General features: G+C 37.5%; 33 protein-coding genes. 6 read left to right on the top strand and 27 right to left on the bottom strand.

All coding sequences use genetic code 11. The features are described from left to right. Nucleotides 1–28: 28 nt before the first annotated feature. From BN52_RS01055 to BN52_RS01045, 3 genes are all read right to left on the bottom strand, one after another. A complete protein-coding gene (locus BN52_RS01055; RefSeq protein ID WP_008472209.1) occupies nt 29–484 on the bottom strand; it encodes an Rpn family recombination-promoting nuclease/putative transposase in 456 nt (151 codons plus the stop codon). A 172-nt stretch (nt 485–656) separates the two neighbouring features. Then, nucleotides 657–2,753 carry a mucin-binding protein gene (locus tag BN52_RS10170; protein WP_008472208.1) on the bottom strand — a complete coding sequence of 699 codons (2,097 nt, stop codon included), beginning with the start codon at nt 2,751–2,753 and terminating at the stop codon, nt 657–659. 132 nt (nt 2,754–2,885) lie between these two features. Further along, nucleotides 2,886–3,743, bottom strand: coding sequence for an Abi family protein (locus BN52_RS01045; RefSeq protein ID WP_008472206.1), 858 nt, complete (start codon nt 3,741–3,743; stop codon nt 2,886–2,888). Between the two features lie 198 nt (nt 3,744–3,941). Here BN52_RS01045 and BN52_RS01040 point away from each other — a divergent pair, with 198 nt between their 5' ends. Together BN52_RS01040 and BN52_RS01035 are read left to right on the top strand one after the other, a co-directional pair. Further along, a complete protein-coding gene (locus BN52_RS01040; protein ID WP_008472205.1) occupies nt 3,942–5,786 on the top strand; it encodes a flavocytochrome c in 1,845 nt (614 codons plus the stop codon). Nucleotides 5,787–5,806: 20 nt separating this feature from the next. Beyond that, nucleotides 5,807–6,277: a hypothetical protein gene (locus BN52_RS01035; RefSeq protein ID WP_008472204.1), complete on the top strand. Its 471-nt coding sequence runs from the start codon at nt 5,807–5,809 to the stop codon at nt 6,275–6,277. Between the two features lie 595 nt (nt 6,278–6,872). Here the strand turns inward: BN52_RS01035 and yjeM are convergent. The 14 genes from yjeM to nrdD form a co-directional block, all read right to left on the bottom strand. After that, complete coding sequence (gene yjeM, locus BN52_RS01030; protein WP_008472203.1) at nt 6,873–8,348, bottom strand: glutamate/gamma-aminobutyrate family transporter YjeM; 1,476 nt, start codon at nt 8,346–8,348, stop codon at nt 6,873–6,875. Between the two features lie 118 nt (nt 8,349–8,466). Next, complete coding sequence (locus BN52_RS01025) at nt 8,467–9,876, bottom strand: ATP-binding protein (RefSeq protein WP_008472202.1); 1,410 nt, start codon at nt 9,874–9,876, stop codon at nt 8,467–8,469. Nucleotides 9,877–10,006: 130 nt separating this feature from the next. Further along, the gene (locus tag BN52_RS01020) at nt 10,007–10,783 is read right to left on the bottom strand and encodes a hypothetical protein (protein WP_008472200.1); all 777 of its coding nucleotides are present in this window, start codon (nt 10,781–10,783) and stop codon (nt 10,007–10,009) included. Between the two features lie 192 nt (nt 10,784–10,975). Then, nucleotides 10,976–11,848, bottom strand: coding sequence for an ROK family protein (locus tag BN52_RS01015; protein WP_008472199.1), 873 nt, complete (start codon nt 11,846–11,848; stop codon nt 10,976–10,978). Then, complete coding sequence (locus tag BN52_RS01010; protein ID WP_008472198.1) at nt 11,848–12,951, bottom strand: ABC transporter ATP-binding protein; 1,104 nt, start codon at nt 12,949–12,951, stop codon at nt 11,848–11,850. Before BN52_RS01010 ends, BN52_RS01015 begins: the two co-directional genes overlap by 1 nt. A gap of 113 nt (nt 12,952–13,064) precedes the next feature. Then, entirely contained in the window at nt 13,065–13,904 is an 840-nt protein-coding gene (locus BN52_RS01005; RefSeq protein ID WP_008472197.1) for a helix-turn-helix domain-containing protein, read from the bottom strand. 543 nt (nt 13,905–14,447) lie between these two features. Next, a complete protein-coding gene (locus tag BN52_RS00995) occupies nt 14,448–15,779 on the bottom strand; it encodes an RNA-guided endonuclease InsQ/TnpB family protein (protein WP_008472192.1) in 1,332 nt (443 codons plus the stop codon). A 61-nt stretch (nt 15,780–15,840) separates the two neighbouring features. Next, a complete protein-coding gene (locus tag BN52_RS00990; protein WP_008472191.1) occupies nt 15,841–16,383 on the bottom strand; it encodes an IS607 family transposase in 543 nt (180 codons plus the stop codon). 270 nt (nt 16,384–16,653) lie between these two features. Beyond that, entirely contained in the window at nt 16,654–17,706 is a 1,053-nt protein-coding gene (locus tag BN52_RS00985; RefSeq protein WP_008472190.1) for a Fic family protein, read from the bottom strand. A gap of 141 nt (nt 17,707–17,847) precedes the next feature. Beyond that, a complete protein-coding gene (locus BN52_RS00980) occupies nt 17,848–20,697 on the bottom strand; it encodes an AAA family ATPase (protein WP_008472188.1) in 2,850 nt (949 codons plus the stop codon). 129 nt (nt 20,698–20,826) lie between these two features. Beyond that, nucleotides 20,827–22,044 carry a DUF438 domain-containing protein gene (locus BN52_RS00975; protein ID WP_008472187.1) on the bottom strand — a complete coding sequence of 406 codons (1,218 nt, stop codon included), beginning with the start codon at nt 22,042–22,044 and terminating at the stop codon, nt 20,827–20,829. Beyond that, a complete protein-coding gene (locus tag BN52_RS00970) occupies nt 22,037–22,612 on the bottom strand; it encodes an iron-sulfur cluster assembly protein (RefSeq protein WP_008472186.1) in 576 nt (191 codons plus the stop codon). The genes BN52_RS00975 and BN52_RS00970 overlap by 8 nt, the downstream gene beginning before the upstream one ends. 72 nt (nt 22,613–22,684) lie before the next feature. Further along, nucleotides 22,685–23,398, bottom strand: a complete 714-nt coding sequence (gene nrdG / locus BN52_RS00965) for an anaerobic ribonucleoside-triphosphate reductase activating protein (protein ID WP_008472185.1) — start codon at nt 23,396–23,398, stop codon at nt 22,685–22,687. Next, nucleotides 23,398–25,605: an anaerobic ribonucleoside-triphosphate reductase gene (gene nrdD, locus BN52_RS00960; protein ID WP_008472183.1), complete on the bottom strand. Its 2,208-nt coding sequence runs from the start codon at nt 25,603–25,605 to the stop codon at nt 23,398–23,400. The genes nrdG and nrdD overlap by 1 nt, the downstream gene beginning before the upstream one ends. 433 nt (nt 25,606–26,038) lie before the next feature. On the opposite strand from nrdD, the gene BN52_RS00955 reads away from it, so the two are divergent. Next, nucleotides 26,039–28,159, top strand: coding sequence for a YSIRK-type signal peptide-containing protein (locus tag BN52_RS00955; protein WP_008472182.1), 2,121 nt, complete (start codon nt 26,039–26,041; stop codon nt 28,157–28,159). Between the two features lie 143 nt (nt 28,160–28,302). Here the strand turns inward: BN52_RS00955 and BN52_RS00950 are convergent, their stop codons facing one another. The 10 genes from BN52_RS00950 to BN52_RS00905 form a co-directional block, all read right to left on the bottom strand. Then, entirely contained in the window at nt 28,303–29,664 is a 1,362-nt protein-coding gene (locus tag BN52_RS00950; protein ID WP_082621065.1) for a response regulator transcription factor, read from the bottom strand. Nucleotides 29,665–29,697: 33 nt separating this feature from the next. Continuing rightward, complete coding sequence (locus BN52_RS00945; RefSeq protein WP_008472180.1) at nt 29,698–31,368, bottom strand: sensor histidine kinase; 1,671 nt, start codon at nt 31,366–31,368, stop codon at nt 29,698–29,700. Then, nucleotides 31,365–31,970 carry a DUF624 domain-containing protein gene (locus BN52_RS00940; protein ID WP_008472179.1) on the bottom strand — a complete coding sequence of 202 codons (606 nt, stop codon included), beginning with the start codon at nt 31,968–31,970 and terminating at the stop codon, nt 31,365–31,367. Before BN52_RS00940 ends, BN52_RS00945 begins: the two co-directional genes overlap by 4 nt. A 103-nt stretch (nt 31,971–32,073) precedes the next feature. After that, nucleotides 32,074–33,540 (bottom strand): ABC transporter substrate-binding protein, encoded by a 1,467-nt coding sequence (locus tag BN52_RS00935; RefSeq protein WP_008472177.1) that lies wholly within the window; start codon nt 33,538–33,540, stop codon nt 32,074–32,076. A gap of 28 nt (nt 33,541–33,568) precedes the next feature. Then, entirely contained in the window at nt 33,569–34,489 is a 921-nt protein-coding gene (locus tag BN52_RS00930) for a carbohydrate ABC transporter permease (RefSeq protein WP_008472176.1), read from the bottom strand. 13 nt (nt 34,490–34,502) lie between these two features. Continuing rightward, nucleotides 34,503–35,453, bottom strand: coding sequence for an ABC transporter permease (locus BN52_RS00925; protein WP_008472175.1), 951 nt, complete (start codon nt 35,451–35,453; stop codon nt 34,503–34,505). Nucleotides 35,454–35,617: 164 nt separating this feature from the next. Next, complete coding sequence (locus BN52_RS00920; RefSeq protein ID WP_008472174.1) at nt 35,618–37,225, bottom strand: alpha-glucosidase; 1,608 nt, start codon at nt 37,223–37,225, stop codon at nt 35,618–35,620. An 85-nt stretch (nt 37,226–37,310) separates the two neighbouring features. After that, complete coding sequence (locus BN52_RS00915) at nt 37,311–39,077, bottom strand: beta-N-acetylhexosaminidase (protein WP_008472173.1); 1,767 nt, start codon at nt 39,075–39,077, stop codon at nt 37,311–37,313. Beyond that, nucleotides 39,077–41,746 (bottom strand): alpha-mannosidase, encoded by a 2,670-nt coding sequence (locus tag BN52_RS00910; protein ID WP_008472172.1) that lies wholly within the window; start codon nt 41,744–41,746, stop codon nt 39,077–39,079. The genes BN52_RS00915 and BN52_RS00910 overlap by 1 nt, the downstream gene beginning before the upstream one ends. Before the next feature lie 14 nt (nt 41,747–41,760). Further along, nucleotides 41,761–43,044 carry a glycoside hydrolase family 125 protein gene (locus BN52_RS00905; RefSeq protein WP_008472171.1) on the bottom strand — a complete coding sequence of 428 codons (1,284 nt, stop codon included), beginning with the start codon at nt 43,042–43,044 and terminating at the stop codon, nt 41,761–41,763. Nucleotides 43,045–43,120: 76 nt separating this feature from the next. Here BN52_RS00905 and BN52_RS00900 point away from each other — a divergent pair, with 76 nt between their 5' ends. The 3 genes from BN52_RS00900 to BN52_RS10015 all read left to right on the top strand — a co-directional run bounded on the left by BN52_RS00900 (nt 43,121) and on the right by BN52_RS10015 (nt 47,613). Continuing rightward, a complete protein-coding gene (locus BN52_RS00900) occupies nt 43,121–44,188 on the top strand; it encodes a GntR family transcriptional regulator (RefSeq protein WP_241762023.1) in 1,068 nt (355 codons plus the stop codon). Between the two features lie 10 nt (nt 44,189–44,198). Further along, nucleotides 44,199–46,256: a GH92 family glycosyl hydrolase gene (locus BN52_RS00895; protein ID WP_008472168.1), complete on the top strand. Its 2,058-nt coding sequence runs from the start codon at nt 44,199–44,201 to the stop codon at nt 46,254–46,256. Nucleotides 46,257–47,052: 796 nt separating this feature from the next. Next, entirely contained in the window at nt 47,053–47,613 is a 561-nt protein-coding gene (locus tag BN52_RS10015; RefSeq protein WP_157685030.1) for a CPBP family glutamic-type intramembrane protease, read from the top strand. Nucleotides 47,614–47,880: the final 267 nt, after the last annotated feature.

Below are 47,880 nucleotides of genomic sequence, written 5' to 3'. Positions count from 1 at the left end.
ATAACCTTAGTAGCGCCGTCATTCAACTCTAACGCATGGTCTTTCGTATCAATCGTTTTGAAGAAATGGACGGCACGATTATCAACTTTTGAAAAAGCTTCAGACGGATCAAACGAACACAAGAAGATAATAAAGGTATCAGGAAGCTCAGAGAGTCATGACCTGGCTTCAAAACCTTGGCACCATCAATCGTTGATTGATAGTAGCGCAATCTTCTTCCAAGATACTTGCTTGGTGAAGTCTGCATCTCGATATCAAAGATGCGACCATCCTTATCGATTACTTTGATATCTAAGCGAATATCTTTAGCCTCCCTTTGATCATTGCCTAGCGAATCCTGCTTGTTAAACTCTACGATCTCTTTAATCTCCAAAAAGGGCAAGATAATTCTAAGCACATACAAGCAAAACTCTTTGTTTTCCATGACCCAACCGAAGATCTTATCTTCGGTAAAGCCGAATTCCTTTGGGACTTCATAATCCATGAAGTTGCCTCCTCGTAATTATAGATTTGAGAGCAAAAATACCCCCTAATATATAAATACGCAAAAAATCGAAAAAATTATTTTTGATAAGTGTATTTTTTAAAATTTTGTTACTAAAAAAGATCGAACCCAAAATGATTCGATCTTTAACGAACTTAATCCTTATTCAGTTTTAGTGTTTCTTTTTAGGATCAAACAACATTCCTACAAGCAAAGTCAATCCTAAACCAGCAAGTACAAAACCTGCACTCAAAGTAGATTTCTTTTCACCAGTTTGTGGTAATTCTCTTCTTAAAGTTGATGAACCCACATTACCAATCAACGGCTTATTTGCTAACTGTTTCTTGGAAGCATGTTCTGTAGCTTGTCTATGTTTTTCATGATGATCTTTTTTTGTTAAATGAGCCGTTTCTATTTCATCCTTTTGATCATCTTTTGCAGAATCAGTCGAATCTGTTTGTCCATGATCTTCCGTTATTTCTGGGGTTGATGGCGTTAGCGTTGTATCGCTACCATTATCAACTGGAGTAGTTGGTACGACTTGATTCTTAACATATACTACTTTTTCAACATAATCTAATGAAGTTGGTTCTTGTTTATGACTAACTTTAACAACATAGGTCAATGATGCTTCATCCCAAGTAAACTTATCACTATTACCAGTTAATGGGTTATCATCAACTTGATAATTTTTCTGCTCTAAGTCACTTAAGTAATCATTCAAGCCTGTAAAACTCACATTATCACCTACATGACCTTCAGCTTCAAACGATTTTAAATCTTTATTGTCAGTAACATCATGAACTATTACTGTGGCTTTTCTACTTGGCAAAACGGTCACATGACCTATATTGGAAATTTTGGTTTTGCTATCGCCATATTCATGCCAATAGGTAATCGTGTAATATCCGGCACGACTCAAGTCAATCTTGTCACTATCTAATTTTTCGACATCTTTAGCATCTGGGGTAGCTTGCCAAGTGATGTCGACATGCAAATAATTAGGATCTGTTGCTACAGCATGAGAATCCAAGCTGTAGTTCTTTTCTAATTCTTCAAAAGTTGGCAATTCTACTGATGAATCAAAATCAGCCCGGTAATATCCACGAAGCAAGTATGGATCTTTAGCCTTTTCCTCGGCGGTTGCTCCAGTATCCCTACCAACATTTCTTGGATACCAAGGAGTTTGAGTTGTAGTTTGATCATAAACTTTGTCAGTATTAACTAAAATTCCTGGCACAGTATTAAAGTACTTCTTGATGACGTTGCTTGGATCGTAGATATTAATATTAGAACCTTTGGAATCAGCAGGATCAGTATTAGCCATCAACATGATAAAACTAGTCGTAGCAGCTGGATTTTCTGGATTATTAATATGGATACCTACTGGTCCATAGTATGAATTGAAAATCATCGGTTGCCGTTTACCATCATGAGTTCTAAATTCAACTGTATAACCGTGTTTGGTGATTACTTCTTCTATTTTATCAAGTAAGTAAAATTCTTGAGAAGACTTGTAGACAATCGTAGGATTTGTTCCTTTTGGTACAGTATCTTTGTTGAAGAGATCATACTTGGTTACATTGAAGTTGCTTACAAAGAAAACGTCGCTAGCAGTAACGCCTGCTTCTTTCAAGGCTTGATCAAGCTCTGGAACATACATCCCCGCCTCAGTCTTAGTTGCTGGCAAGAAGACGACTTTTCTTTTACTTAAGTCATAGTCCTTAGGCGAGATAATCATGGTTAAATCATAGCTACTATCGTCAAAACCATAAGTAAAATGACTTTCATAAGTATAGCCATTTCCAGTGTATGTCAAAGGAATCGTAACCTTTAACGCTTTATCAGCTGCTACTTGACCATCCACTAATACCTTATCACTGCCGTCTCTTTGACTGAAAGTAAAGTTTACATTATGACCTTCGCTATCTACGGCAGTAACTTGATCTTTGTTGATACTAAAATCTTTTCCAGTCATAAGGCTTAACTGGGGGCTAGCTGCATGAGCGCCATTTTCATAGTAACCAACAAAGTTAATGCTTTGACGATCAATCATATCCGAATCAAATAATAAACGTAAACCAGTCTGAGTATAAGTAGTTACATAACTCTTACCATTCTTGTCTTTAAAAGTTAGGTAATAAGCTACTGAACCATCATTTGTCTTAAACCAATTAGTTTCTGCTTCGGTATGAGCATCGCCATCTTGACCATAGTTGTAGAAAACTGGGATAGTATTATTTTCAGTAAAAGTTCCACCTTTTAGCAATTTGAAATATATCTTTATCGCAATTTGTATAATAATACTTGTTTTATAATATTTTTAAGTAAACATATCTATATATCAAAGATTTTTATGAATTATTCAAGATATAAAATAACACAATAAGTTATATTTTTATTAATAGAGTGTCGCAAAATTAGCATGCAAAAACTCACGTTCAAGTGGCTGTTTTTGTATATATTTATCCAGGATATTTTTGATATCTTTTTCCTTACTGAGAATTAGTTCACTACTGCGTAAGTCCGATAATTGTTTTAGTAACAAAGTGTAAAGATATTCGTTATTCCATTTACTACCTAAAATCGAATATGATCTATTATATCTTCGATAAAAATAACTGATTGGCTTTACCCATTCTATGAACGTTTCCGTATCAATTTTCCTCTTAAAAAGTTGATCAAGTAATTTTTGTCGAGTTTCTTCAGGCAATAACAAAAAGAAGTCACAAACTGACGCAAACGATATCTCTTTTGTTATCATCCATATGCTAGCTTCATTTTGCTCACCAAAAGGATCCAAATGATTGGCTTTAACTTTCTCCAATTCTTCAACCATCGCCTCACGTGTGATAAGCCTGCCATCTTTGGTACGATATTCGTTTTCAAAAAAGGCCCATTCTGAAGCATCAACTTCCGCATTATTTCTAGCAGCAATTTTAAATTTATTGCCAAGAGCAAATAGTGTGCCTTCTGCTAGATCTTGTCTAAAGCCATCTTCAAAAGTCCTTAGCATAAACTCCAGTTGCATTTGTAAGTTTCGATCAAGCAAGTAAAACTCTACCAAATCTTCTAAATTAAGCGGATATTTAACTTGAAGATCATCATTGGAGTCATCAACAAAATGATCCCATAAATATCCCGTAAGATTCTTATAGCCATAGGCAGCTACAGCACGATCGAAATAAGCTTCATCAGTAATTTTAACTCCAGTATCTCTTAATATATCTATTCTAAGTTCATTAAAAATATTACTCATCTCAATTGCACCTTCCTTTTTTACGAATAATACCTTGATGGCATTTAATGGTCAACATTTTTGCAAGCGATAACACTATTGCTATTATACTATTGCCCATAAAATATTTCAAAAACTAATTGAAAAGTTCTATGATAATTTTTGTAAAGAAAACGTTTTCTTAAAAATGTATAGTTAGAAAAAAGAAGGTATTAATCAATGAAAGCAGGAACATACGAAGTTAAAGCAAAAGGTCACGGCTCATCATTTATGCCAATGAAAGTCACTCTTTCAGATAACCGCATTGAAAAAATCGAAGTTGACGCAAAGGGCGAAACTAAAGGTGTTGCTGATGAAGTCTTCCACCGCTTGCCTGAACAAATCGTAGCTCATCAAACCCTTAATGTTGATGCAGTAAGTGGTGCTACTATTTCTTCAAACGGAGTGATCGACGGTGTTAGTCAAGCCATCGAACTTGCTGGAGGAGACAGCGAAGAATTTAAGAAACGTCCCAAGCCAACTCAAGCAAGTAGCGAAGATGAAGAATTGACCACTGATGTGTTAGTAATTGGTGCTGGTGGTGCCGGTTTAGCTGCTGCAGCTAAGAGTATTGAAAACGATAAGCAAGTAGTAATTTTAGAAAAATACCCACAAATTGGTGGTAACACTACCCGTGCTGGTGGTCCAATGAATGCCGCTGATCCCGAATGGCAAAAGAATTTCCCTGCTCTTCACGGTGAAAAGGAAACACTGAAGGAATTAATCGCCACTCCAGTTGAAGAAATTGATCCAGAATACCGTGAAGACTTTGAAGCTTTGCAAAAACAAGTTCAAGATTACTTGGATAGCGGTGCTGACTACTTATTTGATTCAACTCTTTTGCACGAAATTCAAACCTACCTTGGCGGTAAGCGTACTGACTTAAAGGGTAACGAAATTCATGGTGACTATGCTCTTGTTAAAACGCTTGTAACTAACGTTTTGGATTCAGTTAATTGGCTTGCTAAGCTTGGCGTAGAATTTGATGAAAAAGACGTTACTATGCCTGTTGGTGCTTTATGGCGTCGTGGTCATAAGCCGGTTGAACCTATGGGATACGCCTTTATCCACGTGCTTGGAGACTGGGTAAAGGAACACGGCGGCAAGATTTTAACTGAAACTCGCGCTGAACACTTGTTAATCGAAAACGGTCGTGTTGTTGGAGCTGTTGCCACTAAGACCGATGGTAGCAAAGTTACTGTTCATGCCAAAGCAGTCATCTTAACTGCTGGTGGTTTCGGTGCCAACACGAAGATGGTTCAAAAGTACAACACTTACTGGAAAGAAATTGCTGATGATATTGCTACTACCAACTCACCTGCAATCACTGGAGACGGTATTTCTCTAGGTTTGGAAGCTGGCAGTGATTTAGTAGGTATGGGCTTTATTCAATTGATGCCTGTATCCGACCCAGTAACCGGTGAATTATTCACTGGTTTACAAACTCCTCCAGAAAACTTCATTATGGTTAACCAACAAGGTAAGCGTTTTGTTAACGAATATGCGGAACGCGATACTTTAGCTGCTGCTGCGATCGATAATGGCGGTTTGTTCTACTTAATTGCTGATGACAAGATCAAGGAAACTGCTTACAACACTACTCAAGAATCAATCGATGCCCAAGTAGAAGCTGGTACTTTATTCCGTGCGGATACTTTAGAAGAACTAGCTGAAAAAGTTGGCATGGATCCAGAAACTCTTGTAACAACTATCAAGAATTACAATTCTTATGTTGATGCTGGTCACGATCCTGAATTCGGCAAGAATGCCTTCAACTTGAAGTGTGAAGTTTCACCATTCTATGCAACTCCTAGAAAGCCTGCAATTCACCACACTATGGGTGGTTTAAAGATTGATACCAAGGCTCACGTTTTGAATAAAGCTGGTGAAGCTATTCCTGGCCTCTACTCAGCTGGTGAAAATGCTGGTGGTATGCACGCAGGTAACCGTTTAGGTGGTAACTCATTAGCAGATATCTTCACATTTGGTAGAATCGCAGCTGAAACTGCAAAAGAAGAAATGTAATTTTTAGAATAGGCGTATGTATGTTTTTCAAAAGTCATTTTGGTACGGTGCTAACCTCAATTCTTTCCATTTTTATGGGACTTGTGATGGCACTCTGCGTAATTTTTCTTAATCACTTACCGTTAACTTGGGTAACTATCTTCGAATTATGGGCAGAAATTTTCTGGATCGTCTTCATCGTAAGTATGTTTGTCCCTTATAACAAATGGGGCGACAAATTCGCCAGTCTCTTCCACTTAAAAGAAGGTACTGTTGCTTTTGCCTTAGTTCAAGGAATTATCCCTTCTGTCGTATTAAACTCTTTCAACACCTTCATTTGTACGGCAGCTTCAATTTTCTATAACCCAGAAATTCCACAAGCAACTAGAATGAATGCTTATATCCATGGCTCGTTAACAGCTTGGATTCCCTGCTTCATCGTTTCTTACGTTGCATCTTACGTAGCTGTTTGGTTAGGTAAAACTGTGGCTCAAAAATTCGTTAAAGCTTAAACCATAGAAACTAAATAACTTATAACCGTTAGATCCACTGCTGAGTCTAACGGTTTTTCTTGATAGATTTGATGATCATTTTACAAATTCCTCTTTGTTCAATAAAATAATCACTATGTATTGATGAGAGGAAAAAACAATGAAATGGTTAATTAGTGATTGCCCTAATCCCTACCATGTGAACTTTCCTACTTGGGATGGCGATCTCGTTCTTCTTTGTCAACATCATCAATAGCATTAATCTTCAAATTTACCAAAAAGACTCGACCATCACACCGAATAACAGTCGGTTCGTACGTCAAACCTACTATATCCTTGGGTCAATTGCTTCGCAGGTTACCTTAATTAGTCTTTTGATCATTACTAACTATTTATTCGATCATAATGCCCATGAATTACTTGCCGCTTATTATCTACGTTCTTATGATTGAACTGGCCGTTGTGGTTAACACGGTTGGCTACTTTAGGTTTAATCATCGTCGTGATGATCCTTTTAGCCACCAAGAAAAAACTAAAATTGCATCAAACTGATTAATAACTAATTTTAGGCAAAAAAATCAAAGTTTCCTTCATCTTGAGAACTTTGATTTTTTCTTTATTCAGCTTTTTTCTCTGCTCGGTGATAAATAATCCACGCTAGACTACCAAAGAATACAGGTCCGATGATTGTCCACAATCCAGTAACGTAATCACCATCTAGGAATGGTTGCAAACAAGTAAAGATAACCCCGAACAAAATAATCAAAAAGGAAATCCACGTAATTATTTTAGTAAGTCTAGGCTTTTTATATACTTCAAATGGTTGATCGAATTGTTTTTGCTTAAAAATTGGGAAAGCCCATACTAAGAACAAGTATGGTACTGAAGTAGAAACATTCGACATATCAGTTAGGATCGTGTAGAAGGTCTTGGCTTGACCACCACCAAATGAGATTAAGAACAGTAAAACACAGACTAGCAAAGCTTGCATCCACATTGCATATTCAGGAATCCCATGTTGATTGAGTTTGGTCATTTTTTCTGGCCAGAGGTTCTTAGATCCTAAGATAAATGACTTAATTGGTGAATAAATCAAGATAAAGAATGAGCCAACATAAGCTAAAAACATCCCTAACCCAACAAATCTAATGAAAATACTTCCGATTATCGTTGACACCCGTGTGCTTAAGCCCAACGTTTGTCCTAAGTAAACTCCTAAATGCTGCATCATCACATAAGTGATATTACCCAAATTTACGCTATTATCAGACAAATCACGCTGCCAATTGGTGCTTACTCCCCATAGCAAGATCATCAATGAATATGCTCCAGCAATTAACAAAGATGAAATAATTAACCCTTTAGGAAAGGTCTTTTCCGGCTTGTCAATGCTATCAATCATTCCACCTAATGATTCAAGTCCAGCATATGCAAAAATTGCATAAACTACAAAAGAAAGGGTGGCCACTGGACTCTGAAAATCGGGGTTGGGCGATTTTACCAAAGCACTGGAAGTCAGTGCTTCTTGCATTTGACCATGGTTAGCTACAAAAGCAATGCCAGTAGCAAGCAGAAATACAACTACCATCGCACTAACGAAGGTTCCTCCAATGCTTGATACCTTGGAAATAACATTAACTCCTCGACTAGCACAAAAAGTAACTAGTAGCATCCAAAGAATACCTAAAATTCCAATAACCTGAGTTGCATTCAAGGGACTAACTGCCCAAGTTTGCGTCAAATCTTTACCAAATAGTAGCGCTGAGAATGGAATATAGATCTTAGTTGAAATACTTAATAACCAGATAATCCAACTGGATAACCAGATAAATGTGCCGATAAATGCCCATTTTTCACCCAATGTATGTTTTAGCCAGCTATAGATTCCACCCTGATCTGATTTAAAAGTAGCCCCATATTCGGCCAACATCATCGCAACAGGTAAAAAGAAGAAAATTGCTGCGAAAATGTACCAAATAATACTTGCATAGCCCATCTGCAAAAAAGCTACTGGCATATTAGCAAAACCAAAGATGCTTGAAAAAATCATCATGATCAAGCTAAGAAGGCCGATTTTTTTATTATTTTGCATAAAATACCTGCTTTACGGTTTAAAGTCACGATGAAACGCGCTCTTCTATTTTACCAAAATTTTCGGGATTATTTATGCATAGTTTTCTATTTGTAAAAAAGCCTTCTCTTTTAAGTCATTACTTGAAAAAGTTTTGATATTCAACTACTTTTACGCCTCGATTAGTCGCATATTCATCGAAATCTTCATTGCTTTTTTTAACAAAAACATAATAATAAATCGAATTAAATTCGCCGATTAACGCCGCTCTATTGATCAACGTATCTACGATCTGATGGCTTAATTTATCAGGATTTCGCCATTTACATTCAGCAATTATTATTTCTGAATTATCAAAATTTGGTGCTACCAAATCAACTTCTTCTTGACGTTTTAAGATTGGATTGGTCCCCCACCAACTCTTAATTGTTCTAGGCTCGAGTGGAAGTTCAGTTTGAGCCCAAATCCAATCCGCAGATGCCTTTTCAAAAGTTGATCCAAGGAAGCGTGGAAGCTCATGCATAATTTCTTCCAATAAACCTTGCGTTCTTTCTAAAGCTATTAAATCTTGCTTTCCAGCAATAAATTTAAACCAAAATTTAAATAGGCTATCTTTGATCGCATAAATGAATTTTCTTCGATTGTTTTCAAAAATTGGCTTTTTTCTTTCAATAATGTCCAGTTCCAATAAATTCTTTAGGTATTGACTGATCGAGTTAGTTCCATTAAATCCAATTGCCTGCATTATTTCCGAATTTTTATTTTTTCCATGAGCAATTGCTTCTAGTATCGAAAAATAGGTAGCAGGATTTCTTAGTTCTTGTTGTAGAAGGATATTTGGTTCATTTTGCAATACCGCATTTTGATTCAAGAATAACGATTCAATATTCTGCTGCACCGTCTTCTTTTCATCAACGAATTCAAGATATTGAGGAACTCCACCTGTGATGCCATAGTAAACCAATAAATCTTCTTTAGCGACCTTAGGCAACATTTTGCTGACATCGAAAATATTAAAAGGTAATAATTTCAATTGCCCTGTACGTCTTCCATACAATGGACTTTGGTAGCCTAAAACTTGATGTTCCATAAACGACACCGATGAACCACATAAAATCAGCATAATATTGGCATGTTCAATAAACAAATGATCAATCACATATTGTAGTATTGAAGAAATACTTCTATTAGACTGTGCTAAATATGGATATTCATCTAACACAAGAATTAATTTTTCAGATTGCCGATCAGCAATATCTTGAATCTCTTCAAAAGCTTCACGAAAGTTAGCAAATACACGATTTTTATTTATTCTATTAGGATTTTCATAACTAAAAATCACTTCCGACAAAAACCGCAAATTTGTTTCTGATGTTGCTTCTATTCCCTGAAGATAGATTGCTGGTTTATCTTCAATAAATTTTTTAATTAACGAAGTTTTCCCAATTCGACGTCGACCGTAAATGACTGCCATCTCAAATCGGTTACTTTGATACATGACGTTTAGGTTTTTTAATTCCTTTTCTCGTGCCACAAATGAATTAACCATGATATCACCTCAAGTAAATTATATCACGATAATCCAAATTACCGTAATCGTAATTATCGTAATTATAATTATTATAATCGTAATTATCTAATTTGCTTTGAGCAGAAAAAGAGCGAGCCTAAACGCTCACTTATTTGAAAAAACAGATCAAAAGTGCAATGATCGCCAGAATCAAAATAAACTCAGTGATCACCACAGCCTTACTCTTTTCCTGCTTAGCTGGTGCCTTGGATTCAACCTTAACCACCTTTTTAGTTTTAGGTGCTTCCTTTCCCCCTTTTACTTTTAACTTTGGCTTCTTCTTGATCTTTGCAGGTTCCTGCTTAAGATCATCAAAAACCACTCGATTTTCATACCATTGATCAGGAGGCAAAATATGCCGAGCAATCCGATCGGGAAAACTCTTTACCTTTTTGTTGCTCTGCAATTCACCTACGTATGGTAGGTCAAGATGTTCGTAAGTATTCGCAAAAAAAGCCACTAAATCATAAAACGAGGTCATTAATTTTTGCACGTCTTTTTGAGAAAAACTGCGATCAACGTCATGGGTCATTGCATTAGCTTGGCGACGAATTTTATTCATAACGCCATTTACGCCATATGGAAAAGCCTTTACATCCGAGTATTCGTGAATAATACTGCCAAGACTGAAGCTGTCCCAAGCAATGGGCACCAAGGTATGTAATAATTCATCGGCATAGAACAACTTTGTGAGTAAATCTTCAGTCAATTTACGTACTTGTGTTCCCAAAGCACTATATTGATGATTTTTCAAAAAAGTGTAGAGCGATTCAGGGTTACTTTCACTAATGATTTTGTCTGCTAATCGATAACTGTTATCGTCTAAAAAATAGCCTTTTTCCAAAAAAGAAAAATGCTTGCGCCATTTTTCAGCCAAATCTGCCATCGCTCATCACCTCACTAACTTTTTTCTACTTTAATTATAACAAATTATCTATGTAGGTTGAGAACTATTCAACTTTTTGGCTAAATTTAAGGACCTTTTTGTCTCACAATTTTTATAAAAAAAGCGGTGATATCCAATTGGAAATCATCGCTCTCTTGCGTTTGGGGAACTATTTTAATATTTCTATACATATTATTTATGCTCTTGCAAAAAATCAACCACAGCACCATAGAGATTAGCATTGCTCTTGAATTGACATAATTCAACTTCTGGTTCGATTTCAGCAATTGGAACACTTGCCACCATTTCGTGAATCTTCTTCTTTAAAAGTGGCAATAGACGTGGGTTATTTGAAACACCACCACCCAGAATAAATTTTTCGGGATCATAAGAATATTGGAGATTGTAGATCGAGACTGCTAATGATTTCAGCATTTTTTCTCGCAATTCATAAGCAATCTGATTACCTTGATCAGCCAAATCAAATACTTCCTTGCCCGTGAGGCCTTCGCCGGTAATTTCATTATACTTGCGTGCTAAATTAACTGGGGAACAAGCCTCGCTTAAAGTTTCATGATCATTTACCAGCATAAAGCCAAACTCACCACCATAAAGGTGACTACCATGGAAAATCTTACCATCGATAATGATTGCCCCACCAATTCCAGTTCCAAGAACCAGGAATAGAACATTCTTATTGTCCTTACCTGCGCCATTGGCAACTTCTGCTAGAGCAGCACAATTGGCATCATTTTCAATACTTACAGGCAAATCAAATAAAGTCTCTAACTGCTCAAAAATAGGAAAGCCATGGATATATCGGATAGCACTTGCGCCATCAATTTGACGAGCTTCTTTATTAACTGCACCTGGAGAGCTAATAGCAACGCCACTGATATCCGCATAAGTTGCTTTAATTTCATCTACCCGATGTTTTAAAATCTTATAAAAACTGGCAATATTATCTGGTGTTGGTTCACTGCCTAAGGTAATTAATTCATTGTTGACCCAAGCACCAAACTTGATACTAGTACCGCCAATATCAATTACTGCTAAATTTTTCATTATCTGATAGCCTTAGTTGTATCCTTATCAAAGAAGTGTGCCTTGTTGACATCGAAGCCCATCTTCACCTTGTCTCCAGGTTTGAAGTAGTCTCTTGAATTAATGTTTGCTACGAATTCAGTATCATCTACCTTTTGGTAAAGTTGAACGGTTGAACCTAAGAGTTCTGAAACAACAACTTCTGATTCAACAACGGCATCTGGCCAAGTTTCAAGGAAGGCTTGTTCTGCGTGTACGTCTTCAGGACGGATACCAAAGACAAGATCCTTATCATTGTAGCCCTTTTCGTTAAGTATCTTAGCCTTACCTTCTGGAATAGCAATTGAGAAGCCCTTACCGTCAGTAATGCGACCATCATTGTAGTGAACGTGGAAGAAGTTCATTTGAGGTGAACCAATGAACCCAGCAACAAACATGTTTACTGGCTTGTTGTAAACTTCAAGTGGACTACCAATTTGTTGTACTTCACCAACTGACATAACCACTACTCGGTCAGCTAAAGTCATGGCCTCAGTCTGGTCGTGAGTTACGTAGATGGTAGTGGTCCCCAATCTTTGGTGCAACTTGGCAATTTCAGCACGCATGGAAACTCTCAATTTAGCATCCAAGTTTGACAAAGGTTCGTCCATCAAGAAGATTGGCGCATCCCGGACAATTGCTCTACCCAAAGCAACACGCTGTCTTTGACCACCAGATAATTCTGCTGGCTTCTTTTGCAAGTAATCTTCCAAGCCTAAAATTTTAGCTGCGTGGTTTACTCGCTTTTCAATATCTTCTTTTGAGTAGTGTCTCAATTTAAGTCCAAATGCCATGTTGTCATAAATCGTCATGTGAGGGTACAAAGCGTAGTTCTGGAATACCATGGCAATGTTACGATCCTTTGGTGCTACATCGTTCATTACCTTGTGGTCGATTTCTAGCGTACCCTTGGATATATCTTCCAAACCGGCAATCATTCTAAGCGTAGTTGATTTACCACATCCTGATGGTCCAACAAAAACGATAAATTCCTTATCTTTAATATGTAAGTCAAAGTCGTTTACTGAATAAAAATCGTTCTTTTCGTATTTTTTGTAAATATGATTTAAGTCTACTTCTACCATTTTTTAAACCTCTTTTTCTCTCGATGGTTATATCATCCCACATTATTGAAAGCGGTTTAATATAAAAAGTGCCCAAAAACATTTATCATTTTTGTGCACTTTTACGAAAGGGCTTACTTACTACGGATTGCCATTAAAGCAAACACTAAATCATCCACTTTACGAAGATTAAGACCAAAATCATCACGTAATTTATCAAGGCGATATTCAAGGGTGTTACGATGTAAGAACAACTGCTTAGATGCTTTAGAGAGATTGCCACCTACTCGGTAAAGTTCAACAATAAGTTGCGGATAGCTCTCGTTTCGTTCAAGCTTTTTCCGATAAGCCTTTAGCAGACCATTATGATTAGCTTGATTCAAGTAATATGAAAAAGCCCGCTCTGGAATAGTACTTACCTGGTCTAACTGCTGACTGTCGGTAGCAAAAATTGTCCTTTCTTCATTGAATATTTCAGGCAGATTATCTGCTGTTTCCCAAATCAAGCCAATTTGTAAACTAGTTTGGCAATCAAAGTCACTATCAATGGCGCTGATAATTCCTGTAAAATCTTCCTTAGTTAGTAAACAATCTTGATCAACGATTATAAATAACTCATCTGTTAGCCAAAACTGACTGCTATTGGTAAAAAATGAATGGGTCAATTCTTCCCAGCTAGAACGCAAATCATGTGCGAGTTTATTAACTTTTAAATATAAAAAACGAACCTTTTTGACAATCGCAGGCTGTGTGCCCTTTTCCATCAAATAGTTTTGCCAAGGATTATAGTCATCATTAGCCACTGTTTTAACATCAAATAATTCTAGTAGTGCTAACTCACGCTCAGTTAATGAAGCAACCGGAAATGCTATTTTTCCTAATTTAGTCTCAATGATTTGGCTATTTTCTGGATAATCGTTATTCTTAATTAATTTTGCATCTGGAAAAAGGTCTAAGATATCTTTATTGTTCACAATTCTCACCCGTATTTGTTGTATCAATCTTATTATAGCGAAAGCCTTTTCAGATACCAAGTTGAGTTCAAGAAAAAAATGCCTGAGTTAGTTCAGGCATTCATATCAATTTGTTATTTTATGTTTTTTTGATCTTCTATAATCAAAGATCATTCCACTAATATAGACTGGATAAAGCAAGAACACCCACCATGTATATTGCGATAATCCAACAAATGGCAAAATTATTACTGTTAATCCCACAATCAAATTAACCGCTATAGTAACTGACCACCAGAACTTGTTATTCATCATGATTCACGCTTTCATCAAATCGGTTATTACACCATTATTATGTTAGAAAATATTAGGTCAATGCGATCATTTTGCTTTATCTGATCTCATTTTTCCTAAGAACGCGATCTTTTTCATGTCGATATCTGCCCTCAACCTTTTTAAGCGCTCCCCTTATCTATTCCGACAAGCGAAACTATAAGGACGACTTTACAAGAGCGTCAACCAGCTGAATTCGGTCGCCTGCTATCTTCTTCGTCAAGTGGTCGCTCAGATGAGAGCGGACCATTTGACTGGGCGTAACACTACGTCCGCTATTCCATTGGCTAATGAAACCTTTGGAAATGCTTTTCTAGTTATCTGGAAGGCTCCGTTGACGTCCGCATTGATCAGTCGGCCGTCGTTGGATCTAAACAGGCCGCGACTAATGCGCCGATTGACGGGGCTTTTTCCCTGCTTTTTGCGGCTCTTGTTGCCATTCTGCCAGCAAGGCTGTTCATGGTCTAAGGCGCTGGTTTGACTAGTATAACTTTCATTGGTTCTAATCACACTGATGCCTGCTAGATTAGCCTTGTATTGAAGCATTTCGATCATGACCTTGTGAGGAATGCTAATGAAGTTCTGATTGCTCTTCTTGCCCATGTCGGAGCTTCTCTTCCACGACTTGTTGTTACCGATAACGATCGTGTTTGTCTCACAGCTTAGCGCATAGTCAACGATGCGCTTGGTGGCTTTGTGAGCAAACTCTCTGATCTTGGCATTGCGCCAGGCTGTCAATCTCTTCATGGCCTTGGTTTCCTGGTAGACGGGCTTTTTTCCCTGCTTGGTATCAATGATGCTTTCAAGCTGACGATACCTTGCCTGCAGCGCCTTTAGTCTCGACCGCTCCTTGTTGTAGTACTGGTTGACCGATTTTATCCCTCGACCGTTTATGAGCAGAGGAGCGTTCTTGGTATTGGTCACGCAGGCAAAGGCGTTGTCTACGCCAGGATCGATTCCTAGATATTTTCCATTGTCCGGCAGATAGGTAATCTTCTGGTCGATCTTATACTGGACGACAACCTTATAGCCGTCATAGATCGGCTTAAAGGCGACTCTTTGAATGGCCTTGATCTGGGGCGCCAGCTTCAGCTTGAAGCCTAGCTTAGGTATGACCAGGCAGCCGTCCTTAACCTTGGCGTTTTGGTTGGTGACAAAAAAGGTATGCCTTTGACCCTTGCGCAGATACCTAGGCATTCTTGGCCGACCGGTAAACCTGCCAGGATTGGCCTTATATGCCTTTAAGGCCTTAAGCCATGCCTGCCAAACCGTATTGACTTCCTTCAGGGTCTGCTGGGCCGACTGAACGTAGCCCAAGTCGTGGTAAAGCATGGACTCTCGCGCTTGATACCTTTGCTTGAACAGGCTGTCGAGCCCGCCGTAGCCTTTGACGTATCTCTTCTTGAAGAAGCCCTGACGCAGGTCATAGAGGGCTCGGTTATACAGATCATGGCTAGCGTGGCTAAACTGATCGAGCAATGCAGTAGCTGGTATCAAATACTCGCTAGACAGGTGGCTGTACTGAACCGAGTTTCTTGGAACTTCCTTATTTTTCTTAGGCATCGAATTCGCCTCCTTTCCATAGCTATTGTCTCAAAAATAAAGACAGGATGCTCGGCTCGCTCTACGACTTTTTAGAAAAACTGCTAAGCAGAGCAGTGATCTCCTCCAAGAGCTCCTGTTCATCGGTTTTAGGATTCGTTTCGTCTGAAATCACTTCAATTTCAGTGCCATAGTTTTTGAAGAAGTATTCAAACAAGTCGAAGCCTACGCGGCTCAAGCGATCCTGATGAGTAACAATGACACGCTTTACTTTGCCCTCTAGGATTAGATCAAGCATTTTGAAGAACTCCCGGCGCTTTTTGAAAGAAATGCCACTGGCTATGTCTTGAAAACGAGCATCGACTTTAAAGCCCTTGCTCTGAGCAAAATCAGATAATTCTTGCATTTGATTGGCGAGATCGGCTTTCTGCTTGGAGGTTGAAACTCGACCGTATAAAACGGTCATTCTGCTCGAGCGCTTATTCTTAAGCAAGAAGACCGAATCGTCGTCGAATACGTATTGGCCAGTGGGCAGTCTGGTGGCTTCGAGAATTCCTTTTTCGCGATAGCGCTTCAAAGTCGAGCGGCTGATTTGAAGCAGATCCATTACTTTTCCAGCCTTCATATTATCATCTCCTTTGCAAATATTATATCATACACATTCACAATTAATCAATAAAGCAGTAAAAAAATAAGCAATCGATCCAAATGATTGCTTATGAGATAATTAATATGATTTTTTCTAACTATATCTTAAAGCGCTTACGATATCGATATTTTTGTCCGTTCAAGAAAAAATAGGTCGCTATTCTTGATCATCATCTAATTATTCTTGATCATTTTAGCATAAATGATCAAGATTAAGTGCAAATGATCAAGAAAATGATCAAGATTACTAAATTGCGATATACTTAGTGCTTCTTCCTCCTCCAATCATCTGTATCTTATTTTTCTGCTTTAGATCGTGTAAGGCACGTTGAATTGAAATTTGGCTATAACGAGGTATTAATTCAACCAATTCTGCTTTTGATAATGGTCTTAATTGTTTACGTAAAGTTTTTAAAACTAGATCCTCAGCAGTCAATTCTTTCTGTTGAGTATGAACCAATCCCATGCGTTCAATTAATTCACGATACGCACGTACAACAATACCTAAATAATAGTTAATAAAGGGAAGATAGTCATTTTGGTTTTCATTCCATCCCACTGAGCTAGCAGCTAATGCTTGATAATAATCTGCTTTACTTTCTTCAATTATCTTTTCTAAACTAATATATTTTCCAACTTCAAATCCAAGTTGATACATCGTTAATAGCATCAATAACTGCGACATTCTGCCATTACCATCTCTAAATGGATGGATCGATACAAAATCAAAAACAAAAGCAGCAGATAAAACCAATGGATTAATAGCTCGCTGATGATTCGATCGTTCATATTGTTCTGATAGTTGAGTAATTAATTCCGGCACAAGATAAGCTTCAGGTGGATTAAATCGAACTTCCTCATGACCATCTTCATATTTAGCAATAATTTTATTATTAATATCTTTAAATTTACCGCCCCAATTATCACCTGCGTATTTAAACAATCTACTATGCATAGTTAAAATAGTATTTTTTGAAATTTGCATATAGTTATAATTTTCATGTATTAAATTCAAGACATCGCGATAACCCGCAATCTCTTGCTCATTTTGATTATATGGTTGAACCTTATTCATCATGATCTTATTCAACCGATTGTCAGTCGTGAAAATTCCTTCTATTCGGTTAGAAGCATCTGTACTTTGAATTTTGGCTACTGCAACCAATTTTTCTAGTTCCTCACGATAGTCTATCTGATAACTACTAGTTTCACCTCGCAGTTGATAAATTGTCGTTAACTTATTGATAGCTTCATTGTCTAATTGCAGATTATTCAATGTTGTGTAATCAAATTTTTTCATTTTGCACCTTAATCTTGATCATCATCTAATTATTCTTGATCATTTTAGCATAAATGATCAAGATTAAGTGCAAATGATCAAGAAAATGATCAAGATTAATCACCAACAAAAAAATCGCCTGGTTTTCCAGACGATTTTTCATTAGTTTAATCCTGCCAATTTATCCAAATCAGCATCTGTAATTTTTAAAATATCATTATGTTCAAGATCCCTCGTAACTCGTTCTGCTTGAATTCTAGTCAAGCGGTCATTAAAGACTTGAACCCAACGTCCATTACCCGTTTCCGTTGATGGATGATACTTTTGTTCGATAACTTCCTTATATTTAGCTTCGTCAACTCGATATTCTTTTTCATGCAGTTTTTGTAAACCAATCTGGCAAATTGCATCAACATCATAATCTTCAAAGTCAAACTTGTTAGGAATACGGCTCTTTAATCCGGTATTTGTTTCTAAAAACTCTGCCATTTCTTGGTAGTATCCCGCAAAAATAATTACTAAATCATGGCGGTGATCTTCCATAAACTTAAGAATTTCCGTTACTGCTTCTTTACCAAAGTCTGTACCACTGTCATCTCGCTTAGCCAAATCATAGGCTTCATCGATAAAGAGCACACCACCCAAAGCCGACTTCAAAATCTTTCTTGTTAATATTGCAGTATGACCAACATATTTACCAACTAAATCCGCACGAGTAACTTCAACGAATTTATCGCGTCTAATTACCCCTTTTTGGTATAAAGTCTTACCCATTAAGCGAGCAACGGTCGTTTTACCTGTACCTGGATTTCCTAGGAATAGTGAATGCAGAGTGTAGTCACTTGCTTCGTAACCCATCTCTTGCCGCTTTTTATTAATTAGGGCCATGCTGATAAATTCATCGATTTGTTCTTTAACGCGTTTTAAGCCAATCAAATGTTGTAATTGCTCATAAGCATCTTCTTGTGAGCCTTCGATATAACTTCCTTGGTTGACTAATTCATCAATATCGCCATTCACCAAAACATCTGGGCTTTGATCAGGATGATCAGCAATGCGCTTTGCCATTTGTAATTCAAGACCTTGAGCAATATTACGCGACCAACGTGCATTACCAGTATCAAAGTCATTGCGATACAAACTTGCAATCCGTTTATCAAAGTACTCAGGATCTTCTGGGTGGACTTCGTCGTCCTCTAACATATCTTTGGTAATTTGCACAATTTCTTTTGGGCTGTAGTCGTCAAAGTAGAATTTATTCGGAATTCTTGAATCAAGCCCTGGATTAGATTCTAAGAAGTCTTGCATTTCTTCAGTGTAACCCGCAAAAATAATGGCAATTTCATCACGATGATTTTCCATATATTTAAGGATTTGGGTAATAACTTCGTGTCCAAAGTCATTGCTTGAATCTTCAACGTTTAAGGCATATGCTTCATCGATAAAAAGCACGCCACCTTTTGCCCGTTCAAGCGTGATCGCAGTTTTCTGGGCACTTTCACCGATAACTTTACCAACTAAATCCTCACGACCAGCTTCAACAAACTTGAATTCTTCACCTGGAAGTACTCCAGCATCATATAAGATTTTGGCATAAAGACGAGCTACCGTGGTTTTACCTGTACCAGGATTTCCTAAAAAGACCGCATGCAAGGTATTACTGATAGTCTTAAGTCCTTGCGCCTTACGAATTTTATTAAATTTGATCAAAGTCGTAGTAGTCTTGATTTGCTCCTTAACTCGACCTAAACCAGTCAAGTTCATCAAGGTTTCCATCGCATCTTCTTTATCTCCAAGAGCAAAAAGATCCGGTTTAGGCTCTGCAGTAGTAGCAATTTCAATTCGACTATCGTTATCGATGATATTGATATATGGTAAACGGTTGACTTGTTCGATTCTTGCGTAGGAGCCACCTTTTAACTCTGCATAAGTGTCGCGAATGTCAGTCCGTACCTTTAAGGCAATCAAGACTGAATGATCTTTCAAAGTAAAGTTCTTCCATTTAGTTGCATGTTCAGAAGAAAAGTCTACATCTTGAATCTGTAACGTAGTATGGTCTTCAGCTTGTAAGCTTTGAATTGTCGCTGTACCGATTTCCACATCGCTTCGTGCAAAATAAATCAAGCTTAAATCTTCTTGATCGAGCTTAACAATACTATCTTCAATAATGAAATCATACTTACCCGCACCTGGAGTAAAAGTAGCTCCTTCCATGGTAGCACGCGACAGGTTAGTCAATCTTAAAGCAGTTCTTTGGTTACTAGTCAACTTCGAGTTTTTCAACTCTAATGTTGTTTTATCTGCAGCTATTGCAACCGAGCTACGGCTAGTTGCAATCTGACTATCTTTCAGCGTAACCGTGGAATCTTCTGTTGCCCAAATTTGCCCTACCAAGTTTGAATCTTTGGCAAAAAAGCGCGACTTTTCAACTTTAAAAGAAGCATAGTCATCTCGTTTAATCTGTGCCTTAACCTTACTCTTATTGATAATTTCAGCACTTGATTCTTCCAATTCGAGCATTAACTTATTGCCAACTTCTGCGTTAGCCTCAGTATGATCTAACCGCAATTTACTTTGCATAGTAAAACTAAATAACCCCGTTATTTTGCTATTCTTAAGGGTTACGTTAGCCTTTTTACCAGATATGGTTGCAAATCTTGCTACACCAGTGTTGCTGCTGGTAAAGGTACTATCTTCAACTTCGACACTGGCATGATCTACTGCTAAAATGCTTTGCAGTTCTGCATCATTCGTAAAATTGAGTTTACTGAATTTTATGGTTACATTATCTTCAATCTTAAAACTTGCTTTCAAGTTAGGAAATTGGCTTGCATCCACTTCATTCGTGGTAATTGTCAAACTTTTTGCAAGTGTAAATTGCTCAGGAAGCTCAAGGTTTTGGGCACCTTGGATTTCGAGAACATCCCCATCGCTAGCAGCCTTATAGGCTTCACTAAAAGATAGGATATTTTCATTTGCAGTGGTAGGCGTTCCTACTTTAAAAGTATTCATAAAAGACCTCCTAAGAATCCTTAATCCTGCCTATTATAGCGGATACATAACTAAAGATGCTAATAATTAGCCTAGAAAAAAAAATCTAAAAAGAATCTAAAATATGCAACTTTAGATTCTCACTTCAGTTTATTCAATCGTCCTTTTTTCCTCTTGCCATTGTCTGATTTCTGTCACATCTTCGCCTACTTCTAAGCACCCTAGGTATTTACCCGACTCATCATGAACTGCATAATAGCGTAAGTACAAGTAGCGTCCTAGTTTCTTAGGTTGAAACCAAAATTCGTAGTGATCTTTTTCTCCAGAATGAAATTGATGGAAAATTTTTTCAATTAACGGTCTACTTTTAGCTGTATGACAGTCAAAAACTGGTAAGCCTAAAACATTTTTCGAATGTGGATAAAAGCTAGCCACACCACCAAAAAAGGCTACGCGATCGTGTTCATCAACAAAGGTTAAAGCAAATGGCAACAGATCGATAATTGCTTGAATTTGCTTTAGATTCAAGCTTCCTTCCTTAAAATTAACCACCAAGCTTGAAAGATCAGCTAATCCGACTGTAGCTGGTTGGGCTTTTGGCAACTTTGGTCGCCAGTTCATTGGTGGATTAATCAAGGTATAGCCGATCTGCTTTTCTTCCTGCTTAACATTGTACCAATCACTGGCATCTGCTACTTCGTCAATCATTGGCAACATGATCTCTTCTTCCTTAAAGATCATCTCCAGCACTTCATGACCTGCCTTTTTTATTGCTTCTGTCAGCTCAGTTACATCTGGATCTTCATTATCAGTTAATGCTTCTGCTTTAGCAATCAAGGCGCGAATATCATCATCTACGCCCCACATTACTTGTGGCGGAGCAGTGATTCCATATTTGTTCATAATGGGAAAAATCGATGTTTCTTTACGACTATAATGTTTATCAACCGTCGCTAGATCATGCAAGGCTTGGCGAATCTTGCCTAACTCATCAGCCGATTGCTGTTTCTGCCATTTTTCAAGGTGCGGCAGTAAATAATCATTGATCAATGACTTAATTACCAAGTTTTCCAACTTAATGGTATGCACGGGATGTCCAGGAATTGAAAAATCTGGATTTTCATCATTGGTTTTAATATGATCGCGGAATAAATCCACATGGACATTGCAGAGGTATTGAATTGCACTAGGATCGAGGCCACCAGCAATTAATTGCCGTTCAGCATTAGTAATTTCAGAAACGTCAACTTGATCGAAGCTCTCTTGAAACATCCCTTTAGCAGTTTCTAAATCGCCACCAGCTTGAATGAAATGTAAAATTTTGAGGATTGCTTGTTGTCGCTTTTTCGGTGTATCTGCCTTAGTCATCGAACTCATAGCCTCGCTTTCTCAAATCATTTTTTACTTTTGCTAGGTCAAGCTTCATTGCCTTAGCACCAAGTTCAAGGGTCATTACTCGTCCAACGGTTTGCAACATCCCTGGAATCGTAATTCGGGTAAAACCGATCTCATACATATCCTGAACTAATTCAGGATAACGTTCAGTCAATTGTTTGATTGAGGTATGAACATCGAGGATTCGATCAGATTTTGCAGTAGTAGCTTCTTTGCCAGTTTCTTCAGTCCTCACCCCAAGCTGCTTCTTTGCAGCTTCGGTCATGCGCTCAACTGACCACACCGGATACCAGACTAATTTCACTTCAACCTCCTTAATTTCTGGTAGCTCCAATACTGCTTGTTTGATGTGTTCTTCTAGATAGTCATTTAACGGACATCCCATCGTCGTCAATGTCATTGAAATAATGCATTTTTCTCCTTGCAATTCAACGCCATAAATTAGGCCAAGATTTACAATATCAACGAATAGCTCTGGATCTTCAACCGTTTGTAATTTCTGGATAACTTGATCGCCAAGTTTTAATCTTGCTTCTTTCATTAATTTCTTCCTTATAAAAAATGCGGGTTTTCGCAACCCGCTTAAAATTTTAGCGCTTAATTTCTACTTTGACTACCGGACTAGTTTATCCCAAATTACTACTTTACCAGCCTTGAGGGATTTGGGAACATCGATAATTCGTTGATTGCTTGATCCTCTAAATTGCAGCCTCAAATCTTTTAAACTTTCCATAAATCGGCCATCAACGAGAATATCAATTTTTGACAGCATTTCTAGCTTATCCGGCGTTTCTTTCTGCAATTCATCCCAAGTATAACCTGACCAAGACCAAATATCTTTGCTGTGACCAAATTCTTTACGAATGCGGTCAATAATTCTTAAGCAAACCCAAGTATTTAAAAATGGTTCTCCTCCTAATAAAGTTAGCCCCTGAACATAAGGTTCCGCTAAATCCTTAATAATCCGATCTTCTAATTCCTGTGTATAAGGAACGCCATAATTAAAATTTTGGGCAGCTAAGTTATAGCAACCTGGACAATCGAACAAGCAACCTGAAACATAGAGGCTACATCTTACGCCTTCGCCATCAACAAAGTTAAAAGGCTTATAGTCAGCGATTTTATGCAAGCTGTAATCTTCACTCTTCCATTCTTGCGGTTTAGGATTTTTAGGCAAGCGTTTTTGGCGTAAGAGCTTTTTAGCGTGTTCTACTTGAGGTCGATAGTTATTAGAATCGACAAACATAGTATCGCCATCAATATTAACTTTAATTAAACTCCCCCGAACATCAGGTCCTTCTTGAGTATTATGATCTTTTTCAGGCATTAGTAGGCTTCATTCTTTCTAGCTTCAATGCTGGCAATTTTACTTTCCATTCCCAAATTCATGTGTTTTACTCGATGAGCAATTTCTTCATGACGACCATGAACCATTGGACGACTAAGTGGATTACCTAGATAGCCACATGTCCGCTTGACACAGTCACAAGTCTTAGGATCATGATTGCCACATTGAGGACATTCAAACCCTTTTGCAGTAGCCGTAAATTCTCCTGCAAAACCACATTTATAGCATTTGTCAATTGGCGTATTGGTTCCAAGATAACCTACTTGATCATAGGCCCAATCCCAAACGGCTTCTAAGGCAGCGGGATTTTGCTTCAAGTTTGGATACTCGCAATAATGGATAAAGCCTCCGGCGGCATATTTTGGATAGTCCTTTTCAAAAGTCAATTTTTCAAATGGCGTTGGATGTTTACGGACATCATAATGGAAAGAATTCGTGTAGTATTCTTTATCAGTAATATCCTTTACTTTTCCAAATTTCTTGAGGTCTAACTGGCAAAAACGGTCAGTCAAGCTTTCACTAGGGGTTGAATATAGACTGTAGTGATAGTGGTTAGGATCTTCTTGTTCCCATTTTGCACATAGATCATGCATCTTTTTAACGATTTCAATGGTAAAATCATGTGCTTCTTGATTATGTTCCCAATCTGAACCAAAGAATACTACCCCAACTTCGTATAAACCAATGTAGCCCAAAGAAATTGTAGCACGACCATTCTTAAACAAGTCGTTGACATCCCCATCTTCGCTTAAACGTTTACCAAAAGCACCATTTTGATAAAGGATCGGCGCATTTAAAGGCGTTGCTTGGGTCGTACGTTCAGCTTTAAACTTTAAGGCATCATGAGCGGTTTTCATACGCGTATCGAAAATTTGCCAGAAGCGGTTTACATCGCCTTGACTCTCCATCGCAATTCTCGGCAAGTTGACCGTTACCACGCCAAGATTCATTCGTCCGGAATTGACCTCTTCACCATTTTCATCTTTCCATCCTTGTAAAAATGAGCGACAGCCCATCGGGCACTTGAAAGAACCAGTAATCTCTTTGATCTTGTCGTACATTAAAACATCAGGATACATCCGCTTAGTAGAGCATTCTACAGCCAATTGTTTTACATCATAGTTAGGATCTCCTGGATGTAGATTTAGGCCACGTTTAATTGTAAACAATAATTTAGGGAAAATGGCAGTCCGATGATCCTTCCCTAGTCCAGCGATTCGAATCCGAAGAATATCTTTTTGAATCTCCTTTTCAATCCAAGAAGTTCCTAAACCAAAGCCTAATGAAGTAAATGGCGTTTGCCCTTGACTTGAAAACATGGTGTTGATTTCATATTCAAGACTTTGCAATGCATCGTAGATATCCTTCTTAGTCCGCTTTTTAGCAAATGCCTCAGCTTTATCAGCATCATCAATTAATTCTTTGGCATCAGCTAGATGTTTTTCGTAATTCTTTTGGGCAAATGGTGCCAGAACTTGATCTGCTCGGTCAAAGGAACAGCCACCATATTGACTGGAGGCAACGTTAGCAATGATTTGAGCTACTTGACTTGTAGCTACTCCAATCGAATTAGGACTTTCCATGAAGGCATTACCAATTTTAAAGCCATGAGTAAGCATTTCCTTGAAATCGATTAAGCAGCAATTAGTCATCGGTGAAAGTGGCGTATAGTCTAAATCATGCCAGTGAATGTCACCACGAAGATGGGCTTTGGCAATATGTTCAGGCATCATAGTTAAGCCCACAGTCTTACCAACAACGCCGGCCGTTAAGTCACGTTGAGTGCTGAACACATCACTATCTTTGTTAGCATTCTCGTTGACGATGGTCGGATCCTTTTGAATCATGCGTTCAAGTCGCTTCTTCGTATTGGTTTCTTCCTGCCACCGAACTTCATCTTCCTGACGATATTCTAAATATGCCTTGGCTTCATCAAGGTAGCCTAGTTCATTTAAGCTGTCGTGAAAAGCTATTGCAACTTCTTTCGCCAAAACTGAATGATGAGCGTTCAATTTACCCAAGATTTTGACCAAGAGTTCGTCTTTAACTTCGTCAAGATCTAGAGCATGAGCTACTAGTTCTAATTTAAATAATCTAAACGGATATTCTGCACCATCACGTTTAACAAAAATAGCGGGTGTTTTTAAATTTAAGCTTCTTTCTGAAGCAAAATTTTGGGCAAGCATGATAATCACTCCTATATCTATGCTCCTATGATAGCACAAAGTACAAGATATTGTATTCTATACAAATTATCACTTCATCATCTTGTATTATTAAAAAGCTTTTAATTTGGCCGATTGTCCTACTTTTTATTTGTCAAAAATATTCTTTGGCAATTTTGTAAAGCAAAATAATTATTGATAAAATGTTATTTTATATCTTTTGGTATAGCCCTTTTATAAGGAACTATATTGATATAGCAATATTTATTAAGATTTTCAAAATCTTGAAAAAACTTTGGTTTTCCCTTAACAAATAAAAATATGAGTGTAAAATTATCCTTGTTTTTTGAAACAAACATACATCAAAAAGTAACGACTGGTCTAGCGATCAGTTGTTATTTTTTAAGCAATGAATAACAATCGATATTTAATTTTAGAACTAGAAGGTAACATAATGAATTTTCGTAATACTCAAAACAAAGTAATAAATCGGTTTTCATTAAGAAAGTTAACTGTTGGTTTAGCTTCAGTAACTTTAGGTACATTTTTCTTGATGGCAAGCGGTCAAGTTAAAGCTGATACAACTAACGATAATGGTGAAACCACCACAACCGCAAAGCTTGATACTACTGATAAAACTACTAGTACAACCAATTTAACTGAAGAAAAAATTGCAGCTACCACCAACCAGCAAACCGTAGCTGTAACTCCTGATAAGCCATCAACTGATAAGCCTTACTATGATGGTAAACAAGTCGTTGATACGCCTTTTTATAACAACCCTCAAGGAACCAGTTCTGATTTATTAGAAAATAAAAATCATGATGGTAAATATACCATCTACTTTACTGCTAAAGATAAATCTGGTAAGGAATACACCAGTTCTTACGCTACCAGTAACTCCGGCATTCCTTATGTCTACCTTAATTCCTTGTTAGATAAAGACAAGGATGCATATGATCCTGATACTCTTGCCCTACATTTTTTCTATGAAAACGACTCAAGCAACGACCAGAGCATTAACTACTCGATTAAGTTACCTTCTTATACCAACGCATTTAAAGTTGGTAATCCTGAAGCAACTATCATACCTGATAGCAGTCGTAAAAACCAAGTAAGCATCACTAGTGCCAAGAATAATAACTATGATCTAAGCAAAATTACTGCGACCTTAGATAATGCTGCTGCAAGCCAAGGCGATTGGAGCCGAATGTACTTTATTCCAGTTACTTTAACCGTTAAAGGTAACGATCGCATCAATTTAAGTATTCCTTACAAACTTGTTGATACTAACGCAAATACCAAGACTGATGATTACAATGACTTTGATATCTTAGAAAACAACCAACAAACTGGTAAACTCATTGTAAGAACCTCATCTTATAAGCCTTTAGTTGATGCAGATGCCTTACCTGCTATTCGCACTAACACCGGTAATAACAATTATCAATATGTTCCCGATTTGGATGGTAAATTATCATCTCCTGAAACAGAAATTGTCCAAAACGATTTTCTTAACTATTACTACGATAATCCGATCAATGGTGCTCTTTCTGTCGATCAATCAACTGTAGTTGGTGACTACAGCTATACCTATCTCAAGTTGGCCGACTATGAAAAATATTTAACCCAACATGGCTACACTGTTGCTTTTGCAAATGGCAAACCAATGGATCACTACTTTTACACCTTAAGTAAAAGCGGAGCAACTCTTACCAATCCAGACGGATCAGCAGTTGACAAAGACGGTTTCTATTTTGAAGTTGTTCCCGTAATTTTACTCAATCAAGATCAAACTTATACCACCAAAACCGCACCTAAGGCTTGGAATCCTAGTGAATTAGTTAAAACAGTTGCTGATCCAACTAACTACCAGGTATGGGACAGTAAATCAAACAGCGCGCTTCGCCGTGATAACAGTAAAGCACAATTAACTGCTGGCGATTTCAAAGTTACGGTAACTCGTAATGGTCAAGTCGTAAGTCCTGATAAAGATGGTAATTATGATCTCTCGCAAGCTGGTGTCTACACTGTTACTTATTCAAGAGATTTCAATGGTACTGTTATTTCAAACTCTGGTACTATTACTGTAAATCCAGTACCAGAAAACAATGGTTCTTCTGATAACTCTGGTTCTAATGAAACAACCACCCCAGCTGAACCTACAACTGAACCAACTGATCAAACTCAACCAGCAACTAATGACAACTCGACCACTGAAGTAGAAAAATTAACCCCTGCTACTAAAGATGATCAAGCTAACAAAAATAACGCTAAGAATGATGAAACAACTGCTGAAACACAACACTTAACGTTACGTCATCACGATAAACAAACTAAGTCAGTAACAGTTGTAGCTAAAACTCGCCAAAGTAAAACCAATAACGCAAACGAAGGTACAGTAAAAGCATTGGCTGATACCAAAGCAAATAACCAAGTTAACCAAACTCAAGCTTTACCACAAACTGGTGAAGAACACGGCGAAAGTTTAACAATCGCTGGTTTAATTGCTATTCTCTTTGGTTTACTTGGTTTCTCAATCATTGATAAAAACGACAAGAAGAAAGCTAACTAACTGATTAAAACTCAGAAAGTTCAAAAGCGATGAACTCCATTTGGAAATTCATCGCTTTTTTGATTTTAAATCCCTTACTGACTTTCTCTATACGCAAAAAATCCTACCAAGATAATTATTTCATTATCTCAGTAGGATCAACTTTATCCTATTTTTTCTTTAAGTTGATGACGATACTCTTTTGGCGTCATCCCTAATTCCGTTTTGAACACTTTAAAAAAGTAGTTGGCCGTTGGATATCCAACCGCAATTGCTATTTCATTGGTATCAAGTTTATGATCTTGCAACAATTCAACTGCCCGTGCAATCCGGAATTCATTCAAATACTGGGCATATGACTTATCCAAGTGCTTTTTAAATAAAGCACCTAAATATACGTTATTTACATTAAGTTCTTTGCTTAACTTACTCAAAGATAATTTTTGTTCGTAATGCTCACGAGTAATATCAAGCACTTGCTCGATTAACTCAGGATACTGCTTACGATTATGGTAAATATAGTCTGCCACTTCAGATTCAATGACTTCAACAATAGTTGAAATTCGATCGGCTTGATCAATCTTGGCAATCATTTCGACCATTTGTTCTCGAGAGACTTGATAGTTTTCATATAACTTAAGTAGCAAAGTCCGTAATAGTTTTTTTACACCGGAGATAGTTAAGTTCGTTTGGGCTAATTCCTGAATTTTTGCTTCAAACAGCGTCTTAAACTCGTTATTAGCGATATAGCGAAAATCGATTTGATCCCAAAAACTCGAACTTTCAAGCGGTGGTTTTTCTTGACTCAAGTCCAGATATACCTGATCCAACTCCAGAAACTGAGCTCGTGAAAAGGCAGCCTTCATTAGGTGGTAGTGATGCGAAACTTCAATAATCGCTACCTCACGATCAATAACTACCTTACCTTTTAAAGCTGGTAATCCTTCAGGCAACTGCTTTAATAAATAGACTTTCTTATCCTCTTTGAAAATCGGACCCATTACCATATCTGAGCAGGAAATATTTGGAATCGATAATTGGTCATCGCATACAAGTAATTGGACTTCATCAGGTTTAGTTAGCTTCTCCTCGCCTGATAAAATCTTATTAGCCAAATGTTCTAATTCAAGACGATCTTTTTGCTTACTTTGTTCAATCCGTTTAATCGCCTTCTGAATAATCTCCTCTAATTCATCTGGGTCAACGGGCTTTTCAAGATAGTCAATTATCCCACTTTCAATCCCCGCTTTAGCATAGGTAAAATCGCTATAACCTGACAACACAATAATCTGAATATCTGGTCGACAAGCTCGCACTGCTGGTAAAAATTCGGCTCCATCTAGTTCAGCCATATTCATATCAGAGATTAAAATATCAACCTGATTTTGCTTTAAAAATTCAAGAGCTGCCTTCGGACTTTTTTCGGCACACACAATCTTAATATCAAAACTTGCCCAATCGATCAGCTTTTGCATCCCTCGCAAAATCATATATTCATCATCGACTAACATTAAAGAGTACATCATTTCACCTGCCTATTCGCTATGTAACTGTTATGCTTAAACATCAAAGAACATGGTCACCGTCACACCGTCATATTGATTATTGGCGATTTTCATTTCAAAATTCTTGGTGTAGTTGGCCATACGCAAATATACATTGCGCAAGCCCACCGAATTAGCAACTATCTCATCTGTAGTGAAATAACTGTTAATTTCTTGCAAACGTTCCTCAGACATTGGATGTCCATTATCGATTATATCAATCACGATACGATTTTCAATTTTTCGGGCATTAATCTCAATCGCATTCATTGCATTAGTAAAATCAACCCCATGAACGAAATAGTTTTCAACGATTGGTTGTAAGCTAAAACGTGGGATCTCGATCTGAGAAATCTGTGGATCAAATTTAATTTGGTAAGCCAATTTATCTGGAAAACGGACCTGATAGAGGTAGATATAATTCTTCACCAGGTCTACTTCTTGCTTCAGCGTTGACATAACTTTATTGTCGACATTTCCTCTTAGCAAAGCAGCAAAATTATAAACTACTTTGGCCAAATCGCGGGCACCAATATCTAGCGCCGCCATACGAATGTATTCCAAAGTATTGGCCATGAAATGGGGATTGATTTGTGACTGAAGAGCTTTCATCTGCGTTTCCTGTTGCAGGATCTTAATTTGGTAGACCTCATTGATATACCGCTTAATCGCATCTAACATACTATCAATATTCGTGGAAAGATCTGCTAAATCATCGTAGACCAGATTATCGGAAGAAACTCTAACGTTCAGATGATTTTCGGAAACCTGACGAGTGGTTTTAATAATCGCATCAAGCTGACGACGATATGACTTGAAGGTGAAAACAAAGATTACAACCAACAAGACTTCAACTAAAATTCCTGACAGCGCAATCGGTAAAATACGATTTAAGCTGGCTGTTAGACTAACATTTTTGGGAATTAAGGTAATTATGCGATAATCATCGTCAATCCAACTGCTCCTAATTAAATATTCGTGTGGCGAAAAGTTTAGATGACCTTTGCTTACGATATTTTTAATGTGGTTTCGTTGCTCTTTAGTAACACTTTTACCAAAATATTTGTATAAAATCCGATCATCTGTATTTACGATAAGCATCGATAAATACTTATGATTGTTAATATTGCGAAACTTGTTTAACAATACCTCTTTTTTAAAAGAAGTACCCACCAATCCCACTGCTGACTGAATTCGTGGATCAACAATTGGACTATAGATTAAATCATTGCTTAGAGCCTTTTTAGCACTGGTTTTATAACCACCATTACCTTTTTCTGCTTTAAAAGCACTATATTGGTTAAAAAACGTAATTACCAACTTTTCCATATTCGGATGCTTAATGTAAAAAAGTTGGCTCGTCATAGGCCAATTAAAATATTCACCAGTACGGTCTGTTTGATCAAGCGTAAAACTGGCATACTTAGCTGGACTCGATTGCAAATATTGACGAATATTATCGATATGCTCGCCATTTTCTGAGACATAATCTGAAATACTGTCAGCGACATTTAAGTTTTCATTGAATAGTGTTGTTGTTTGACTAATTGCATAATCCTGCGTCAACACAAGTTCTTGTTGAAAATTGCGGTAACTATAAATCGAGAAAAAGAGCGTTCCGATAGTTGTAAATAAGGCTAATGCAATCCCGTAATAAATCATCAACCTTTTAAAACCTAATCTCATGAGATTTTTCCATCAATTTGTTTAATCCAATTCCGATAACTGTGATTTGCCCATACAACGGTAGTTGAAAAAGTAAGAAATAACAGCAATCCCGGCCATAGTGCTGTTAAAGCTGAAATAATAATCAAGCCGGTTAAACATAGTCCTAAAGCTCTGATGTCGCTAAAAAATTGAATAAATGCTAATTTAAAAACATTTTTAAATTCAATTTCAAAATTGCTATCAAGAAGCAGTACATTAATTGCCACCATACAAGTAATGAACAAGACAAAAATAATCAAAAATACAACTGGTAACATCCAAGCAGCTTTAATTTGCGAGGTCAAATAGATGTCATAAAACAAGAACAACATCAATGCCAATAGTGGTAGTGCACGACTGTTAGCTTGCCAAAATATCTTCCAATAAAAGTTCCACAGTTTTTTAAATGTGTACTGGCGATAATCATAACCATAAGTCAAAAACTGCTCGGTTATGGTCCTCAGAGCTGGGCCAATCCCTAAAACGATTAATCCCATCAGAGAAAAGAACCAGAATTCCAAATTAAGTATCAACAAAACATATATCTTTATAAATGCTTTTTGAGTTTGCTCACTCAACATATAGTACCACCTCGTTATTTATTTTAGCACAAAAGCCGTGGGGCTTTAACAACCACACGGCAATTGTAACGGAGGAGAATATCTTCTTTAACTGTTATTTATCCTATTTGTTCTTTAAAAACTCATCATATTGTTTTTGAAGTTCTGCTTGTACCTTGTCATAGCCAGCAGTCTTAAGTTCAGCATCCATCTTCTTGATTGTTGGTTCTGGATCAGCAGTACCAGTGTTCAAGATATCGAGATACTTACTCATAACATTAGATAAGTTAGTAATTTCAGTCTTAAGTTTAGTAGTATCAGGTGAAAATCCAAGAGCAGCTGATTCCTTGGCATCCTTGATATTTTCTTTACGTTGGTCGATTTGTTTTTGAGTAATGGTGTCTTGAGTATAAAGCAAGTCGTTGTTACCCATCATCCAACCACCAATGAAGTAACCCGGTTGATATTTCTTAGTAGTCTTGATCTTACCCTTAGCCTTATCAGTAAAGTTCCATTGTTGACCTTCAAGACCCCAAACAATGTTGTTTAACAACTTCTTGTCAGAGTTCAACATGTTAAGAACTTGCATAGCTTCCTTCTTGTGCTTTGAAGTCTTAGAAATTGCCCAAATAGCAACTTGAGCTTGTGCTTGTGACTTGTAAGGATCAGTAATTGGCTTAGTGATCATCTTCTTGCCACCAGCAGCGTTAATTAAAGCAGTGTCGCCGTAGTCAAAAGGTCCTTGAGTTTCTTGACGGCTGAACCAAGTGTTTTCGTTCAAGTTATATTGTGTACTTGAAGTTGCAGCATCCTTTGGAATGTAACCCTTTAAGTAGTATTGGTGAAGAGTTTCTAAATCTTTCTTAACTTCTGGAGTGTCATAAGCGTTGAAGACTTTCTTATTCTTACCAGATGAATCAACTGCGAATGGCAATCCATTTCCTAGAGGGAATTCCATTGCACGTGGTGAAACTTTGTAACCTTGACCAATAGCAAAGGTAGCAACACCAGGGTTTTCTTTGTGGAACTTAGCAAAAGCAGGTTCAAGTGATTGATATGAATCTACCTTTGAAATATCGATGTTGTACTTATCTAGGTAGTACTTGTTGAAAGTAATACCGTTAATGGCAAATACGTTAGCGTTGATAGGGAACCCATAAATCTTGCCGTTAACAGTTACACCCTTCCAGTATGCTGGATCTACTTTGTCATAAGCTTCCTTAGCATACTTCTTAGCCAAGTCGGTCATATCAGCATATACGCCTTTACCAGCGTTAGCTACATAGTTTTGAGTGAATGCCAAGTCATATGGATCACCTGAGGTTACCATAACATTGTACTTTTGGTTATATTCACCCCAACCAATAAATTTCATTGATAGTTCAATGTTTGGATATTTTGTTTGAATTTCTTTGTTGGCACGTTTAATCATGTCAGCATAGTTCTTTGGTTTGTCACCAGGCATATACATTGAAACAACTGTCTTGCTTCCTCCTGATGAATCTGATTTTTTGTTGCCACAAGCAGTAGCTAGGGTTGCAACACCTAGCACAGCAGCCGTGCTAACAAGGATTTTCTTCCATTTTTTCATAAAACTAACCTCCCAAAAAAATGATATCCTACTCTTTAACTCCTCCGACCGTCATACCCTTAACAAAGTACTTTTGGAAGAATGGATAAGTTAATGCAATTGGCAAAGTAGCAATTACCACAACCGCAAATCTCATCCCTTCGCTTGGAAGGACAGTACCTGAGGCAAGCGTAGAGCCTCCGGCTGACATTTGCTGACTCATAAATTGAATGTTGTTTTGAATCTTGACTAACAAATACTGTAAAGGAATCAAATTATCGTTAGTCATGTAGAGCATTGCATTAAACCAATCGTTCCAATAGCCTAAGCAAGTGAATAAACTGATCGTCGCAATTCCTGGAATTGCTAAAGGTACAACAATATCTGCAAAAATTTTTAATTCGCCTGCTCCATCCATTCTTGCAGATTCGAGAATTGCCTCTGGGATTGAGGTCTTAAAGTATGTTCTCATAATTAGAACATTGTAAACACCGAAGCAGGCAGGCAAAATAAGTGCCCAAATATTATCTTTCAAGCCTAGCATTTGGGTAACAACCAAATAAGTTGGTACCATACCAGGGGTAAATAGCATTGAAATTAATGCAAAGATTGTAAAAAATCTTGAAAAGGCGAAGTCTCGTCTTGAAATTGCGTAAGCATAGGTTGAACTAAATAAACTGTTCATCAATGTACCAATAACTGTAATGAAGATACTTACACCCAAGCTCTTAAGCAATTGTCCTCCCATTTTGGATAGATATTCATAGCTAGCTACGGTCCAATGCTTTGGCCAGAACTGATAGCCATACATGGTAATGTCGCTTTCTTGAGTGAAAGACAACACAATCATGAAGAAGAATGGGACAATACAGCTCAAGGCCAAGATGGCTAAGATGACATTAAAGACAAAGTTAGTTCTTGGTCCGAAACTTCTAATTTCAACCGAAGTAACATGTTTTTTCTTTCTCATAGCTCATCCTTCCTTAGAAAAAAGCTGCATCTGGTTGCTTCTTTCTTACGATTAAATTAGTTGTAATCACAAGTAAGAAGCCGACAAATGCTTGAAGCAATCCTGAAGCAGTTGACATTCCAATATCATTATTCATCGTTAAAGCACGATAAATGTAAGTATCGAAAGTCTGAGTAGTAGAAATCAGAGTTCCTGAAGCTCTTGGAATAATGTAGAACAAACCAAAGTCACTTCTGAAAATACCACCAATGTTCAAGATAAACATTAAAGTTGCTACTGGTAGAATATGTGGCAAAGTTACGTTCTTAATTTGTTGCCACTTATTCGCACCATCGATCATCGCAGCGTCATAGTATTCTGGGTTAATTCCCATTGCTGTTGCAAAGTACAAAATACTATTGTAGCCGAGGCTCTTCCAAACTCCTAAGAAGATTAAAATACCTGGCCAAACTTTTGGCGCATTGTAGAAGTCAATCGCTTGACCTCCCATTGCTGTGATCCAGTGGTTGATAATTCCCTTATCTGGACTTAAGAATGCATAAACAAAGTACGCAAGCACTGCCCAAGAAAGGAAGTATGGGAAGAGCATTGATGTTTGGTAGACTTTAAGCAACTTCCGATTGCGCAACTGACTCATGATAATACCGAGTGAAATTGCAAAGAAGAAATTCAAAGCCAAGAATGTCAACCCATATCCCACTGTGTTTCTAACGACAATCCAGAAATCCGATGATTGGAAGAAGAACTTGAAATTTTGAATTCCAATCCATGAGCTGTGAAATAGGCTGTATAAAAATCCTTCTTCTGAATATTGGAATTCCTGGAAAGCTACCATATTGGCAATGACTGGTATATAAAAGAAAACAATCAAGAAAAGCGTACCGGGGGCAACCAACAACAAATAAATCCGATTATCGATTACTTTTTGGATAAAACCTTTCTTTTTCCCTTCTTTTTTAGCCATTCTAGTTCCCCCTCTCATTTACACTTAAATTATATAAAACGCTTACATTGGCAGTAAATTATCAAACTAAAGGGAAAAGTATAAAAATTAAAGATCCAACATTTTTAGTCACTATACAAAGTAAAAAGCCACCGAAGCACTAATACGCTTGGTGACTCAAAGGTCTAATTATAAGTTTTTTCTACTAGTAGCTCATATGGCTTTAGCAAGTAGGTAGCTCCCGTTTCTTTGATAGGATAATTTTGCACAACAACTTTTTTGCGGGAAATATGATAATTAATTCTTTTAGCTTTACGTGATAGATTAGCAAAAACTCGATAGCTACCTGTCTCATCACTACGCATAAAAGCTAAGACTTCTGCTGGAACATCGTTAATTTCTTCAAAATCACCATATTTCAAAATTGAACTTTGCTTTTTAATCGCAATTAGTTTTCTATAAAAATTAAAGATTGAATTAGGATCTGCTTCTTCAATTTGAGCGTTTATCTGCAAGAAATTTGGATTAATGTCAATCCAACTCTTTCCTGTTGTAAAACCTGCTTGCGAGGAATTATTCCACTGCATTGGAGTTCGTGCATTATCTCGTCCTTTCTGCGAAACAAGTCTTAAAGCTGTTTTTTTGTCGTCGCTTTTTTTCACCAGATCGATACTTTCTGGATCACGTAGCATCTCGATTTTAGAGAAGTTAACGTTGATCATCCCTAATTCATCACCTTGATAGATAAATGGCGTTCCTTTTAGGAAAAATTGCAGTCCTACCAGCATCTTTTGAGCAGCTATTCGATGTCGATCATTAGTCTTTAATAGCGATGCAGTTCTTGCCAAGTCATGATTTGACCAAAATAAGGTATTCCATCCCTGCTCGTAATCAAGCTTTGTTTGCCAATTAAGCAAAACCTTTTTAAGCAATTGAGGATTAATTCTCACAGGATGCCACTTATCCATACCTCTTTTTTGACTTAACAGTAATGGTTGAAATTCAAAAACCATCGTCAATTCATGTGAATTTTCATAGATATATTGCTTTGCTTCCTTAATACCTGCACTCCATGTTTCACCGACAGTAAGTAAATCTTTGCCTGCAAAAACCGCTTCGTACATTTCTTTTAAGTAGGGATGTAATTTAGGACCATTAACAGTTACACCATGATCTGGATCTTTGCCAATCAAATCAATCACATCTAACCTAAAACCACCTACACCCTTTTCAACCCAAAAATTCATCATCTTATAGAGTTCTTGGCGCATTTGTGGATTATTCCAGTTGAGATCGGGTTGGCGATAGTCAAACAAATGGAAATAATATTGTCCCAATTCTGGGACAAAGGTCCACTGATTACGAGTCCATTCATGCTCTAGCTGTGCTTTGATTTGCTCTGGTTTACGCCAAATATAGTAATCATGATATGGATTATCAGTACCCTTCTTTGCCTCTTTAAACCATTTATGTTCACTTGAAGTATGATTTAAAACCAGATCCATGATTATTTTGATTTGATGCTTTTTAGCTTTAGCAACCAATTCTTCAAAATCAGTCATATTGCCATATTCTGGATTGATTTCATAATAATCAGCCACATCATATCCGTAATCGATATTAGGCGATTTATATATTGGACTAAGCCAGACAGCATCTATTCCCAACTTTTCCAAATACGGTAATTTTTGAATGATCCCTTGGATATCACCAATTCCATCACCATTGCTATCATTGAAACTTCGCGGATAAATTTGATATACCACCGCTTCTTTCCACCAATGTTTTGTCATTTTGCAACTTATAGCTCCCAAAAACAAAATTTATTACAAAATCAAACGCGTGCGAAAAAAATCACACGCGTTTCGTTCGCGATCATTACCAAGAAATATCGCTTGGAGTCACAATTTGGTAGTACTGAGAATTACCAAAATCACCATTAATATGCTTATCCATTTCAACATCAGGAAGATCAGATTGATATTCGCCCTTAGCTAATAAATTCCTAACCGTGTTTGCACGTTGAATCAAGCCACCAAAACGAATATCCATCACTTCAGACCCATTAGGTTTATTTTCTTTAAACCACAATTCAAGGCGCTCTCTAGCGACTAGCGTAATCGCTTCTTGCCACTCATTAAGCAAGGCATCCGCACTATTGCCACTTGTTAAAGCAGTCATCAATTTAGCCTTAACCGATAAAGCCTTAGCTAAATCATAGTAGTAATTAAAGAGTGGATGTTCCTGATATGGTTCAAGCTTATTCGCAAGTTGATCGTAATAGTTACCAAAATCAAAATCCTTCAAGTTTTGATAATAACGCGGTTGAAGCAAATCTTCATAGAGCACTAGTTTGCTTGGCTTTTCATCAACGTCATTAACTTGATCTTTAGTATTATCAAAGTCCCCTAGTAGCATGTAAGCCTGATAATTTTCATCCTGCAACAAGTCAAAATTATTTTCAAAGTCAGTTTCAGTTGGCTCATCTAAATATTGATAGTCAGAAAATACTTGCCAGCCTAACAAGCTTGACCAATATGGTGCTTCACCACCATCATCCATCCAAGCAGTAGCGGCCACTTTTTTAATCCCAGTTTTCTTAGCTGCAGAAAGCCCAGCTTTAATTGAAGCTAACATCTTGCTTTGATTTGGAGCAAATCTTGCCCAGGTCCAGATACCGCCGGCAAAGTAAACATTAGGTGATAACTCAAAGTGCTTTTGCATCATCGGTGTGTAGTGGTCTTCGTGAATATTATAATAGTCCCAATATACTTGTCCTATTTCCGGATCGACATGCAAACTAGCAACATCTGCTTGTCGATCATACATTTCATGCCTAGTACTTGCCAATTCAAACCACATATCGCTCCACATTATTGGTTTCAAATCCATTTCTCGGCAAAGTGCTAAAACCATCTTGGCATGCTTCAACATTAGTTGCGTCTGATCTACGCTACCATGGTCAAAGAAGTATTGTCCTAATCCCAAGTTATGTGCTTCATCCATCCCAATATGGATTTTTTTGGTTAAGAATGGCGCCGTCGCTGCTTCTAATTCCCTTTTTACGAAATCCCGAGTTGCCTCCTTACCCACATATAACGTATCATTCAAATCACCAATTTGCCGATAATGTTCATATTGTAGAACACGTTTCAAGTGCGCAAGCGTTTGAATTGCCGGTACCAACTCAATGCCCATTTTATCTGCATAAACCGCTAGTTCATGAAGTTCTGCTTGTGAATAACGTCCTCGCTGTAAGCCAAAAAAGCTTTCGCCGGGGACTTCAAACTCATCTTCTAGATATAGCCAAACTTCAGTATATCCTAAACCAGCAAGCCGACAAAGATATTGCTTTAGCGTAGGAACATTCAAGACCGCATTTCTAGCTAAATCCGGCATGGCAATCACTTCGTCAAATTTACGTTCATGCGCACACTCTGCTTTTGCAATACCATGTTTAATCATCCCTAAAGCCGTATTATATGCGCGCATCAAATCGTTTTTTCGCTCATAAGTTAAACTTATTTGCTTCCCAGATTTTTTAACGCTATAGCCTTTACCAGATTGATTAATGCTGATTTCGTAACCTGCAGTATCAACCTTACGCCACATTCTCAATTCATTAAATGCAAAATTAGTATCCATTATTCATACCTATAAGTCTTAATTTCTGCTGGATCAAGCTCAGTTTGAGCTCGATCGATTTTATTACCATTAAAGTCAACAATTGCAGCTGCACTTTGATCCCACAGTTTCACTTCTAACGGTTGCTTTTCTGCTGTTAAATTGTAACCACGCACTATCATTTCACCTGATTCAGAACGTTCCGTAGCAGTTACAGCAAAAGCAGGATTAGATACCGTCAAATAAGTCTTTTCAGGAGCATATTCGCCAGAGTGACGAGCAGTTTGACCTGTAATCAATGGAATCTGATCAGCTCTAGCAACTTGATAAGCTGTGACTTGTTCGACTTGGCTACCATCAGTTAACCCGATCGAAAATTCTGCTTCAAATTCACCTAAACATTGAGAATCAAAAGTTGGGAAGTAGCCCCAGTCGCCTAACTCGCCAGTGCAGCGAAGCAAAGTCAAAGCTATTTCACTACCATCTGGCGCCACTTCATATTCTTGCAAGCCGAGATTACCAATAACTACCCCTTTGCCTTGCTCATGAACTGAGACAAAGGCTTGCTGGTGTTGCGGATTAGTTGGATTTTTCCAGTTAGGACTAACTTGATTATCACGAGTTACCACTTCAAAAATGGATTCACTATCATTATGAGCATTAATCTGGTTAGTTGTAACCTCTGCTCTAAGACGGTGATCTTGATGTTGATTGTCCCCTTCAACCTTGATCTTTACTCGGCGATCATTAGCGCTTAATTCAAGGGTAACTTTAATCGTAAATGGCTTAACGACACTTGAACGGACACTTGTTCGGTGGGTAATGTCGATTACTGCTTGGCGTTCATAGTCTAGTTTAGCTTCTGCTCTTTCAGGTAGTAGCATTGTTTGCTCAAATGTTACCTTCTGACCTTGCAATAACTGCGATGAACGCAAGTTTTTGATTGGACTATTAAAAATAATTCGACTCTTATCTGCGGATTGACGATAAATATATTCGTTGCCAATATCGCCCGTATCAACAAGATGCAAACGATAAGCTTCATTAAGATTTCTTTGATCAAAAAGCTTGATTTCGCCATTCGGCATGACTTCAACTCTAATAAAGTTATTTTCTAACCTAGCTTCTTGACCACTTATTAAGCCACGTTCATCCCCCTGGCCAAATTCCACCGCAAAAGTTTGCCATGAAAAAGGCTTAATTTCCGAAGCAACGGCCAATTCTACATAAGCAGCCATATATGGCACTCTGAAAGTTCTTTCTGGCAAATCATAGCCATATGCAGCATAACGCTTAACTACCCTAAAAGGTACGCTGTTTCCAGCTTGATCTACCACCCGTAATTGTTGATGATCTTCTAAAAATTTTTCCGCATCACGATAAGCCTGTTCAGGACTAGCTTCCGCAAACAATCTACGGAAAAGTTCTACCTTCACTACGGCCTCTTCATGCTTAGTTACGCCACTAGTATTCAAAATTACGAATGGTTTTGCCTCTTCACTAAATCCATCGGTTTTGATTTTATCAGTAAAGGCAGTCAAAGCCTCACCACATAAAGATTTAGCAACTTGGGCTACTTTTCTAAAGCGATTCATCATTCCTTGGTGAACTTCATCAACTGAACATCCCGTAATCGAATCATGCGGATGATTACGCAACAATTCAAGCCAAGCATAGTCTAATTTATCCTGTTCAGTCGGCGTGACTTGGCCTTTTAATAAAAATAATGGTGCCAGCTTATTTTCCAAAGTCCGTTCAAGTTTTATATTGGTTTGCTTCAAATATACTCGACTTGAAGCAGTATTAGCCAAGGTATACCAACCATCCGTATCTTGCGAGGTCAATTCACCTTTAACAGTAGTTAAATCCTCAGGTAAATCTTCCTTTAAAGCTTTTAAATAATCGTCAAAATTGGAATGAATAAATTCATAATCTGGAAAGAGTTTGTTAGCCACCTTGATCGCCTTAGTGACATCCATTTGAACTGGTTGATGGTCTACACCATTCATAAAGAGCAAGTCTCTTGTTGAAGCGAATTTTTCTGCTTCTGCCAATTTCTTGGTCCAATATGCTTTAGCTTCTACTTCATCAACGGGAATCTCATTACCGTTAGAATACCAGTTAGCAAACAAAATCCCTAAGACTTGATCATGATTGGGACTTTCCCAGTTCATTTCTGAATAAGTCGAATCAAATTTACCTTGACCGACTTGATTATTAAACCCAGTCGGCGTTACGCCCCGGCCAAAGGCAACAGCATCAAAGCCCAATAGCTTCATCATTTGTGGAGCTTGACCCATATTGCCGAACGTATCTGGAAAATAGCCAATATTAACTGGTTGATGTCCGTAGTCGCGGGCTTTTTTCATGCCGTAGAGGGCATTTTTTATATTGCCTTCGGGACTAGTCAAAAAGTCATCCTGCAAAATATAAAATGGACCAACGCGAAGCTTGCCTTCCTTGATATAATGCATAACTTCTTCACGTTTTTCAGGTCGTACAGCTAAATAATCATCAATGATGATGTCTTGCCCATCCAAGTGGAAGGAATCAAAATCAGGATCATGCTTAAACAAGTAGAGCAAGTCGTCGATTAGATTTACCAAGCGCATGTGGTGTTCTTCAAATCCCATGTACCATTCGCGATCCCAGTGCGTGTGGGAAATAATAAATACCCGCTTTTTCTTCATTTCTTTTTCCTTTGTTACTTGTTAATCGTCTTGTCAAAATATGCCAACAATAATTCGCAGAACATCATGTTTGCCCATGAGAACCATTCTCTGGTGTATTTACTTGGATCGTTAGGATCAAAGCCTTCGTGCATCATTTTGGTACCAGCAGAAGTGGCGATCAAAGTATTTAAAATTCGTTCCTGCTCTTCCTTATCGTCAGTGGTTAAGCCAGCAATTGCCAAGCCAATATGCCAGACATAATCTTCAGGAGTATGAGGCGAACCCAAACCGGCAGCATATTTACCTTCATAGTAGTACTTATTCTGCTTACTCAAAGCGGCCTTACGCGTATTCTGATAGATCACATTGCCAGCAGCGATAGAACCAAGATATGGCATACTCGTTAAATCTGGAACATTTGCATCATCCATGAATAAATAGTTGCCTCGACCATCAACTTCATAAGCAAACACTTGTTTACCAGCTTGGTCTTCGATCAAGCCATATTTCTTGATCCCTTGATCAATTTCTTCAGCAATATTGCTACATTCACCAGCTAGATCGTCATCTTCAATCCCGGCTATTTGGGTATAAATTTCATGCAACTGGTTCAAAACTAGTTTGGCAAACATGTTTTCAGGAATCGAGTAACTGTATTCACACGCATCATCACTAGGTCGGAAGCCACACCAAGTCATGCCCGTATATGTAAAATCAGGACCAGTCCCTTCATTAACTAACGTATCTTCTGGGCGATCGATAAAACGTTGGAATTTGTATGGTGAAACCTCATGATGAATTTCTGTGCGCATTACATCAACGGCCTTTTCAACGGCTAACTTAAAATTTTCGTCAAAAATTGAAGTATCACCCGTATTTTTCCAATATAAATATGCCAAGTTGATTGGATAACATAATGAGTCAATTTCATATTTGCGTTCCCAAATCCATGGTCCCATTTCCGTTTCATCCGTTTGGTGCCCTTGATTATTCGGAACTTGGTTAAATGCATTAGCATAAGGATCAAGTTGCATGTTAAAAAATTGCCGCTTTAAAACTTTTTTGATGATTGCAGCTGTTTCTGGATCATCCTTGGCAGCAATTAAATAAGGTCTAACTTGAGCAGTAGAATCGCGTTGCCACATTGCTGGAATATCTCCGGTTAGGACAAAAATACCATTTTCGTCTTCAACCATGGCATTTTTGATGGTATCCGCGAAAGTTTTTTCAAAAACTTCTGCCCAATCAGCATGTTCGGCACCACATAAGTCTTTAATTTCTGAGATTAGTTGTTTAATTCCTATTGGTAATTCCATTTTTGTTCTCCTGATCTAATTTTATACTTGAAATATACCATGTTTCTTGCTTAAAATGTTATTGAAAGCGAAAACAATGCCTAAAAGTAGGTATATCGGAATATATCAGGTTAAACAAATGACAAAATATCAACTTATCTATGAAGAATTAAAAAAAGCGATCCTTAGGCGGGAGATCGCTCCAAATCAATTACTGCCGAGTGAAAAGGCACTTACAATTAAATATAATGTCAGCCGCATTACGGCTAAACACGCTCTAAATCAACTAGTGGCAGATGATTTAATCTACCGCATCAAGGGTAAAGGCAGTTTTGTAAAGCTCCACGGCACTTCAAGTCTTAAGAGCATTTTGTTAGTTTTGCCGTTTTCTTCAAATAACGAACTTGGCAACTATGTTTTAGGAATCCAGCATATGCTCAAAAATACCACTTGGAATTTGCTCTCAATGACCAACGAAGACTTTCGCCACTTGTCATATCAACAAATTGCCAAAAACTATGCTGGTGTTATCTATTATCCCTTGGAGCTGGCTAAGGAATTTCCGCATGTGCTTGAACTATATCAACAAGGTCTTCCCCTGGTCTTGCTTGATAAGGCACTACCAAATTCAGTAATTCCAAGCGTAGTCAGTGATAATGTAGGTGGGGGCTACTTAGCTGGCCAATATTTACAAGATATTGGCAAAAAACGCTTGGTATTCTATTCCAACACTAATTTTTGGGAGAGCTTCACTGGTCCAGTGGCAGACCGCTTTATGGGCTTTATCAAAGCGTGTCGCTTACAAAAAATGCCCCTTAAGCCATTGAAAACAACCAAGTTGCTTTATGAAAAAGAAGGCATGGATTTAGTAACTTACCTATCAGACAATCGTGTTGATGGTATCGTGGCCGAAAATGATATTGTCGCCTACCGCATTTTGAATTTGCTCTTGCCAGCTAAAATCCAGGTGCCCGATCAAATTGCTATTGTTGGTTTTGATAATTTGCCTTTAACAGCAATGTCTTCCCCGCCTCTTAGCAGTATTGGCCAAGATTTTTTCACATTAGGCGAGCAAGCCGTCAACCTATTGTTGCAACAAATTAATGATCCCCAAGCGATCGTCGATCGCAATTTGGTGGTCGACGTCAAATTAAGTAGAAGATAGAGGATTTTTTATGCATCTTACAGATATTGATACCCGCGTTGGTAGCAAGAGTCGCTACGAATTTAGTCACGGTAACACTTTGCCTTTAACTGGAGTTCCTTTTGGAATGAATTATTTAGCTGTTGCTACAACTGATCAAGACACCAGCTGGTGGTTTGATCCTGAATTGCCGTACTTTGCCGGCTTGCACATTACTCATCAGCCAAGTCCATGGATTGGCGATTTTCAAGCTTTTACAATGCGTTTTAAGACAAGAGATGATCGCGAACTTGATGATTATCGGCCACAGGACGCCATTTTTCGACCTGATTTAATTCAACTGACTTCCCTCTCACAGCAATTATTGATCAGAGCAACGAATGATCGTTTTGGTGGAAAAATTCAGCTTACTAATTTTAGTAATCGGCCTAGCAAGTTAATTATTGAAGGCAAAAAAGTGCAATTGATTTCTGCCAGTGATCAGGAAGTAATATTTAGCAGCAATAATTTTGCAGGTAGCGAAGATCCTCACTTTACTATGTACACTGCACTCCATGGTAAATTTGGAGCAGTTAAACTAGTAACTACTACTGAGTTAAAGAAAATTATCATCGTACTCAATGATGAAAATCTTACTTATGCAACTAGCTTTATTAGTCAAGAACAAGCTAAATTCAATTTAAGTCAGCTTACTTTGATGAGTTTTTCAGATTTGCATCAGCAAGTGGTGGCAGCTTGGGAAGAAAAATTGAATTTGATTAGGATTTCCGATCATGATCAAAACAAGGTAAAGACTTTTTATACCAACTTGTATCGCAGTCTGCTGTTCCCAACCCAATTTTACGAAGTTACCTCTGAAGGCCAAGAAGTGCATTATTCAACTACTGAGAAAAAAGTACTTCCAGGTAAAATGTACACCAATGTTGGTTTCTGGGATGTTTATCGGACTAACTTCCCGCTTTATGGCTTGCTTTTACCAAGAGATTTCCATGATTTCATGGAAGGATTTTTAAATAGCACTAAGGAAAACGGCTACTTACCTCGTTGGTTGTCACCTGATGAACGTGGTATGATGCCAGGTACGATGCTGGATGTCTTGGTGGCGGATGCAGCTGTTAAAGAACTTGCGCCTGACCTGCTAGAAGATTATCTTGAAGGGATGCTTAAAGGGGCTGAAAGTTCTAGCAAAGATAGTAAATATGGTCGTGAAGGCTTAGAAGAATACAAGAAATTAGGCTACGTTTCAACCAACTATCCGGAAAGCGTTAATAAAACCCTTGATTATGCGTATTCTGACTGGGCAATTGGCCAGGTTTTGCAAAAGTTAGGACGGGAGCTTGAAGCTCAAAAATACCTGAAACGAGCTTTGAACTATCGAAATCTTTTTAATCCAGAAATTGGCCTGATGAATCCCAAAGACGATCAAGGTAATTTTGTACCAATTAATACCACTGATTGGGGAAACGGCTTTACTGAGGGATCTTCTTGGCAAAATAGTTTCAATGTTTTTCAGGATGTTGTCGGTTTAATCAAGCTTTATGGTAGTAAAGCAGCATTTACTGCACAACTTACAAAGTTGGTAAATCAACCAGCTTTATACCAAGTTGGTAGTTATGGGCAAGTTATTCATGAAATGCGCGAGATGATTGCTCAACCATATGGTCAATTAGCTATTTCCAATCAACCAAGTTTCCATTTACCATATTTGTTTGCTCTAGCAGACGCACCTCATCAAACCGAAATCCTAGTTAAACAACTTTGCACCAGTTTTAATGCTACTTTTGCTGGCTATCCAGGCGATGAGGATAACGGTTCAATGGCTAGTTGGTATCTGTTCTCGAGCTTAGGATTTTATCCTTCAGCTCCTGGTGTTGGAACTTATATTTTCGGCATCCCTAGCTTTGATTATGTTGAAATAGCCTTACCTAATGAAAAAACTTTAACTTTAATTACTGAGAACAACAATGAAGTTAATAATTATGTTGCCAAGCGAACTTTCAATGGCAATAAAGTGGAGCAAACCATTAGTCAACAAGATCTGCTTAAGGGTGGAACTCTTATTACAAGTCTCTCTCTACTACCTGAATAGGGCAATTTAACTAACATTAATTGAATAAAAAAAGCTACAGATCAGCGTTTATTTAACGAGATCGGTAGCTTTTTTGTTATCGCTCATACTTTTGTTCATAATTTTTTCAATATTTTCATGTTTTTATCTTGACTTATATTTTTATCGTCAATATAATTGTTGATTCATTTTCTATCAATTGGGGTGATTTACCTTGTTTATTAAACAACATCTCTTTGATTATCAGTGTTACCTGAATCTTCTTTTAGCAATTGTTTTAACCTTTATAGATAGCAGAAATCTATTTCTACTAGTTTCCGTCATCTTTGTTCTCGGTCTTAATATTTTCCTTAACAAAACAGAAAGCTTTTATGAATGCACTGTATCTGTAATCTCACTATTAAGTCCGATCTTATTTATGCAAATTTTGGTTAACTGTGTGAATTTCTTAAATCAGCAAAAAGTATTATCACAGACTTTTTTAGCAAGTGTATACTTAATACTACTATTGATGCTCTATTTACTAACAGTGCTGAAATTCTTTCCGTCACTAAAAACGCCAATTTTTCAGCTCATCAGCATTCAAGGATTGTTACTACCTGCAATACTTATTAAATCAATTGATTTATATGGTAGCACAACATTACTTTTGACCCTAGTACAAAGCAAATTTTTCCTAGCTTTAGCTCTTTTAATTGTAGTACCTATGATCCTAGAAAGTTGGGATCTCTCGAACTTGAATTTTAAGATGTCTACTAGGCTCTTAATTCTGATAGCTATGATGCTTTTACTAATTTGGTTTGCGTTCTTTAACAGCTTGGCAAATTTCGGCCAAAACTTCTCTGAAATATTATGGGAGTGGAAAAACAACCTTACGCTCTATAATTTTACTTTAGATCGAGTAAACTGGGCAGTAGAAGCCGCCCTCTTTGAAGAGATAATCCGCGTATTAGACATAATCGTGCTGCTAAAATTATTCTCAAAGCAAAAGTTTCGAATTATATTGACGATTTTTGCTTCAGCTATTCTATTTGCTCTACCTCATTCCTTGTATTTACGTACCGGTTCACCTATTAATTATGTTGTTGGTGAAGTCATCTTTACCTTTATTGGTGGCTTAATGTATGCATGTCTATATCTTTATAGTGGAAAAATCTATTTATTAATGGTAGTCCATTTCCTAGTTGATTTTATTGTCTTAGCAGAACCACAATTAACTGCATTTAATGTTGGACCTTTGCTAACAGAAAGTACTTTAGGATTAGTTGTTAGATGCTTAGTGGAACTAGTTCCAGTATTGTTGTTAACAATATTTACTGATCATGACAAGTTAGAAAAGAATCTAAATCAATTAGTCAATGTTGATCATGTCAAATAAACAGATATATATACTAAGCTTTTTGCCAATCATATATGGTGGATTGGCTTTTTCTTTTGCAAGATTTCAAACGATTTCGCACGATTAACTTAAGAAAAAAGACTTGATTTATCAAGCTTTATAAGCAATTTAGGCAATAAATAAAAAATTGTTCGAACTATTCCACAAATTCTTCAAACGATTTATGATTTTCTACCCAAAATCAAGTATTATTAGGCATTTTAAGCAATTATTTTTGATCAGTCTTATTAATATTTGAAACGGTTG

The organism is Lactobacillus gigeriorum DSM 23908 = CRBIP 24.85 (genome assembly GCF_000296855.1).
Classification (GTDB): Bacteria; Bacillota; Bacilli; order Lactobacillales; family Lactobacillaceae; genus Lactobacillus; species Lactobacillus gigeriorum.
The sequence above is the reverse complement of the archived record's forward strand: the minus strand, read 5'-3'. Positions and strand labels throughout refer to the sequence as shown.

Excerpts from the sequence above, each read along its gene's own strand:
- BN52_RS01055 (WP_008472209.1), bottom strand. The coding sequence starts at position 484 with ATGGATTATGAAGTCCCAAAGGAATTCGGCTTTACCGAAGATAAGATC.
- BN52_RS01045 (WP_008472206.1), bottom strand. The coding sequence starts at position 3,743 with ATGAGTAATATTTTTAATGAACTTAGAATAGATATATTAAGAGATACT.
- BN52_RS01040 (WP_008472205.1), top strand. The coding sequence starts at position 3,942 with ATGAAAGCAGGAACATACGAAGTTAAAGCAAAAGGTCACGGCTCATCA.
- BN52_RS01035 (WP_008472204.1), top strand. The coding sequence starts at position 5,807 with ATGTTTTTCAAAAGTCATTTTGGTACGGTGCTAACCTCAATTCTTTCC.
- yjeM (WP_008472203.1), bottom strand. The coding sequence starts at position 8,348 with ATGCAAAATAATAAAAAAATCGGCCTTCTTAGCTTGATCATGATGATT.
- BN52_RS01025 (WP_008472202.1), bottom strand. The coding sequence starts at position 9,876 with ATGGTTAATTCATTTGTGGCACGAGAAAAGGAATTAAAAAACCTAAAC.
- BN52_RS01020 (WP_008472200.1), bottom strand. The coding sequence starts at position 10,783 with ATGGCAGATTTGGCTGAAAAATGGCGCAAGCATTTTTCTTTTTTGGAA.
- BN52_RS01015 (WP_008472199.1), bottom strand. The coding sequence starts at position 11,848 with ATGAAAAATTTAGCAGTAATTGATATTGGCGGTACTAGTATCAAGTTT.
- BN52_RS01010 (WP_008472198.1), bottom strand. The coding sequence starts at position 12,951 with ATGGTAGAAGTAGACTTAAATCATATTTACAAAAAATACGAAAAGAAC.
- BN52_RS00995 (WP_008472192.1), bottom strand. The coding sequence starts at position 15,779 with ATGCCTAAGAAAAATAAGGAAGTTCCAAGAAACTCGGTTCAGTACAGC.
- BN52_RS00990 (WP_008472191.1), bottom strand. The coding sequence starts at position 16,383 with ATGAAGGCTGGAAAAGTAATGGATCTGCTTCAAATCAGCCGCTCGACT.
- BN52_RS00985 (WP_008472190.1), bottom strand. The coding sequence starts at position 17,706 with ATGAAAAAATTTGATTACACAACATTGAATAATCTGCAATTAGACAAT.
- BN52_RS00980 (WP_008472188.1), bottom strand. The coding sequence starts at position 20,697 with ATGAATACTTTTAAAGTAGGAACGCCTACCACTGCAAATGAAAATATC.
- BN52_RS00975 (WP_008472187.1), bottom strand. The coding sequence starts at position 22,044 with ATGACTAAGGCAGATACACCGAAAAAGCGACAACAAGCAATCCTCAAA.
- BN52_RS00970 (WP_008472186.1), bottom strand. The coding sequence starts at position 22,612 with ATGAAAGAAGCAAGATTAAAACTTGGCGATCAAGTTATCCAGAAATTA.
- nrdG (WP_008472185.1), bottom strand. The coding sequence starts at position 23,398 with ATGCCTGAAAAAGATCATAATACTCAAGAAGGACCTGATGTTCGGGGG.
- nrdD (WP_008472183.1), bottom strand. The coding sequence starts at position 25,605 with ATGCTTGCCCAAAATTTTGCTTCAGAAAGAAGCTTAAATTTAAAAACA.
- BN52_RS00955 (WP_008472182.1), top strand. The coding sequence starts at position 26,039 with ATGAATTTTCGTAATACTCAAAACAAAGTAATAAATCGGTTTTCATTA.
- BN52_RS00950 (WP_082621065.1), bottom strand. The coding sequence starts at position 29,664 with ATGATGTACTCTTTAATGTTAGTCGATGATGAATATATGATTTTGCGA.
- BN52_RS00945 (WP_008472180.1), bottom strand. The coding sequence starts at position 31,368 with ATGAGATTAGGTTTTAAAAGGTTGATGATTTATTACGGGATTGCATTA.
- BN52_RS00940 (WP_008472179.1), bottom strand. The coding sequence starts at position 31,970 with ATGTTGAGTGAGCAAACTCAAAAAGCATTTATAAAGATATATGTTTTG.
- BN52_RS00935 (WP_008472177.1), bottom strand. The coding sequence starts at position 33,540 with ATGAAAAAATGGAAGAAAATCCTTGTTAGCACGGCTGCTGTGCTAGGT.
- BN52_RS00930 (WP_008472176.1), bottom strand. The coding sequence starts at position 34,489 with ATGAGAAAGAAAAAACATGTTACTTCGGTTGAAATTAGAAGTTTCGGA.
- BN52_RS00925 (WP_008472175.1), bottom strand. The coding sequence starts at position 35,453 with ATGGCTAAAAAAGAAGGGAAAAAGAAAGGTTTTATCCAAAAAGTAATC.
- BN52_RS00920 (WP_008472174.1), bottom strand. The coding sequence starts at position 37,225 with ATGACAAAACATTGGTGGAAAGAAGCGGTGGTATATCAAATTTATCCG.
- BN52_RS00915 (WP_008472173.1), bottom strand. The coding sequence starts at position 39,077 with ATGGATACTAATTTTGCATTTAATGAATTGAGAATGTGGCGTAAGGTT.
- BN52_RS00910 (WP_008472172.1), bottom strand. The coding sequence starts at position 41,746 with ATGAAGAAAAAGCGGGTATTTATTATTTCCCACACGCACTGGGATCGC.
- BN52_RS00905 (WP_008472171.1), bottom strand. The coding sequence starts at position 43,044 with ATGGAATTACCAATAGGAATTAAACAACTAATCTCAGAAATTAAAGAC.
- BN52_RS00900 (WP_241762023.1), top strand. The coding sequence starts at position 43,121 with ATGCCTAAAAGTAGGTATATCGGAATATATCAGGTTAAACAAATGACA.
- BN52_RS00895 (WP_008472168.1), top strand. The coding sequence starts at position 44,199 with ATGCATCTTACAGATATTGATACCCGCGTTGGTAGCAAGAGTCGCTAC.